Genomic DNA, 54,631 nt, shown 5'->3' with positions numbered 1-54,631 from the left:
CGAGCTGTTCACTGTGCTGCGTCGTGAGACCGAGCCGGATCAGGTGTCGCGTCTGCTGGGGTTGCCGGTGGCCGAAGCGGCCTGAAAAAATCTGCAAATAATCTCTTGAAATCAAATCAGCGGTCCCTATCTAAGGGTTACGCGATGCCGAATTCGGGTCGCGGAGATAAAAAACCTTGCTGATTGTTTTCAGGAGATTTGAACCATGAGTACTGCATTTTCCCTCGCTCCACTGTTCCGTTCCTCGGTAGGTTTCGACCGTTTCAACGACCTGTTCGAAACCGCCTTGCGCAATGAGCCAGGCAGCACCTACCCGCCCTACAACGTCGAAAAGCACGGTGACGACCAATACCGCATCGTCGTGGCGGCGGCCGGTTTCCAGGAAGAAGACCTGGAACTGCAAGTCGAGAAAGGTGTGCTGACCATCAGTGGCGGCAAGCGTGATGCCAACGAAGGCGTCACTTTCCTGCACCAGGGCATCGCCCAGCGTGCATTCAAGCTGTCCTTCCGTCTGGCCGATCACATCGAGATCAAGGCAGCCGGCCTGAGCAACGGTCTGCTGAGCATCGATCTGTTGCGCGTGATCCCGGAAGAGGCGAAAGCCAAGCGCATTCCAATCAACGGAGCGCAGAAGCCGGCCATCCAGCACTGAGGTCGATTGTTCGACCTTGAGTGACCGGTAAAAAAATCCGATGCCGTCATGGCATCGGATTTTTTTATGCGCGGGATTCAGGTATTCAAGTCCCGCATCAACAAACCGAAGCGCAAATCCACCGCATCCGGAATCGGCAAATACACGGTATGCCCGTCGCCCGGCGCCACGTCGATGGCCTCGCCCTTGAGGTTGTGCAGGTGTTGCAGATCGAAGTGGAAATTGCCCTTGGGGGTCATCAGCTCCAGATGATCGCCCACGGCAAAACGGTTTTTCACCTTGACCTCGGCCAGGCGATCCCGCCGCTCGCCGGTCAATTCGCCAACGAACTGCTGACGCTCCGACACCGAGCTGCCGTTCTGGTAGTTCTGGTATTCGTCGTGGACGTGTCGGCGCAGAAAACCTTCGGTGTAACCCCGTTGGGCCAGGGATTCCAGATCGTTCATCAGGCTGCGATCGAACTCGCGCCCGGCCACGGCATCGTCGATGGCCCGGCGGTAGACCTGGGTGGTGCGTGCGCAATAGAAGTGCGATTTGGTACGGCCCTCGATCTTCAGTGAATGCACGCCCATGCGGGTCAGGCGTTCGACGTGTTGCACGGCGCGCAGATCCTTGGCGTTCATGATGTAAGTGCCGTGCTCGTCCTCGAAGGCCGGCATCAGTTCGTCGGGGCGGTTGGCTTCCTGCAGCAGGAACACTTGATCGGTCGGCGCACCGATACCGAGGGTCGGCTCGGGTTCAAAGGTCTGTACGATCTCGCCAAGCTGGTTTTCCGTGGCTTCCTTTGCCGTGTATTTCCAGCGACAGGCATTGGTGCAGGTGCCTTGGTTGGCGTCACGCTTGTTCATGTAGCCCGACAACAGGCAACGCCCGGAATAGGCCATGCACAACGCGCCGTGAACGAACACTTCCAGCTCCATGCCCGGCACCTGATCGCGGATTTCACCGATCTCTTCCAGCGACAATTCCCGCGACAGGATGATCCGGCTCAGCCCTTGCTGCTGCCAGAACTCGACGCTGGCCCAGTTCACGGTGTTGGCCTGCACCGAAAGGTGGATCGGCATCTGCGGAAAATGCCGGCGTACCAGCATGATCAACCCCGGATCGGACATGATCAGCGCGTCCGGCGCCATGTCGATCACTGGCGCCAGATCCTTGAGGAAGGTCTTGAGCTTGGCGTTGTGCGGCGCGATGTTGACCACCACGTAGAAGCGCTTGCCCTGCGCCTGGGCTTCGCGAATGCCGAGGGCCAGGTTGGCGTGGTCGAATTCGTTGTTGCGTACGCGCAGGCTGTAGCGCGGCTGACCGGCGTAAACCGCATCGGCGCCGTAGGCGAAGGCGTAACGCATGTTTTTCAGGGTGCCGGCAGGCGCCAGCAATTCCGGAGCGGCAAGGGGAGAGGTGAGGGTCATGGCGGCGTCGGTCGCAAAAGCGCGGCAGGGTAGACCAGTCGCGGCCAGGCTTCATTGATCTGGATCTATGCTCCATGAACAAAGATGGCACTCGCGCGGGTGCGGGCTGACTAAGTTGGGCGGGTGCGCGGGGCGCCTGACTGACATGGACTGGACATGAATCAAAAGAGTCTGCAATTCAAATCCCTCACGGTGCTGCTGGTACTGGTGACGGTCGCCTTCATCTGGATCCTGCTGCCGTTCTACGGCGCAGTGTTCTGGGCGGTGATTCTCGGCATCCTTTTCGCGCCACTGCAGCGGCGGATGCAACAGAAGTTCGGCTGGCAGCGCAATCTGACGTCGCTGTGTACGTTGAGCATCTGTCTGGTGATCGCGATCCTGCCGGTGATCGTCATCAGCGTGCTGCTGGTGCAGGAAGGGGCGACGGTCTACAAGAACATTGAAAGCGGCGAGCTGGACATCGCCGCCTACCTGGCGCAGTTCAAACACAGTCTGCCGCCGTTCTTTCAGCATCTGCTCGATCGTTTTGGTGTAGGAGAGCTTGACGCGTTGCGCGAGAAAATCGTCAAGGCGGCGATGCAGGGCAGCCAGGTACTGGCGACTCAGGCGTTCAGTTTCGGTCAGGGCACGTTCGAGTTCGTGGTGAGTTTTTTCATCATGCTGTACCTGCTGTTTTTCTTCCTGCGCGATGGCGCCGAGCTGGCGCGCAAGGTGCGCACGGCGGTGCCTCTGGAGGAGCATCACAAGCGTCGTTTGCAGCTCAAGTTCAATCGGGTGGTGCGGGCGACGGTGAAGGGCAATCTGGTGGTGGCGATCACACAGGGTGCGTTGGGCGGGGCGATTTTCTGGTTTCTCGATATTCCCAGCGCGCTGCTGTGGGCGGTGCTGATGGCGTTTCTGTCGCTGTTGCCGGCAGTCGGCGCGGGGATTGTCTGGGGGCCGGTGGCGGTCTATTTCCTGCTCAGCGGGATGATCTGGCAAGGCGTGGTGCTGGGATTGTTCGGGGTGTTTGTGATCGGTCTGGTGGATAATGTGCTGCGACCGGTGCTGGTCGGCAAAGACACCAAAATGCCCGACTACATGATCCTGATTTCGACCCTGGGCGGTCTGGCGGTGTTCGGTCTGAACGGTTTTGTGATCGGGCCGCTGATTGCAGCGCTGTTCATGTCGAGCTGGGCGCTGTTCGTCGAAACCCGGCCGAAAGTGCAGCTGCCTTAGGCCTGGAACGGGGTGTTGACGATCTTCTGCGACAAGGCCTGAGCGGCTGGCAATGAAGTGAGCGGGCCGCTGATCGGCTCGCCATCGCGCACCAGATACCAGCAGGCAAGCAACCCCGATGCTCTGAGCGCTGCGGGAACCGCGCTGCCAATAACGGACATGATTTGAACCTGAGCCATGACAAGTACCTCCATCAATCTATGGAGCTACCTTAAGGACTCGCGGGACTTATCAGAAATCAACGTTCTCGATAGTGGTCATTGACGCCATTGAGCGCCGTTTCAATCGACCACTTGATCGAGCATGTGCACGATTTCATGCTCGTTGAGTAAACCCTTGCGCACCAGGTTCTCGGCCAGCAGCGAAAGAAACTTGGCGCTGCGGTGGCCTTCCAGATGTTTGAGTTCGGTCAACGCGTTGTACACCTTGCTTGAGGTGCATAAACCGACAATGCGGTGCGGATTTTGTGTAGGCATTCGAGTCGTCCTTGTTGTTATCAACCTGTTGTTTACGGACGGATTCAGATTGCGGCTCCGTCATGACAAATAAATGACCGTTTTGTGTGTTGCCCCCAACGGTCAATTCATCATGCCGACTTTATCGGCACAAACTGTCCCCACAGCGACCTTGACGAGATTTTTTCAGACTCTGGCCGACGGACGGCCATGAAAAAGCCCCGCTGAAAGCGGGGCTTCGTTTCGGTTACCAGCGCGGGCCACCGTAGTAGTGCGGCCGACCGTAATAGCCACGGGGCGGGCCGTAATAAACCGGGGCCGGTGCCACGTAAACCGGTTGTTGAACGTACACCGGTGCCGGTTGGTAATAGACCGGTGGTGGCGGCTGTTGTACGTAAACCGGTTGCGGCTGAGCGTAAACAGGCTGTTGCACATAGACCGGCCGGTCCTGGTTGATGAGCGCCGAGCCGATGATGGCCGAGCCGACGATCGCACCAAACACCGCCGGACCCTGCCAGCCACCGCCATGGGCTTCTGCCTGACCTGTGACCGCGAATGCACCAATCAACAAGGCCACGATGGGGAGTTTACGAATCATGATAAATCCTCGGTTCTTCGACCCGGGCGTCCGGCCTGCAACAGGCGCGGGATGGCGCGGGGATACCTCTATGACAACGAAATTCTGAAAATCAGCACAGCGGCTGGGTAAATTTTGTGTAAGGTCTGTACCGGCTTCCTTACCGGCTGCCGGGCATTGCCTGTGATGCCCGTGTTAGACCGCCGTATGATCGTTCAGAACCTGATGGTCTGGCTAATCCCGTCCATCCGAAAGTGCATTCGAGGAGATCCCCATGCAGATGAATCCCAACAAAGACACCCAATTGTGCATGTCCCTGTCTGGGCGTCCCGGGAATTTCGGCCTGCGCTTTCATAATCATTTGTATGAGCAACTGGGCCTGAACTTCTATTACAAGGCCTTCAGCAGTCAGGACCTGCCCGGTGCGGTGGGCGGGATTCGTGCCCTGGGCATTCGGGGTTGCGGGGTATCGATGCCGTTCAAGGAGGCCAGCATTGCGCTGGTCGATGAACTGGATGCGTCGGCGGCGGCGATCCAGTCGATCAACACCATCGTCAATACCCACGGCCATCTCAAGGCCTACAACACCGACTACATTGCCATCGCGCAATTGCTGGAAACCCACGCCGTGCCGCTGGAGTCGACCTTCGCCCTGCGCGGCAGCGGCGGCATGGCCAAAGCCGTGGCCAGTGCGTTGCGCGATGGTGGCTACAAAAACGGTCTGATCGTGGCGCGCAACGAGCGCGCCGGCAGGGCGCTGGCGGACTCCCTGGGTTACCGCTGGCAGGCAGATCTGGGTGAAGAGCGCCCGCAAATGCTGATCAACGTCACCCCGGTCGGCATGGACGGCGGGCCGGAGGCCGGGCAACTGGCGTTCGAACCAGAGGTGATCAGGTCGGCAGACACGGTGTTCGATGTGGTGGCGATTCCCTCGGAAACCCCGCTGATCGTGCGTGGCCGGGCCGAAGGCAAGCGAGTGATCACCGGGCTGGAAGTGATCGCCATTCAGGCGCTGGAGCAGTTTGTCCTGTACACCGGCGTGCGGCCGACCGTGGAGCAGTTTGAGGCGGCAGTGGCGTTTGCGCGCAGTTGATCGGGTGATTCGGCGGGCCGCTTCGCGAGCGAGCCCGCTCCCACAGGCATCTATACTGCATCGCCAGCAAGCGCAGACTTGCCCACCGACAAAACCGCGATGAGGACCGTATGAAGCCGCCCATTCTCAACCTGCATCAGGTCGAACTCGAATCGTTGCCCGAAGCTCTGGCCCCGGAGGGTGAAACCGCTGGCCGTTATCAGCAGCGCATGGCCCGGATCGGTCAGCAACTGGGCGCGCAGAAGCTCGGTTATCGGCTCTACGCGCTGCCACCGGGCATGCGCGGCAGTCCGTTCCACAGCCATCGGGTCAATGAGGAAATGTTCTACGTGGTGGCCGGAGAAGGGGAGGTACGCCTCGGTGCCGAGCGCTTTCCGATCCGCGCCGGGGACGTGATCGCCTGCCCGCCGGGCGGCCCGGAAACCGCGCACCAGATCATCAACACCAGTACGGCGGAGCTGCGCTATCTGGCGGTCAGCACCCAGCAGCAACCGGACATTTGCGAGTATCCCGATTCCAACAAGTATGCGGTGATGGACAACTTCAAAGTCGATGCCGAGGGCAACGCGTCAGGCTTTGTCGCGGTGGCGCGACAGGCGGACGGGGTGGATTACTGGGATGGCGAGTAGCCAAGGCTGATCGAGGATCTGTGGGCGCGGGCACGCCCGCGCCCACAAGACCGGCACATTATTCGAGACGGGCCAGACGCTCTTCCAGCGCCGCAATGCGCGCCTCCAGCTCTTCGATCCGTTCTACCGAAACACCGCTGCCGCCACTGCGTTCCTGAGGATGCTGTCGCGCCGCCAGAATTGCCTCGATATCCGCCGGATCGCCCAGCGCGTGGGTGTAGCGATCCTCGCGCTGGCCGGCCTGACGCGGAATCAGCACCGCCAGCCCTCGGCCAATCAGGCGTTCCAGTTGATGCACCACCTGTTCGGCGTCTTCAAACTCATGCATGCGACCACTGCGAGTCAGCAGTTCGTTGACGGTCTGCGGCCCGCGCAAAAACATCAGACCGGTCAGGATCAGTTGCGCCGGCACCAGTTCCAGCGCCTTGTCGACCTTGTGTTCCCAGCGGTCGGCGCGGCTGCCCATCACCAGTTTGGCAAAACCTCGGCCCTCGAGGGCGCGCAGGCTTTGGCCCACCTGGCCCTGGGTCAGGTTCATCACCGGTTCGCGGCTGGTCTTCTGGTTGCAGGCCAGCACCAGTGCGTTGAGGGTCAACGGATAGGTTTCCGGGCTGGTGGCCTGTTTCTCGATCAGCGAACCCAGAATGCGGATTTCCGTGGCATTTAGCCGTGGTTCGTCGAAGGTTGCTTCAAGTTCCGTGGTCATCGCGCGTTCCCTCTGCAGTCGAAGGCGCCTAGCCTAATCCTTGCCAAACAAAAGGCAAGCCATGCGGTCATCAAGCATGGCTATAATCGCCGGCATGTTCCACCCAGCCACCACGCGAGACTGTCATGACCATCTCCCTGTACGCCGCATCCGTCCCGGTTTTCCAACAAATGCTCACTGCGCTGAGCGATGTGCTGAAAAAGGCTGAAGCCCACGCCACCGAAAAAAACATCGACCCGAACGCCTTCCTGCAAGCCCGTCTGTTCCCGGACATGTTCCAGCTGGTGCGTCAGGTGCAGATCGCCGTGGACTTCGCCAAAGGCGTGTCGGCCCGTCTGGCTGAAGTTGAAGTGCCGAAGTACGACGACAGCGAAACCACCTTCGCTGACCTGCAGGCTCTGCTGAGCAAGGTCCTGGCCTTCATCGGCGAGATCAAGCCAGAGCAGATCAATGGCAAGGAAGGCATCGAAATCGTCACCCGTCCAGGCACTCCGAAAGAGAAGCGCTTCACCGGCCAGGCCTACCTGCTGACCTACGGCCTGCCGCAGTTCTTCTTCCATGTCACCACTGCTTACGCGCTGCTGCGTCACAACGGCGTTGAAGTGGGCAAGCGCGATTACATGGGCGCGTTCTAAAACACCCGGTAACGAAAAAGCCCGCCAAGGTTTGCGCCTTGGCGGGCTTTTTGTTCGCGGTATTTACGCCGGACGCTGGGCTTTCTGTTCTTCGCCCAGGCAGGCCGCGGCGGTAAACAGGACGTCAGTCGACGAGTTCAACGCCGTCTCGGCCGAATCCTGCAACACCCCGATGATGAAGCCCACCGCGACCACCTGCATGGCGATCTCGCTCGGAATGCCAAACAGGCTGCACGCCAGCGGAATCAGCAACAGCGAACCACCCGCCACTCCCGACGCACCGCAGGCGCAGATTGCCGCGACCACGCTGAGCAGGATGGCGGTCGGAATGTCCACGGCAATGCCCAGGGTGTGCACCGCCGCCAGGGTCAGCACGGTGATGGTGATCGAGGCGCCGGCCATGTTGATGGTGGCACCGAGCGGGATCGATACCGAATACGTGTCTTCATGCAGGCCCAGACGCTTGCTCAGTTCCAGGTTGACCGGAATGTTCGCCGCCGAACTGCGGGTGAAAAACGCGGTGATGCCGCTTTCGCGCAGGCATTTGAGCGTCAGCGGGTATGGGTTGCGGCGCAGTTTCCAGAACACGATCAGCGGGTTCATCACCAGCGCCACGAACAACATGCAGCCGAGCAGCACCGCCAGCAGGTGTGCGTAGCCGACCAGTGCGCCGAAACCGGAGGTGGCGAGGGTCGAAGCCACCAGGCCGAAAATCCCCAGCGGCGCAAAGCGGATCACGACGCGCACGATCAGCGTCACGCCGTTGGACAGGTCGCTGACGACTTCGCGGGTGGTGTCGCCGGCATGGCGAATCGCGACGCCCATGCCGATCGCCCAGGCCAGAATGCCGATGAAGTTGGCGTTCATCAGGGCGCTCACCGGGTTGTCGACCACGCTCAGCAACAGGCTTTGCAGGACTTCGCCGATGCCGCCCGGTGCCGTCACCGCGACGTTGTCGGTGGACAGTACCAGGCTCGACGGGAACATCGTGCTGGCAACGACGGCCACGACCGCCGCACCGAAGGTGCCCAGCAAATACAGGAACAGGATCGGCCGGATATGGGTTTCCTGGCCGTGCTTGTGGTTGGCAATCGAGGCCATCACCAGTACGAACACCAGGATCGGTGCCACGGCTTTCAGGGCCGAGACGAATACCTTGCCGATAAACGCAGTGCCTTTCGCCGCGTCCGGGGCGAACAGCGCCAGGGCGATACCGGCAATCAGGCCGATCAGGATCTGCGTGACCAGGCTGAGGTTTTTCAGGCGGTGCAATAGAGAAGGGGATGAAGCGGTCATAACGGCATCTCTGACTTTTTATAGGGTGCAAGGTTACGTGAAACCGGTGGTAAATCGGGGGCAGGCCACAGGTACGAACCGAAGGGGCTGACGCGCAATCAACGCCATGAAACAGCGCGTTGAACAGGGTGTACGTTTTGCAGGGCGCGGACTTTATCACAGCGCAGGCTTTATCCTTCAGACGTGTGACGATCTGCCGCCCGAGCGTCGGGCAAGATAGACAGGTTTGTGCAAGTCAGTCCGGGAACTCTCTGTTAAGATCGCGCATCCTTATTTTCAAGTTCTGCCAGCGGGCCTCCGGGTCATCGCTGGTGTCGTCGTTTTGCTGGAGTTTCCCATGCTGTTGCCCATCCTTCTGCTGTCCGCCGCCGGATTCACGGTGCTGACCACGGAATTCATCATCGTCGGCCTGCTGCCGGCGATCGCCCGCGACCTGGAAGTCACCATTCCCCAGGCCGGTTTGCTGGTGACATTGTTCGCGTTCACCGTGGCGATGTTCGGCCCGTTCCTGACTGCGTATTTTGCCCGCTTCGAACGGCGCAGGCTGTTCATCACGATCCTGATCATGTTCGGTCTGGCGAATACCGTGGCGGCATTGGCGCCGAACATCTGGGTCATGGCGTTTGCCCGACTGATCCCGGCGTTGGGTTTGCCGGTGTTCTGGGCACTGGCCAGCGAAACGGCGGTGGACATCGTCGGCCCGGACTACGCCGGCCGCGCCATCGCCAAGATCGGCTTCGGCATCGTCTGCGCCACCGTGTTCGGCATTCCGGTCGGCACGCTGATTTCCGATGCGTTCGGCTGGCGCAGTGCGTTCGCGATTCTTGCGGTAATCGCGTTCGCCAAAGCCCTGCTGCTGTTCGTCTATCTGCCGAAAACCAGCCTGCACCAGCATCAGGTCAGCTTCCGCTCGCAGTTCAAGATCCTGCGCAGCCCGTTGATGATCGGCCATGTGCTGCTGTCGATTCTGGTGTTCAGCGGCATGTTCACCGCTTACACCTATCTGGCGGACATTCTCGAGCGCCTGGCCGGGTTCAACGGCACGGTGGTCGGCTGGTGCCTGATGGGCTTCGGTGCGGTCGGGCTGATCGGCAACTCGCTGGGCGGGCGCGCGGTGGATCGCCATCCGCTGGTGGCGTCGATGATGTTCTGCGCGTTCATGATCGCCGGCATGGTGGCTCTGGTGCCGAACATCCATTCGCCGCTGGGGCTGGCGGCAGCGATGGGCATCTGGGGCGTGACCCAGGCAGCGTTGTTCCTGGTCAGTCACGTGCGACTGATGAAGGCTGCGCCGCAAGCGCCGGCCTTTGCCGCCTCACTGAACATCGCCGGGGCGAACCTGGGGATCGGTCTGGGCGCGATGATTGGCGGTCGGGTGATCGACAGCGCCGGCCTGGGCTTCCTCGGTTTTGCCGCTGCCGGCTTCATTCTGCTGTCGATCTTCCTCGCCATGGTTTTGATGGCGTTCAATCCGCCGGCCCACTGCGCCGAGGCGTCATAACGCGGTAAACAGCTCGCGTCGGGCACCTTCGGTAATCGCAACGATGCCGGGGTGCTTGACCTTGCGCTCCACCGAAATCGCATAGAACGACTCGCTCACCGCGTCGGTCTGGCCGATCAGCTCGACGCTGTACTGGCGCTTCACTTCTTCGGCGATCACGCTCGGGCCAATGAATATCCCGCTGCCGGATTGGCCGAATGCCTGCATCAAGGCGCTGTCATCGAACTCCCCGACGATTCTGGGCTGGATCTGCTGCTCGGCGAACCAGCGCTGCAAACGGCTGCGCACCACGGTTTCCGCGCCGGGAATCAACAGCGGCGCGCCGTTCAGGCTGCGGGGGAAATCTTGCCCGTACTGCGCGGCCAGTTCTGCGGTGGCGAAGAAACTGATGCCGCACTCCCCGAGCCTCTGGCTGTAGCCCTTGATGTCCAGGTGCGAAGGCATCGGGCTGTCGGAGATCACAAGGTCCAGGCGCTGGATCGCCAGGTCCGCCAATAACCGTTCGAGCTTGTCCTCGCGACAGGTGATGCGCAGGGGTTCGTTCAGCTCCATGGTCGGCGCGATCAGGCGATAGACGATGGATTTGGGCACCACATCGGCCACGCCGACGCGAAAGAGGATCTGCTGTTCGTTGGGCTGGGCGCGGAGCATCAGTTCCAGCTCGCCGCCGATCTGGAACATCTGCTCGGCGTAGGGCAGGGCCTGGCGTCCGGCTTCGGTGAGTTCGAGTTGCCGGCCGACGCGTTGAAACAACTCGATGCCATAAGTCTGTTCCAGCAGGGAAATCTGCCCGCTGATGGTTTGCGGAGTCAGGTTCAGTTGCTCACAGGCGCGCACGATGCTGCCGGTCTTGGCGACGACCCAGAAGTAGTGCAGTTGGCGGTAATTGAGCATGGCGGTCTTCAGTTCGTGAAAACCGAAGTATAGACGCTAAAAATACGAATTTTCCTGAAGTGTTCGCCTCTCTAGAATGCCCAGCCATCGACAAGCGGCCTGCGTGGCCCGGTCTGAGCAATCGAAGGAAACATCATGAAACTCAAAACCACAGCATTGCTGTTTGCGTCTTTACTGGTTCTGGCCGGTTGTGACCAGGCTGAAAAAAGCGCCCAGCAATTGATGGGGCAGGCGGCCGAGGCGGCCAAACAGGCAATCGATGACACCCACAAAGCTGCCGAACAGGCACTGAGTGATGCCACCGGCAATCTGATCAGCCAGAAAGAACCGAAAGAAGACGACGAAAAAACCGAATCGTCCTCCCAGGAAATCTAAAACGTCTTACACAGAGTCAGGACTGACCCATGGAATATCTGTTAGAACTCGCCGCCAGCCCTACCGCCTGGGTTGCTTTGGCCACACTGGTGGTGATGGAAATCGTGCTCGGCATCGATAACCTGATCTTTATCTCGATCCTGACCAACAAGTTGCCCGAGCAGCACCGGCAAAAGGCTCGCCGCATTGGTATCGGCATGGCGCTGATCCTGCGTCTGGGTCTGTTGAGCACCATCGCGTTCATTGTGCAGCTGACCGCGCCGGTCATCGAGATCCTCGGCCAGGCGTTCTCCTGGAAGGACATGATCCTGATCGCCGGTGGCCTGTTCCTGGTCTGGAAAGCCACGACCGAGATCCATCACAGCATGGACCCGGCACCGGATGATCCGAAGACCGTGACCTCGCAGGTGACCCTGGGCTTCGCCGCCGCAATCGGCCAGATCCTGATGCTCGACATGGTGTTCTCGATCGACAGCATCATCACGGCGGTCGGCATGACCGAACACTTGCCGATCATGATTATTGCGGTAGTGGTTTCGGTGTTGGTGATGTTGCTGGCGGCTGATCCGCTGGCCAAATTCATCAACGATAACCCGACGGTGGTGATGCTCGCCCTGGGCTTCCTGATCATGATCGGCATGACGCTGATCGCCGAAGGCTTCGGCGCCCATGTACCGAAAGGTTATGTGTATGCCGCCATGGCCTTCTCGGCTGCGATCGAGGTGCTGAACATGATGTCGCGCCGCGCCAGGCAGAAGAAGCTGGCAGCGCAGGCTTGATCGCTGACCCACCAATAAAAAGGCCGCCTGAAGAGGCGGCCTTTTTTTGTTTGAGGAATTTTTGTTTGAGGAAATCAGTGCGCAGTCGCTGGGCGCGCTGGATGCTTCTCGCGTTTTTCCGTTCTGGCGGGTGGTACAGGGTGATGGTGGCGCCGGGAAATGCGCAAAACGCCCCACAACATGGCGGCCGCCACGGCCAGCCAGCCGGCAATCAACATTACGATGGTCATGGTCAGGCTCATCGGTGCCTCCTTTTGCCCGGCAGCTCTGGACTGGCTCGGGCGCACACTTTTCGCAAATCGCTCTGTTTCACTGACAGTCTAGTCAATGAGGTGTTTCAGGCTATTGACCAAAGGTCGGTGGTGACCAATCAGTTCGCTCTATGCAGTCGATGAGTCTGCGGTTTAAAGCTATACCGCAGGCGTGCGCCGTCCTATGATCGTCGGCCAAGCCGGAGCACGATGACCGGCAACTGATCAAGAGAGTGAAGATGGAGCAGCTATTTTCTCGGATTCGCGCGGCGTTGCTGGTGGCGGGTTGCGTCGCAAGTCTGGCGGGGTGTGCGGGCAGCGTGGCGCCGGAGGTCAAGCGTCTGCCGGAGCGGGTCGAGCTCAGCGGCACCTTCTACCGGGGCGAGGCGCATCAGAGCGGGCCGCAAGTACTGGCGAGCCTGCTGTCGCAGCAGGGCATCGTGATTACCCCGGGATTGCTGGAAAAGCCGCTGCATCTGCCAGGTGCCGAGGACAAGCTGCAACAGAATATGCAGAACCTCGCCCGTGAATACGGCATGGTGGTCTATCCGCTGGACAACCGGCTGCCGGCGTTGCTGACTCAGGTTGCCGCCGGTTATCCGGTGATGGTGCGTTTCAGCGAAGGTTCGGCATTCTGGGCCGAACCCCGTTACGCGATACTCTCCGGCTACGACCGGCAGAAGCAGAAGGTCTTGCTGCGGGCCGGGATGAATCGTCGCGAATTGATGAGCTTCAGTGCTTTTGAGTCGGCTTTCGAGAAGTCGGGCGGTTGGGCGGTTTTGATCCAGAAGCCTTCACAGATTCCGGCAGCCGTCGATCAGCAGCGCTGGCTCAAGGCCGCCGATGAGCTGGCGCAGACCGGGCAGGAGCGGGAAGCTGCGCAGGCGAGGAAAGCCTTGGCCGCGCACTGACGCTCCGTTCGTCATCTGCCGGGCACCTCGGTGGATGGCGAGTCTCTGAAAGGGAAGTGCCCGGTATTTCCGGGCCATGTCCCAGGAGGCGAACATGGCAATCCCACCTTCTCCCAGCGGTCCGCATTCGTCCGAGCATTCGAGCGGCGATGACCTTGGGTTCGATCCGGACTCTCCGGATTTGGACGATCCGCAAGTCGACCCGACCGGCCCGGCCAAGGCCCCGCAAGACATCCAGCCGGACGATGACCGTAAACGCCCGGCCAAACCCTACGACCCGCTGGGCAATCTCAAGCCTTGATGTGAGGTGCACATGAGTACCGATTCGAGTTTTGACGACCACAAACCTGACAGTGTGCCAACCACGCCGGAGCCTGAGGTAGATCCGGTGCTGGATCCGGACAGTCCGCTGCGCGATCCGCTGGCGCGCCCGGCAGTGGTGACGCCGGAGCGCTCGCGTGACCCCGGTGCCGGAGACGGCATTCCCGACGATGACGAAATGCCGCTGCCCAACGACTGAACCGGCAGACGAAAAAAAGCCCCGAATGTTCGGGGCTTTTGCTTGGGGCACGCGTTACTTGGAGGCTTCGACCACGCCGCTCTGGCGGCCCTTGAGGTTTTTCTCGGCCTTGTATTGCTGAGCCACGGCCGGCACGTTGGTGCTGCGGCCGGTTTCGACCCAGCTGCGAATGCGGCTCGCATCGGCAAAATGGGTGTACTTGCCGAACGCATCAAGAATCACCAGCGCCACCGGGCGGTTACCCATTCTGGTTACCAGTACCAGGCAATGACCGGCCGGGTTGGTGAAACCGGTTTTGGTGATCTTGATGTCCCAGTCGGCTTTGTTGACCAGGTGATCGGTGTTGCGGAAACCCAGGGTGTAGTTGGGTTTGCGGAACGAAACGGTCTTTTCCTTGGTGGTGGTCAGCTCGCTGAGGATCGGGTGTTTCTGCGCCGCCATCAGCAGCTTGCTCAGGTCGCGGGCGGTGGAGACGTTGCGCTCCGACAGGCCGGTCGGTTCCACGAAGTGCGTGCTGGTCATGCCCAGCGCCTTGGCCTTGGCGTTCATTGCGGCGATAAACGCGGCGTAACCGCCCGGATAGTGATGAGCGAGGCTGGCGGCAGCGCGGTTTTCCGAGGACATCAGGGCGATCAGCAGCATCTCTCGACGCGGCAGTTCACTTTTCAGTTTGACCCGGGAGAACACGCCTTTCATTTCCGGGGTGTTGCTGATATCGACGTTGATCCATTCGTCCATGTTCTGGCGGGCTTCGACCACGACCAGGCCGGTCATCAACTTGCTCACGGAGGCAATCGGCACGATCACATCCGGGTTGCTCGAATAGATGACTTTGTTGGTCTGCAGATCCATCAGCAGAGCGCTGCCCGAAGCGATCTTCAGTTGCGAAGCATCTCGCGGGGCGGCGGTGGTTTCGGCGGCGTTGACCGTTGGCGTGAGGAGTGTGCCTGTAAATGCAAAAACCAGGCTCAGGATCGAGAGACGAATATTCACGCGGGCGAACTCATAAAAGGTTGGATATGTCGTTATTTGTAACGGGCTGTGTCGTAAAAACGACGCATTCTAGGAGTATGGATGAAGAACTGTCGATGGTTGTTTGCGAGGCATGAAAAAGTCGTGAAAAGCCCTGTAAAAATAGGGGTTTCCGGCGAACGGTAAAGGTTTTTTCGAGGGCATGAAAAACCCCGCACGGGGCGGGGTTCTCACAGGGCTGAAAACACGACTCAGCTGTGCAGGGTTTCCGCTGCGTACAGCGTGTTTTCGAGCAGGCAGGCGCGGGTCATCGGGCCAACGCCGCCCGGCACCGGGGTGATCCAGCCAGCGCGTGGCAGGGCGGTTTCGTACACCACGTCACCGACCAGTTTGCCGTCGTCCTGACGGTTGATGCCGACGTCGATCACGATCGCGCCTTCCTTGATCCACTCACCCTTGACCAGGCCCGGCTTGCCGGCAGCGACCACCACCAGATCGGCACGGCCGACATGGCCAGCCAGATCCTTGGTGAAACGGTGGGTGACGGTCACGGTGCAGCCGGCCAGCAACAGCTCCATCGCCATCGGGCGACCGACGATGTTGGAAGCGCCGACCACCACCGCGTCCATCCCGTACAGGTCCGCACCGGTGCTTTCCAGCAGGGTCATGATGCCTTTCGGAGTGCATGGACGCAGCAGCGGAATGCGCTGGGCCAGGCGACCGACGTTATAAGGGTGGAAACCGTCAACGTCCTTGTCCGGACGAATGCGCTCCAGCAGTTTGGAGGCGTCCAGGTGTTCCGGCAGAGGCAACTGAAGCAGGACGCCGTCGATTGCCGGGTCATCGTTCAGGCGATCGATCAGATCGGTCAGCGCCTGCTGGGTGGTGTCGGAGGGCAGGTCGTAGGCTTGAGAGAGGAAGCCGACCTCTTCACAGTCTTTACGCTTGTGCGAGACATAAACCTGAGAGGCAGGATCGCTGCCGACCAGGATCACCGCGAGGCCGGGAGTGCGCAGGCCTTGCTGGCGACGCTCGGCAACTCGTTGGGCGATCTGCTGGCGCAGGCTGGCGGCGATCGATTTGCCGTCGATTAGTTGTGCAGTCATTGCGCGTGATTAACCATCGAGAGGGGAAAAAAAGAGAACGCATTCTCGCATGTCAGGCGGTGAGGGCAAAGGCGCTTGGTCTGCAAATTCCCCTAACTCCTTTAATTAAATGAATTTTTTTTAAAAAGGATTTGACGGTCTCCAGGTGGCTCTATACTATTCGTCGCACTTGTCGGGCACAGCCTAGCACTGGTTAAGAAAGTCGAGCGGAATCAAGGTTCTGCGAAACTGGAAAGCACTTAGTTTGTAGTCCTTCAAGGGTACAGATTAACAAGGCGCCCGTAGCTCAGCTGGATAGAGCATCCGCCTTCTAAGCGGATGGTCGCAGGTTCGAGTCCTGCCGGGTGCGCCATTCTGGCAGCTTTGGCACAAGTAACGCGATATGGTGGGCGTAGCTCAGTTGGTAGAGCACGGGATTGTGACTCCCGTTGTCGTGGGTTCGATCCCCATCGTCCACCCCATATTTCGAAAGGCGCCAGATTTAACGGTCTGGCGCCTTTGCTTTAAAGGCTTCATCTGCGGATGTGGTGGAATTGGTAGACACACTGGATTTAGGTTCCAGCGCCGCGAGGCGTAAGAGTTCGAGTCTCTTCATCCGCACCAATCAAAGCTTCATTCACGCCTTTGGCTAGATGGGGTTCAGCAAAGAAGTTGTTTGGCTTCTTTGTCACGCAATATGGTGGGCGTAGCTCAGTTGGTAGAGCACGGGATTGTGACTCCCGTTGTCGTGGGTTCGATCCCCATCGTCCACCCCATATTTCGAAAGGCGCCAGATTTAACAGTCTGGCGCCTTTTTTGTTTCACGGGTTCGGGTTTCGGCGGCTGCCGGTTTCGGGCCGCAGGGGCAGGGCGTTTCGTCGTATTTATGTTTCTCGATGATGCTGCGCTGTCCGCCACTCCTGCTTTGGGATTGGCTGTCAGGGAGATGATCGACAACCGCTTCTATATATAGAAGGGTTGCTGCAGAGCCCTGGCTTGATTGGCTGTTTTTGCGAACAGGGCGGGGCACAACCGTTTGTCCTCGCCTTCAAATTGCCTGCTGCGTTTCCACCTGATTTCAGTAGGGTGACTTCTTGAGTTTGACCCACTAGAATGCATGCCCTTGATTCTGGGGTCGGAAACGGCCGGCTAACGTCTGTGCAACGAGGAATATCCATGCAAGTTTCTGTTGAAAATACTACTGCTCTTGAGCGCCGCATGAGCGTCACCGTGCCGGCTGAGCGCATCGAGAGCCAGGTCAACAAGCGTCTGCAGCAGACTGCACAAAAGGCCAAGATTGCTGGCTTCCGTCCAGGCAAAGTGCCAATGAGCGAAATCAAGCGCCGTTTCGGTGCTGATGCTCGTCAGGAAGCTGTGGGTGACGTGATCCAGTCCTCCTTCTACGAAGCTGTGGTTGAGCAGAAGCTGAACCCGGCCGGTTCGCCTTCGATCGAGCCAAAGTCGCTGGAAGCCGGCAAGGACCTGGAATACGTTGCCGTATTCGAAGTGTTCCCTGAGTTCACCGTTGCCGGTTTCGAAGGCATCAACGTTGAGCGCCTGAGCGCTGACGTGGCTGACGCCGATCTGGACAAGATGCTGGACGTGCTGCGCAAGCAGAACACCCGTTTCGAAGCGGCCGACCGCGCTGCCCAGAACGACGATCAGCTGAACATCGATTTCGTGGGCAAGGTTGACGGCGAAGCATTCGCTGGCGGCTCCGCCAAAGGCACTCAGCTGGTGCTGGGTTCCGGCCGTATGATCCCTGGCTTCGAAGAAGGTCTGGTGGGCGCCAAGGCTGGTGAAGAGCGCGTTCTGAACCTGACCTTCCCAGAGGACTATCAGAACCTGGACCTGGCTGGCAAAACCGCCGAGTTCACCGTAACCGTCAACACCGTTTCCGCGCCAACGCTGCCTGAGCTGAACGAAGAGTTCTTCGCTCAGTTCGGTATCAAGGAAAAGGGTCTGGACGGCTTCCGCACCGAAGTTCGCAAGAACATGGAGCGTGAGCTGCGCCAGGCGATCAAGTCCAAGGTCAAGAACCAGGTAATGGACGGTCTGCTGGCCACCAACCCGGTTGAAGTGCCGAAGGCGCTGATCTCCAACGAAGTTGACCGTCTGCGCGTGCAGGCTGTTCAGCAGTTCGGCGGCAACATCAAGCCTGACCAACTGCCGGCCGAGCTGTTCGAAGAGCAAGCCAAGCGTCGCGTGGTTCTGGGTCTGATCGTGGCTGAAGTGGTCAAGCAATTCGACCTCAAGCCAGACGAAGCCCGCGTTCGTGAAATGATTGAAGAAATGGCTTCGGCTTACCAAGAGCCAGAGCAAGTAGTGTCCTGGTACTACAAGAACGACCAGCAACTGAACGAAGTTCGTTCGGTTGTGCTGGAAGAACAAGTTGTGGATACTGTTCTGCAGAAAGCTAGCGTGACCGACAAATCGGTCTCTTACGAAGAAGCGGTCAAGCCGGTAGAAGCTCCAAAAGCCGACTGATTGTTTCTGCGTTAGAAGCACACACCATAAGCCAGCCTTCGAGCTGGCTTATGCGTATTCAAGACATGACTATTTGGGAGTGACTGCAGAGCATGTTCCGTAATTCCTATATTCAGCAGAACTCTGATATCCAGGCCGCAGGCGGTCTGGTCCCGATGGTTGTCGAGCAGTCTGCTCGTGGCGAGCGCGCCTATGACATCTACTCGCGTCTTCTCAAGGAGCGAGTGATCTTTCTGGTAGGTCCGGTAGAGGACTACATGGCCAACCTGATTTGCGCGCAATTGCTGTTCCTTGAAGCGGAAAACCCGGACAAGGACATCCATCTTTATATCAACTCCCCGGGCGGTTCGGTGACGGCGGGCATGTCGATCTACGACACCATGCAGTTCATCAAGCCAAACGTATCCACCACCTGCATCGGTCAGGCTTGCAGCATGGGCGCATTCCTGCTGACGGCCGGCGCCGAAGGCAAGCGTTTCTGCCTGCCTAACTCGCGCGTGATGATTCACCAGCCATTGGGCGGTTTCCAGGGCCAGGCTTCGGATATCGAAATCCATGCCAAGGAAATTCTGTTCATTCGCGAGCGCCTGAACACGCTGATGGCCAAGCACAGCGGTCGTACTCTGGAAGAAATCGAACGCGACACCAATCGCGATAACTTCATGAGTGCAGAAGCGGCGAAGCAGTACGGTTTGATCGACGAAGTGATCACCCAGCGCCCTGCGTGAATTAAGCCGCTCAAATAGGCGTGGTCGGTTGCTCCGATCACTTGCGGGCTTGAAAAAGCCCGCAATAGCCTTCATCTTGTGTTGCAAGCCTATCGGATTTGGATCGAACGAATGACTGACACCCGCAACGGCGAGGACAACGGCAAGCTGCTCTATTGCTCCTTCTGTGGCAAAAGCCAGCATGAAGTGCGCAAATTGATTGCCGGCCCCTCGGTCTTTATCTGCGACGAGTGCGTCGACCTGTGCAATGACATCATCCGCGAGGAGGTGCAGGAAGCACAGGCTGAAAGCAGCGCGCATAAATTGCCTTCGCCTAAAGAAATCAGCGGCATCCTTGACCAGTACGTCATTGGTCAGGAACGTGCCAAAAAGGTTCTGGCCGTAGCGGTGTACAACCACTACAAGCGCCTGAACCAGCGTGACAAGAAGAGTGACGACGTCGAACTCGGCAAGAGCAACATCCTGCTGATCGGCCCGACAGGCTCGGGTAAGACCCTGCTTGCCGAAACCCTGGCGCGGTTGCTGAACGTTCCGTTCACCATTGCCGACGCAACCACCCTCACCGAGGCGGGTTACGTGGGTGAGGACGTCGAGAACATCATTCAGAAGCTGCTGCAGAAGTGCGACTACGATGTGGAAAAGGCCCAGATGGGCATTGTCTACATCGATGAAATCGACAAGATTTCCCGCAAGTCCGACAACCCGTCGATCACCCGGGACGTTTCCGGTGAGGGCGTGCAACAGGCCTTGCTGAAGTTGATCGAAGGCACGGTCGCTTCCGTTCCGCCGCAAGGTGGTCGCAAGCACCCGCAGCAGGAGTTCCTGCAGGTCGACACCCGTAACATTCTGTTCATCTGCGGTGGCGCCTTCTCCGGCCTGGAGAAAGTCATTCAGAACCGTTCCACCAAGGGTGGCATCGGTTTCAACGCGGAAGTGCGCAGCAAGGAAGAGGGCAAGAAGGTCGGTGAATCCCTGCGTGAAGTCGAGCCTGACGATCTGGTCAAGTTCGGTCTGATCCCGGAATTCGTGGGTCGTCTGCCGGTCCTGGCGACGCTGGACGAGCTGGATGAGGCTGCGTTGATGCAGATCCTCACCGAGCCGAAAAACGCCCTGACCAAGCAGTATGCCAAGCTGTTCGAGATGGAAGGCGTGGATCTGGAGTTCCGGACCGACGCTCTGAAATCGGTCGCCAAGCGTGCCCTGGAGCGTAAAACCGGTGCCCGTGGCCTGCGTTCGATTCTCGAAGGCGTTCTGCTCGACACGATGTACGAAATCCCGTCGCAATCCGATGTGAGCAAAGTCGTGATCGACGAAAGCGTTATTGAAGGCAAGTCCCAGCCATTGTTTATCTACGAAAACAATGAGCCGACTGCCAAGGCTGCTCCGGACGCCTGAGCGTCCGGTCTGCCGGAATAAACAAGGGGCCTTCTGGCCCCTTTGCTTTTTGTGCGCGGCTCGTCTGTAAGGGCTGCAGGGCCGCTCAGCTGGTGTTACAGATGTGCCCGGACCCCTGCGGGCTTCGATGCCCGCTCTGTTTTCGAAACGATTCTTTTATCCGCTTGTTTTTTTCCAAAGCAGCCCCCATCTTGGTTTCAAGCTCACTTCCATCTGTTTACGGCCATATGGCCGCCGTAGAGGCGAAATCATGAAGACAACCATCGAATTGCCTCTCCTGCCATTGCGTGATGTCGTGGTTTATCCGCACATGGTTATCCCGCTGTTCGTGGGGCGCGAGAAGTCCATCGAAGCCCTCGAGGCCGCGATGACGGGTGACAAGCAGATCCTGCTGCTGGCCCAGAGAAACCCGGCTGACGATGATCCCGGTGAAGATGCTCTCTATCGCGTAGGCACTATCGCCACGGTCCTGCAATTGCTGAAACTGCCTGACGGCACCGTCAAGGTTCTGGTCGAGGGCGAGCAGCGTGGCACCGTGGAGCGCTTCAGCGAAGTCGACGGCCATTGCCGCGCCGAAGTGTCGTTGATCGAAGAAGTCGATGCCGCCGAGCGCGAATCGGAAGTCTTCGTGCGCAGCCTGCTGTCGCAGTTCGAACAATATGTGCAGTTGGGCAAGAAAGTCCCGGCTGAAGTCCTGTCGTCGCTCAACAGCATCGATGAGCCGGGTCGTCTGGTCGACACCATGGCCGCGCACATGGCGCTGAAAATCGAGCAGAAGCAGGAAATCCTCGAAATCATCGATTTGTCGGCCCGTGTCGAGCACGTCCTGGCGCTGCTGGATGCCGAGATTGACCTTCTGCAGGTTGAAAAGCGCATTCGTGGCCGCGTCAAAAAGCAGATGGAGCGCAGTCAGCGCGAGTACTACCTGAACGAGCAGATGAAGGCCATTCAGAAAGAGCTCGGCGACAGTGACGAAGGTCACAACGAAATCGAAGACCTGAAAAAGCGCATCGACGCCGCCGGTCTGCCGAAAGACGCTCTCGCCAAGGCCACCGCCGAGCTGAACAAGCTCAAGCAGATGTCGCCGATGTCCGCCGAAGCCACCGTCGTGCGCTCGTACATCGACTGGCTGGTGCAGGTGCCGTGGAAGGCCCAGAGCAAGGTACGTCTGGACCTGGCCCGTGCCGAAGACATTCTCGATGCCGATCACTACGGCCTCGAAGAGGTCAAGGAACGCATCCTCGAATACCTCGCCGTGCAAAAACGCGTGAAGAAAATCCGTGGCCCGGTGTTGTGCCTGGTCGGTCCTCCGGGCGTGGGTAAAACCTCGCTGGCGGAGTCGATTGCCCACGCCACCAACCGTAAATTCGTGCGCATGGCCCTCGGCGGCGTGCGTGACGAAGCGGAAATCCGTGGTCACCGTCGGACCTACATCGGTTCGATGCCAGGAAGATTGATTCAAAAGATGACAAAGGTCGGGGTTCGCAACCCGCTGTTCCTGCTCGATGAAATCGACAAAATGGGCAGCGACATGCGTGGCGATCCGGCGTCGGCGTTGCTGGAAGTGCTCGATCCGGAGCAGAACCACAACTTCAACGATCACTATCTGGAAGTCGATTACGACCTGTCGGATGTGATGTTCCTGTGCACCTCGAACTCGATGAACATTCCGCCGGCGCTGCTCGACCGGATGGAAGTGATCCGCCTGCCGGGTTACACCGAGGACGAGAAGATCAATATCGCGGTCAAGTACCTGTCGCCAAAGCAGATTCAGGCCAACGGCTTGAAGAAGGGCGAGCTGGAGTTCGACGAGGAAGCGATCCGCGACATCATCCGTTACTACACCCGTGAAGCCGGTGTGCGTGGCCTCGAGCGGCAGATTGCCAAGGTCTGCCGCAAGGCGGTCAAAGAGCACGCCCTGGAAAAACGCTTCTCGGTAAAAGTGACAGCCGATTTGCTTGAGCACTTCCTCGGTGTGCGCAAGTTCCGCTACGGCCTGGCCGAGCAGCAGGATCAGATCGGTCAGGTGACCGGCCTGGCCTGGACGCAGGTTGGTGGCGAGTTGTTGACCATCGAAGCCGCTGTGGTGCCGGGTAAAGGTCAGTTGATCAAGACCGGTTCGCTGGGTGATGTAATGGTCGAATCGATCACTGCGGCCCAGACCGTGGTGCGCAGCCGTGCCAAGAGCCTGGGCATTCCGCCGGACTTCCACGAGAAGCGCGACACCCACATTCACATGCCGGAAGGGGCGACTCCGAAGGATGGCCCGAGCGCTGGTGTCGGCATGTGTACCGCTCTGGTGTCGGCATTGACCGGCATTCCGGTGCGCGCCGATGTCGCCATGACCGGCGAGATCACCCTGCGTGGCCAAGTGCTGGCCATTGGCGGTCTGAAAGAGAAACTGCTCGCGGCGCATCGTGGCGGAATCAAGATCGTCATTATTCCGGAAGAGAACGTACGTGATCTGAAGGAGATTCCTGACAATATCAAGCAGGATCTGCAGATCAAACCGGTTAAATGGATTGACGAGGTCCTGCAAATTGCGCTGCAATACGCGCCGGAGCCCTTGCCGGATGTGGCTCCGGAGATAGTTGCCAAGGACGAAAAACGTGAGTCTGACTCTAAGGAAAGAATTAGCACGCATTAGTACGCATTTGCCTGGGGGGCTTCCTTGACAGCTTTTTAGAGCCCTTGTTATAAAGCGGCTCTTAAGTGTCTGTAGGCCATTCAGCACTCGTTTTTGCTTTCACCAAAAAACTTAGAATCATACTCAAATAGATATAAGGGGACTTAGAGTGAACAAGTCGGAACTGATTGATGCTATCGCTGCATCCGCTGATATCCCGAAAGCTGCTGCTGGCCGTGCGCTGGACGCTGTAATCGAATCCGTCACTGGCGCTCTCAAGGCTGGCGACTCCGTTGTACTGGTAGGTTTCGGCACTTTCTCCGTGACTGATCGTCCAGCTCGCACCGGCCGTAACCCACAGACCGGCAAGACTCTGGAAATCCCAGCGGCCAAGAAGCCAGGTTTCAAAGCCGGTAAAGCCCTGAAAGAAGCTGTCAACTAAGTTAGATTCAGGTTTTTACCCATCCGGGTCGGGGTCATGCCTGACCTGGCAGCGGAGCGGTAAAGCAGGTGGCCAAGACAGTCGCTTGCTAAACCGGGATCGAGGGTTCGAGCCCTGTCCGCTCCGCCAGTTACGAGAAGGCGCATCCTCGGATGCGCCTTTCTTCTATCCGGATTCTACCCACACTCCACGGTTGCCTAAATTGAAGTTCAACCGTTTCTGGGGGACGCATGCTGCAGAATATCAGGGACAATTCACAAGGCTGGATTGCCAAGACCATTATCGGAGTCATCGTTGTACTGATGGCTCTGACCGGTTTCGACGCCATTTTCAAGGCCGCGACTCATACCAATGAGGCCGCCAAGGTCAACGGTGAAGAAATCAGCCAGAACGATCTGAGCCAGGCTGTTGATATGCAACGCCGCCAGCTGATGCAACAGCTGGGCAAAGACTTCGACGCTTCCTTGCTCGACGAAAAAATGCTGCGCGAATCGGCCCTCAAAGGCCTGATCGACCGCAAGCTGCTGCTGCAAGGCGCGGAAAAATCCAAGTTCGCTTTCTCCGAGGCCGCTCTGGACCAGGTGATCCTGCAGACGCCTGAGTTCCAGGTGGACGGCAAGTTCAGCTCCGAGCGCTTCGACCAGGTGATCCGTCAACTGGGCTACAGCCGCATGCAATTCCGCCAGATGCTGGCTCAGGAAATGCTGATCGGCCAACTGCGTGCCGGCGTGGCCGGCAGCGGTTTTGTCACCGACGCTCAAGTGCAGGCATTCGCCCGTCTGGAAAAACAGACCCGCGATTTCGCTTCCCTGAACATCAAGGCCGATCCTGCCGCCGTGAAGCTGACCGACGATGAGGTCAAGGCTTACTACGACGAACACGCCAAGGAATTCATGACTCAGGATCAGGTGGTCATCGACTACCTCGAACTGAAGAAGGCTGCGTTCTTCGATCAGGTCGCCGTCAAGGACGAAGACCTGCAGGCGGCGTATCAGAAAGAGATCGCCAACCTGTCGGAACAGCGTCGTGCGGCGCACATTCTGATCGAAGTGAACGACAAGACCACCGAAGCCCAGGCCAAGGCCAAGATCGAAGAGATTCAGGCGCGTCTGGCCAAAGGCGAGAAGTTTGAAGCGCTGGCCAAAGAGTTCTCGCAGGATCCGGGTTCGGCCAACAATGGCGGTGACCTGGGTTATGCCGGTCCTGGCGTTTACGATCCAGCCTTCGAGAAGGCCTTGTACGCATTGGCCAAGGATCAGGTTTCCGGTCCGGTACGCACTGACTTCGGTTTCCACCTGATCAAGCTGCTGGGTGTTGAAGCACCGGAAGTGCCAACGCTCGCCAGCCTGAAAGACAAGCTGACCCGCGAACTGAAAACCCAGCAGGTCGAGCAGCGTTTCGTCGAGGCGACCAAGCAACTGGAAGACTCTTCGTTCGAATCCTCTGACCTGGCTCAACCGGCGCAGGATCTGAAACTGACCGTTCATACCTCCAAGCCATTCGGCCGTGAAGGTGGGGAAGGCATTGCGGCCAACCGTGCCGTGGTGACGGCCGCATTCAGCACCGAAGTGATCGACGAGGGGGCCAACAGCACCGCGATCGAGCTGGATCCGGAAACCGTGGTCGTGCTGCGCGCCAAGGAACACCTCAAGCCTGCGCAATTGCCGCTGGAAGCCGTATCGGCCGCGATCCGCACCCAATTGACCAAAGAGCGCGCCAGCGCTGCGGCCAAGACCCATGCCGAGCAAGTGATTGCCGGTCTGCGTGATGGCAAGACCCCGCTGGACAAGGCGATTGACGGTCAGAACTGGAAAGTCACCGAAGCGGCCACCCGCGCCCAGGAAGGTGTTGATCCGGCGGTGCTGCAAGCGCTGTTCCGCATGCCGAAACCGGCTGCCAAGGACAAGCCGACCTTCAGCAGCGTGACCCTGCCAGACGGCAGTCTGATGGTTGTGCGCCTGAACGGCGTCAACGAAGCCGCTGCACCGAGCGACGAAGAGAAGGCGCAGTACCGTCGCTTCCTCGCTTCGCGTGTCGGCCAGCAAGACTTCGCGGCCTACCGCAAGCAGCTTGAAAGCGAAGCTGACATCAAGCGTTACTGATGTCGGACTGAGCCGCAAGACCCGAGCCCCGGATGAAAATCCGGGGCTTTTTTGTGCCTGATCGCCGCTGCATGACAGGGTTTTCATGGAGCAGGGGGCAATGCGACTTTTTCTTGCCATCCATGCCCGGTAAAGTTGTAACTGTTTTAAGACACCAATCGGTACGCCGCCGGGCAGCGATCTGTTGCACAATACGCCCCGGACCGTTTTCCCCTCAGGATGTTTAATGTTGAATTCAATTCCCGTGCGTTTCATCGGGTTGGCGTTGTTGCTGACCGCCGCTGCCGGCTGTTCCAAGGACAAGCCTATCTATGAGCATGAGAACTTCGACGATTCCGGCACGTTCTCGCGCAATTACCCGGTGACCGACACCGCTAGCTGCGAAGCCGCCCGCCGGGCGTTGCTCAGTCAGGGCTATATCATCACCAGCAGCGATCCGAAGCTGGTCAGCGGGCACAAGAGCTTTCAGCAGACCGGTGAAACCCATCTGGAAATCAGTTTCAACGTGGTGTGTGCCGACGATGGGCACCATGCCACGGTGTTCGCCAACGCCTTGCAGGATCGTTATGCGCTGAAGAAGACCAACAACTCGGCGAGCCTGGGTGTGGGTGTGCTGGGTTCGGTCTCGATGCCGATCGGCTCCTCGGACGATTCGATGGTCAAGGTCGCCAGCGAAACCGTGTCATCGCAGAAGTTCTACGAGCGCTTCTTTGCGCTGGTCGAGATGTTCCTGCCGGCCGATGCGAAGAAGGCCGCGCACATCGAGGAAAAACCGAAGGCCGACCTGGGCGTGCCTGAAGCCAAACCTGCGCCGCTGGCACCGACACCCGCCGCTGAACCCACTCCCGCGCCGGCGGCGGAGCCGACAGCGGCTCCGGCAGAGAGTGCGCCACTGAGTTCGGAACCGGTGGCGCCACCGGCAGACGCTGCGCCGATCACCCCGGCGGCGGCACCTGCGCCGGTCGCGGAACCGGCGCCTGCGACTGAAATCATCACGCCACCGGCCAACCCGACCGACCTGCCACCGCCGTCCGAGCCGATTCCGGCGATGCCTGCGTCCGGCCAGTAAATGCCGTTGCGGGAGCGACCGTGCTGTCCGCTCCCGCAATGGATTTATCTACTGTCCTGAAATCCCTGAAAAATCCCGCGATAAATTCCTGACCGCCTGCTACGTTTATTTCATGAAGGCCGGGTTTCATTTTTCCTTCATACGGGCACTTTATGCTCGAAGCACGGGTCATTAGTGTTGACCATTTTCAGCGAGCAGCAGGGGGATTCACCGATGGACGACTATCAAGAAGAACTGCTCGAATACCAGGCCTACGAACTGGACTCTCCAGAGCCTGCGGAAGACGCTACCGAGCTGTAAGGCTTCAGGCGGTCTTGCGGTGACTGCGGCGGAACTCTCCCGGCGTCTGGCCGCTCCAGCGCTTGAAGGCCCGCTGGAATGCCTCGGCTGAGGCGAAACCCAGCAGGTAGGCGATCTCGCCGAACGCCAGTTCGGTGTCGCGGATGTAGGTCATCGCCAGGTCCCGGCGAGTGTCATTGAGGATTGCGCGAAACTGCGTGCCTTCCTCGGCGAGTTTGCGGCGCAATGTCCAGGTCGGCAGCTTCAGGCGCGCCGCCACTTCTTCCAGGTCGGGTTCCCGACCACCATTGAGCAACGGCCCGAGCAATTGCGTGATGCGTTCGCGCAGGCTGCGGGTGCGGGTCATTTGCTCCAGTTCCCGCTCACACAGTTGCAACAGGTGCCGCCAGGTGCTCGGACAATGCTCCGGGTTGCGCAGGGCCAGGCTGCTCAGGCTCAGGCGCAACTGGTTTTGCTCGGCACCGAACTGGATCGCGCAATCACCAAGCACGGTGTAGGCATCACGGTAGTCCGGCGCCTCGAATTCGATTTCGATCCGCTCCGCGCGCAACGGCTCGCGGCTGACGCTGGAGAGCTGGTGCAGCCATCCGGCGATGATCGAGTCCACCACAAAGCGGTTGTAGGCGTTGTAGGGGCTGATCGAATAGAAGCGCAGCCACGCACCGGTGGCGTCTTCATGCAGGCTCGACTGGCCGCGATAGTTGGAGCCGTACAAGGGTTCGAAACGGATCAGGCAGCGGGCCGCCTCGCGCACCGTCGGTGCCTGGGCGGCGGTGACTCCGGCCAGCCCCGCCTGGCTCAGCCGACTGAGCTGGCCCATGCGCAGGCCCAGCGCCGGGTCGCCGGTCAACTGGATCGCGCCGTGGCCCAGGCGCATGTAGCGCGGGATCGACAGACGGGCACCGGCCTCGGCCAGCCGCGCGGCATCGAGGCCGTACTGTTCGAGCAGCGGTTGCGGGTCGGCAGCGTGGCTGCGCACGGCATCGGCGAGGCTGTGGACAAAGCCCACTGACAGATCCCCGAGACGCATCGGCAGCGGTTTCATGGCTTATAACCAGAGGTTGAGCAGACGCGCGCCGCGTGCATCGCCATCGGCGAATTGCTGGCCGTTGCTGCTGAGAAAACTTTGTCCGGCGCTTGGTTTGTCCCAGAACTGGCCGCGCAGGAACACGCTGACCCCGGCAATCGCCCGGCTGCCCGGCGGTTGCGCCGTCAGGATCAGGCGATGCCAGGCCTGGCCTTCGCTGACTTCACCGGGTTTGAGGCTGACCGAACTCGGTGAGCTTGAGCCCTTGTAGCCGCGCCACGGTTGATCCCACACGCCATGACCGGTGACGAATGCCGGCACGGCCACCAGTTGCGCGTTCTGCTCGTCGAGCTTGCGGTAGTTGTCGGGATACCAGCTGTCGCTGCCGATCAGCACGCCGAGACGCCCGGCCGGGGTGTCGACCACATTGACCGCCTGTTCCTCGTTGGCTTCCAGCACTTCATGCTGATCGAAGATCGGGTGCATCTGCCGCTGCGGCTGGCCGAGCGGCACGCCATCGCGACCAAACACCACGCTGCTGTTGAACAATGCACCGCTGCCGACCTTGAGCTGACCGTCGATCACGCTCGGCTCGGGCAGGACGATGGAGCCGGCCACCAGCGTGACGTGGAATTCTTTGGCGAGGCCGCCGAACAGCGTCTGATAGTCCTTCGCCATGCTTTTGGCTTTCATGCGCAGATGCGCGTCGTCCAGACGGTTGTCGCCCCGTGCGCTGAGCCAGGCGCGGGCGAACAGCAGAGGATTGCTGGCCGCCAGCCAGTTCATCGCCTCGGCGAGGGTCGGGGCCTGGTAAAGCTCGTCTTTCTCGCCACCGATCATCAGCCAGGTGCCGATGTGTTCCGGCAGCACCACCACGGTTTTTTCATTCAACAGACCCTGTTCCTGCGCCTGCTGCAAATAGGCCGCGAGTTTGCGGTGCAGGCGCGCGGGACTCTGATAATCAGTGGGGAACAATTCCGGCTGGATACCCAGGAGATTGCCATGGTCGGCCGGGGTGCCCTGATCGACCGCCAGCCGGATGCGCAGGTCCGACAGGTAATGGCCCATCGGGCGGTCGGCCGCCCACATGGCGTAGGAAGCAAGGACAGCCACCAGGGCCATGGAAAACGTCAGGTACAAAAGTTTGCGCATGAAAACCAACAACAGCCGGGTACAGGGTGTGGCGACTAGGGTAGGGCGCACGCCCGCGGTTGCCAAGGGGCGCTGCGCATTTGGATCAATAAGTTGTCAGTTACGGTCATTGAGTGACAGCGATGCGACTCTTAGGCTGTCGAACATGACTGACGGGGGACACAGAGCTCCCGCATTTTCCGTGATCGCTCGTTGTGGAGTTACCGATGACCGCCGCTCATTACCCGCATCTGCTGGCCCCGCTGGACCTGGGATTCACCACGCTACGCAACCGTACCCTGATGGGCTCGATGCACACCGGCCTTGAAGAGAAGCCGGGCGGCTTCGAACGCATGGCCGCGTACTTCGCCGAGCGTGCCCGTGGCGGCGTCGGCCTGATGGTCACCGGCGGTATCGGCCCGAACGACGAGGGCGGCGTGTATTCCGGCGCGGCCAAGCTGACCACCGAAGAAGAGGCCCTCAAGCACCGCATCGTGACCCGCGCGGTACACGAGGCGGGCGGCAAGATCTGCATGCAGATCCTCCACGCCGGCCGTTATGCCTACAGCCCCAAGCAGGTCGCACCGAGCGCGATCCAGGCGCCGATCAACCCGTTCAAGCCCAAGGAGCTGGACGAGGAAGGCATCGAGAAGCAGATCAGCGATTTCGTCACCTGTTCGGTACTGGCGCAGACCGCCGAGTACGACGGCGTGGAAATCATGGGTTCGGAAGGCTACTTCATCAACCAGTTCCTCGCCGCCCACACCAACCAGCGCACCGACCGCTGGGGTGGCAGCTACGAAAACCGCATGCGCCTGCCGGTGGAAATCGTCCGTCGTGTTCGTGAGGCCGTGGGCCCGAACTTCATCATCATTTTCCGTCTGTCGATGCTCGATCTGGTCGAGGGCGGCAGCACCTGGGAAGAAATCGTCACGCTGGCCAAAGCCATCGAACAGGCCGGCGCCACGATCATCAACACCGGTATCGGCTGGCACGAAGCGCGAATCCCGACCATCGCCACCAAAGTGCCGCGCGCAGCATTCAGCAAGGTCACGGCCAAGCTGCGCGGTTCGGTGAGCATCCCGCTGATCACCACCAACCGCATCAACACCCCGGAAGTCGCCGAGCAGATTCTTGCCGAAGGCGATGCCGACATGGTGTCGATGGCGCGGCCGTTCCTGGCCGACGCAGATTTTGTCAACAAGGCGGCCGAAGGGCGGGCCGACGAAATCAATACCTGCATTGGCTGCAACCAGGCCTGCCTCGACCACACGTTCGGCGGCAAGCTCACCAGTTGCCTGGTCAACCCGCGCGCCTGCCATGAAACCGAACTCAATTACCTGCCGGTGCAGCAGATCAAGAAAATTGCTGTGGTCGGTGCCGGCCCTGCGGGTCTGTCCGCCGCCACCGTGGCCGCCGAGCGCGGACATCAGGTGACGCTGTTCGATTCGGCCAGCGAGATCGGCGGCCAGTTCAATGTCGCCAAACGCGTGCCGGGCAAGGAAGAGTTCTACGAGACTTTGCGTTACTTCAAACGCAAGTTGCAGACCACGAACGTCGAGGTGTGCCTGAACACCCGCGTCGACGTGGCGAAACTGCTGGAAGGCGGTTACGACGAAGTCATCCTCGCCACCGGTATTGCGCCGCGTCTGCCAGCGATTCCGGGTGTCGAGAACGCCAAGGTGCTGAGCTACCTCGACGTGCTGCTGGAGCGCAAACCGGTCGGCAAGCGCGTGGCGGTGATCGGTGCCGGCGGTATCGGCTTCGATGTGTCGGAGTTTCTCGTCCACGAAGGCGTGGCCACCAGCCAGGATCGCGCCGCGTTCTGGAAAGAGTGGGGCATCGACGCGCAACTGGAGGCCCGTGGTGGTGTCGCCGGAATCAAGGCCGCACCGCATGCGCCGGCCCGGGAAGTGTTCCTGCTGCAACGCAAGAAATCCAAGGTCGGCGACGGCCTCGGCAAGACCACCGGCTGGATTCACCGCACCGGGTTGAAGAACAAGCAGGTGCAGATGCTCAACAGCGTCGAATACCTGAAGATCGATGACCAGGGCCTGCACATTCGTATCGGCGAAACCGGCGAGCCGCAAGTGCTGGCGGTGGACAACATCGTGATCTGCGCCGGCCAGGATCCGCTGCGCGAGCTGCATGATGGCCTGGTGGAAGCGGGGCAGAACGTACATCTGATCGGCGGTGCCGACGTGGCGGCGGAGCTGGACGCCAAGCGTGCGATCAACCAGGGCTCGCGCCTGGCCGCGGAGCTCTGATCGATCTCTCGCAGCAAAACGCGGCTGTGATCTTTCAAGGTTCGAAAGATCGCAGCCTGCGACGATTTTTTGTTGGCTGGTAGTATTGGGTTTTCCCTGATGCTGCCACGCCCATGCTTTGCTCCTCCGACTGGCTACCCCAGGCCCCTCTCGAACCCCTGCAACTGGACTGGCTCGCCGCTGCCGGTGTCGAAGTGGCGATCCTGCGTCTGGACCGGATCGATCCGCTGATCAGCGGCAACAAGTGGTTCAAACTCGTCGAACACCTCAAGGCCGCCGACCGCGCGGGCGCTGAGGGCATCATCAGCCTGGGCGGGGCGCACTCCAATCATCTGCATGCACTGGCGGCGGCGGGCAAGCGCCTGGGCTTCGCCACGGTCGGCCTGTTGCGCGGCCATCCGCAGCAAACGCCCACGGTCGGTGATCTGTCGGACTTTGGCATGCAACTGCACTGGCTGGGTTATGGCGGCTACCGGGCGCGGCACGAGCCGGGCTTCTGGCAGCCTTGGCAGGCGCAGTATCCGACGCTGCATCCGATGCCGGAGGGCGGCGGTGGATTGCTCGGCGCCCTGGGGTGCGCAGCGCTCAAGGATCAGGTCGACGAGCAACTGAGCCATTTGGGCTGGGACGGTTTTCATGGCTGGTGGCTGGCCTGTGGCACCGGGACGACCCTGGCGGGACTGGTGCTGGCCGAGGCTGGCGAACGGGTTGTTTATGGTGCGCTGGCGGTGCCGGTCGATCACGGCGTGGCGCCGCAGGTCGAGGCTATTGTTGAAGAGGCGCGGTTGCACAATCCGCGCTATGAACTGATCGAGGCGAGTCGAGGTGGCTTTGCCAGGGTCGATCCGGCGTTGCTGGCGTTTATCGAGCAAACCGAGCAGGCCAGCGGCATTCCTTTGGAGCCGCTGTACACCGGCAAGGCGTTATTGGCACTCAAGCAACAGGTTCAGGCGGGCCAATTCGCCAGGGGGACGCGACTGGTCTTCGTCCACACTGGCGGCTTGCAGGGGCGCAGGGGATTTGTCAGCGAAACTCATGTGAATTGAAGGCGGCGAGGGATTGAATCTCCTCGCCGCAACACGTCATCCGCGTTTCGGCATCATCCGCAACAGCGTGTTATCGCCCACCACGTAATGGTGATAGATCCCCGCCAGCGCGTGCAGCCCGATCAGCCAATAACCGATGTTGGCAATCAACACGTGCCAGTGCTCGACCTGTTTGGCGAAGGCCTTGTCTTCGTTCACCAGCAGCGGCAGATCGAAACCATAGAACATCACCTGATGCCCGTCGGCGCTGGTAATCAGCCAGCCGAGCAGCGGCATGCCGATCATGAACAGGTACAGCGCCCAGTGCATCAACCGGGCGAGAACGGTTTGCCATTGCGGCGATGCCGGGAAAATTTTCGGCGCCGGTCCCAGGCTGCGGGCGAACAGACGCAGCCATACCAGGACGAAAACGGTGAGGCCGAGCAGGTAGTGCATTTCGCGGATCAGGGTGCGACCCCCGCTGCCCTTGGGGAACAGGCCGCGAAATTCCATGCTGGCGTACACCAGCACCAACAGAACCAGCATCAGCCAGTGCAGCAGAATCGACACGGTGCTGTAACGCGATGCGGAATTTGTCCACGGCATACGGTGTTTCCTCACAGGTCAGGGCTCAAGCGCGCCGTTCTTGTGCGACGGCATGCTTTAACTGTAATCCGCTTTGGAGGATTTGTCTGACGTTGATCGGCCTTTCCATGCGCTGGATCAGAGGGGGCATAAAAAACGCCAGTGCCGGGCAGGTACTGGCGTTTTTTGTCGGCGAAGGGCGGTGCGATCAGTTGCCTTGCGGCATTTCACCGTTCGCCAGGCGTTGGTTGATATCGGCGATCACGTCCGGCAAGTCGGTGATGGTGTCGATCATGTAGTGTGGACGCGAACCTTCGAACAGCGCATGGATGCGCTTGCGTTCGCTCGCCAGTTGCGCGCTGCCCAGGGCGCGGAAGCTTTCGTAGTCCAGGCCCAGGGCATTGCCGGAGCAGATCAGCGCCACCGTCCACATCCCGGCGCGGCGGCCTTCGAGAATGCCCGGCACGGTGTCGTCGATCTTCACGCAGGCGGCGACGTCCTCGATGCCCAGCGCAATCACGTTCGCCAGGGCCTGGGCCGGCCATGGACGACCGTTCGGCACTTCGTCGGTCGCGACCACATGGTCAGCAACATAGCCGTTGCTGGCGGCCAGCTCCACGACCTTGTCCATCACCTGTTTCGGATAACCGGAGCAGGAGCCGATCCTGATGCCTTGTTCGCGCAGACGGGCGATGGTGTCCAGAGCGCCTGGAATCAGTGCCGAATGCTCGGCGATTTTTTCGATCTGCAACGGCATGAAACGGTTGTAGATGGCGGTGACATCGTCGTCGCTCGGGGTGCGGCCGAACACTTTGCGGTAGCGCTCGGCAACCTCTGGCTGGTCGCACAGGGTACGGATGTGATCCCACTTGCCCATGCCCATCGGCCCACGGGCTTCCTCGATGGACACCTGGACGTCGAATTCGGCGAAGGCTTCGACGAAGATCTGGGTCGGCGCGAACGAGCCGAAATCGACCACGGTGCCGGCCCAGTCGAGGATGGCGGCTTGCAGGCGGGTCGGGTTGTTGTAGTTCATGGTGAAAGGCGTCCTGAATTGGCAAAGAGGTTCATGGGGGGCGCAGCGACGGGGATTAGATTTCCAGCACTTCCATCTCGCGCAGTACCTCACCGACCACCGCGACGGCTTCGCGCATCTGCGTGGGAGTGACATGGCCGATGCAGCCGACGCGGAAGGTTTCGACCTGGGTCAGCTTGCCGGGATAAAGGATGTAGCCCTTGGCCTTGACCCGTTCGTAAAACGCCTTGAACTGGTAGCGCGGGTCTTTCGGGGCGTGGAAGGTGGCGATGATCGGCGCCTGGATCGCAGCGGGCAGGAAGCTGCGTAGCCCCAGTTTTGCCATCTCTTCCATCAGTGCCTGGCAGTTGGCGGCATAGCGCGCGTGTCGGGCAGGCAGACCACCTTCTTCGTGGTATTGCAGCAGGGCTTCGTGCAGCGCGGCGACCACATGGGTCGGCGGGGTGAAGCGCCACTGCCCGGTCTTCATCCTGTAGGTGTGCTGATCGAACAGGTCCATCGCCAGCGAATGGGAGTTGCCGGCGGCTGCGGCCAGGGAGGCCTTGCGGGCGAAGACAAAACCCATCCCCGGCACGCCTTCCAGGCACTTGCCGGAAGCGGCGATCAGGGCGTCGAACGGGACTTCTTGCGCATCTATCGGCAGTGCGCCGAAGGAACTCATGGCATCGATAATCAGGCGCTTGCCGTGTCGCTCGACGACCTCGGCGATCTCCGGCAGCGGATTGAGAATGCCGGTGCTGGTTTCGCAGTGGATCAGCGCAATGTGGCTGATGTCGCCGTCGGCCCGCAGCAGGCGGTCGACATCGGCGGCGGTGGTCGGTTGATCCTCAGCGGTTTCGAAGGTGCTGAACGGACGTCCGAGCACTTCGCAGATCTTCGCCAGACGCTTGCCGTAGGCGCCGTTGATCAGTACCAGCACCTTGCTGTCGCGCGGCACCAGCGTGCCGATGGCCGCCTCGACCGCGAAGGTGCCGCTGCCCTGCAAGGGGACGCAGTGGTGAGTGGCGGCGCCATTGATGATCGCCAGCAGTTGCTCGCACAGGCTGGCGGTCAGTTGGTTGAAGCGGTCATCCCACGAGCCCCAGTCCACCAGCATGGCCTGGCGGGTTCGGGCCGACGTGGTCAACGGACCGGGCGTAAGCAGGAGAGGGGCGGCGGTACTCATTCGTGTGTTCTCGCGATGGCGCTGTGGGATGAAGCTACGGGGCATACGTTGCAATTCGGCGGATCATCAATCAAATTGTTTGTTGTTATGCCAACCATCAGTGAGAATTATTCATGAACCTGTTTCAGCTCCGCGCCTTCGACGCCGTGGCCCGGGAGGGCAGCTTCACTCGCGCTGCCGCACGGCTGTTCATCAGCCAGCCGGCGGTCACCGGGCACATCAAGGCACTGGAGGAGCACTACCAGATCACCTTGCTGCGGCGCACGGCGCGACGGGTGGAACTGACCGAGGAAGGCACCCGACTGGCGGCGATCACCCGGGCGATGTTCGGTCTGGCGGAGGAGGCGCAGGTGCTGCTCGAAGCCAATCGGCAGTTGCTCACCGGGCGCCTGGAAATCGCGGCGGACGGCCCGCACATGGTCATGCCGATGCTCGCCAGCCTGCGGGCGCGTTATCCGGGGATCACCGTGAACCTGCGTCTGGGCAACGCTCAGGAAACCTTGGCCGCGCTGCTCTCTGAACACGCCGACCTGGCGGTGCTGACCGAAGTCGAACCGCGCAGGGGCCTGCATCTGCAAGCGCTGAGCGAATCGCGGATCTGTGCGCTGGTGCCGGCGGGGCATCCGTGGGCGTTGCGCGGTGGTGAGGTCAAGCTCAAGGCGCTGGACCAAGTGATCATGGTTTTACGTGAGCCGAGCTCGATTACCCGACGCACGTTCGATCAGGCCTGCGCGCAAGCTTCGGTCAGTCCGCGGGTGTTGCTGGAACTGGACAGCCGTGAGGCGGTCACCGAAGCGGTGGCGGCGCAGTTGGGTGTTGGCGTGGTGTCGTCGGCTGAGGTCAGCCACGACCCGCGAGTGGTGGCGATTCCGATTGTCGGAGAAGGGCTGGTCAACCGGCACATGATCGGTTGCCTGGAGCGGCGGCGGGAGTTGCGGTTGATTCAGGCGTTCCTGGGCCTGGTGCCGGTTTTGCCCGCCCAAGGCCCCGGTAAACACGTGCCGGATCAAGGCCCCGTGTGATGACGCAACCAGTCGAGCAGCAGGCTGCTGTCCTGTTCCGGCCGGGTGTTGCGTGGTGACCGGGTCTGTCGGGTATCCAGGCACAGGATCGGCCGGTCCGGGTCGCTGTCGAGAAAACTGACCCACACTTCGCTGCCGGCGCGGGGCAATGCTTCCTGGGGAATGCACCCGCCGGCATGGGTCATGGCGATCGGCAGATACAGCGGTTCGTCCTCTTCGCCAGCGGCGTGCGATGGCCATAAACGCACGGCGATGCACCCCTGATCGTCCCGTTTCGCGGGATGGCCCGGCACACCGAGCACTTGCGCCAGGTGATACCCCGGGATGTTCGGACGTGGCTGTTTCAGTGGCGGGCGAAATTCGGTGGACCAGGGCAGAGCGGTGAAATCGTTGTGATAGCGGTGGCTGACCGGCGTCGGATCAAGAATCGAAGATTGCTGTCCCTGATGACGCAGTTCGGTGACGAGCCACTGTTCGTTGAAACTCGCCACCGGATGATCCGTCACTTGCAGCAGCCGCCCGCTGAGCAGGCCGGTGCAGTCACTGCGGCCCTGGACACAACGGTATTGGCAGCGCTGGCGCTCCAGGTGCCGGCGACTGCGGCGTTCGGCGTGACGCTGTTCCGGCGACAGCGCGGCGGGCATGGCGCCGGGGTCTATCACGGGGTGATTGGCGGCCAGTTGCTCACTGGCCTGCCGGCCGCGATTGCGCACACCGGCCAGGGCGTGCGGGTGAACCGCGTCGTGGCGCTGAAACAGGCTGTTGACCGCAGGCGTCGGAGCTTCGGTTTCGCTGTTGAAGGCGATCAACAGCGGCTGCTGCGGCAGGTTCATGTTGTCATCGGCAAACACCACGACATGGCCGTCGATGCGGTGTTCGAAATGGTAGTGAATGCCTTCCTCCTCACACAATCGCTGGAGGAACGCCAGGTCGCTTTCGTCGTACTGGATGCAGAAGGCCCGCACCGGGTAGTGGCCGAGATTCGTTTTCAACAGATAACTGTCGGTGGGCAGATGATGTTCAGCGAGCAGCCGCTGCAGAATCTGCGGCACGCTGAGTTGCACGAACACCCGCCGTCGCGGTGAGCCATCAAGGGTTTGCAGACGGGGCACCAGCAGCAGCCGATAGCTGAGCCGATGCGAGGCGCGATGTTCGCAACTGGCACTGTGGATGATGCCGTGGATGCCTTGTCCATCGTCCAGGCGCAGATACGCGTTCTGGTGCAGCAACCTGCCCGGCGCCAGGGCCGGGGCCAGGCCCATCACTTCAATCTCGAAACGGAAAGGCTGGTTGAGCGCTTCCTGACCGCTGAAGCGCAGAACCGGCAGGCATAACCCGCCAGCGGTGAGGGTCAGGGTAAACGGACTTTCCTTGTCGTTGAGCATCGCACGGGCTCTGTCAGGCAATACGGACGACAGAGGGTACGAAAACCCAGCGCTGAATGGTCATGGCAAAGGTGCTTTTCAGAAACACCCTACAAACTTTGGTGAATATGTCGATTCGGCGAAGGAATTTTTGGTCGATTGCCGGGTTTAGGGCGTATAAACTTGCCGGCACGCGTCGGCCAATAGATGTCTCGGCGCCACAGATCAAGAGAGTGAGTAATGGGCGCACAGTGGAAGGTTAAACACAAAGAAGCGGCAGCCAACGCCAAGGGCAAGATCTTCGGCAAACTGGTGAAGGAAATCACCATCGCTGCCCGCAACGGTGCCGATACCGCCACCAACGCACACCTGCGTCTGGTGGTCGAACAGGCCAAGAAAGCCTCGATGCCCAAGGAAACCCTGGATCGCGCGATCAAGAAAGGCGCGGGCCTGCTGGGCGAAACCGTGCAATACCATCGCGTGACTTACGAAGGTTTTGCCCCGCATCAGGTGCCGCTGATCGTCGAGTGCCTCACCGACAACATCAACCGCACCGTGGCGGAAATCCGCGTGGCATTCCGCAAGGGCCAACTGGGTGCTTCCGGCTCCGTTGCCTGGGATTTCAACCATGTCGGCATGATCGAAGCCTCGCCGGACACCCCGGACGCCGATCCGGAAATGGCCGCGATCGAAGCCGGCGCCCAGGATTTCGAACCGGGTGAAGAAGAGGGCGCAACCCTGTTCCTGACCGACCCGGCCGACCTTGACGCCGTGCAGAAAGCCCTGCCGGAGCAAGGTTTCACCGTGCTGTCGGCCAAACTGGGCTACCAGCCGAAAAACCCGGTCAGCGGTTTGAGCGACGAGCAGATGGCTGAAGTCGAAGCCTTCCTCGAAGGCCTGGACAACCATGACGACGTGCAGGACATGTTTGTCGGCCTGGCGGGTTGATCCGACGCTGAACTGAACTGAACTGAACTGAACTGAACTGAACTGACCTGCGGCGAGCGAGCCTGCTCTCTCGCCGCAGGGTAGGCTGCGGTTACAGGCTTCTCAGCTCCCGCACCACCTCACTGAACCCCGGCCGCGCCAGCACATCCGGCTGACAGCAGCGTCGCTGCAGATCCTCCAGCACCCCACGCCGCTCATCACTCAGTCCCGAGTCGATGCGTTCGAGCAATTCTCCCAGCAAGATCCCGAAGGCGCGTACCTCGATGCGTTGCAGCGCCTGGGTTTCCAGGTTGTCGGTCGTGGCATGGAACGACGCGGCGCCAAAATCCCCCAGCAGACAATCGCCCCGCTCGTTCAACAGAATGTTGTGGCCGTACAGATCGCCGTGCGTGATGCCTTGCTGGTGCAGGTGTTCGGCGACCGAAGCGATGCCCCGGGCGATGCGCAACGCCACCTCGGCACTGAAGCGGCAATCGTCGGCATAAACATCCCGTGAACAGGACGCCAGGCTCGGCAGCGCCGCGAGGTTGCGATAGCTCGGATCGATCAGTTGCATCACCAGCCCCTGCTGGCCTTCCGGGTGATCGCCGATGCGTCCTTCGACGCGGATCAGATTCGGGTGCAACCCGGCGGTGATGCAGGCGTTCATCTCGTGCAGTGGCGAGCCGTCGCTGGTCATTTCACCCTTGTAGAGCTTGACCGCCACCAGCGTGTCCGGTTGCCCGTTGCGTTGCCAGGTTGCCCGGGAAATCACCCCGGAAGCGCCTTCGCCCAGCCGTTGTTCCAGACGCAGCGCCGACCAGTCGATGTGCGCGGTGCCTTCGAGCGCGGCAGCGTCAGCCTCGGTTTCCAGCGGATTGCCGGCGTAGGCCAGCCACGTCAGGCTCGGCAGCGTCAGCAGCCATTGCGGCAGTTCGCTCAAGCGGTTGGCGGCGATGCGGATCAGCTCCAGCCGATGGCAATGGCTCAGGGAGGGTGGGAGTGATTGCAGGCGATTGCCCGCCAGCATGAGTTTTTGCAGGTACGGACGTTCGCCCAGTTCCGTCGGCAGGTTTTCGATGCGGTTGTCGGTCAGGATCAGCCAGCGCAGCAGCGGCGGCAAAGCGGCGCCGGGCACCTCAGTGATCCGGTTGGCCTTGAAGCCGATCATCGTCAGCGCCTGGCACTGGCCCAGGCACGCCGGCAACTCGGTGAAGTCGTTGTCGGAGCAGAACAGCACCCGCAGCCGGGTCAGGCGATGCAGGTCATCCGGCAGGCTGCTCAAGGCGTTGCCGCTCAGGTTGAGCACTTCCAGGGTATCGGCCAGGTCGAAAATCTGCGCTGGAAACTCGGTCAGTCCTTCGGCCAGATCCAGTCGGGTAATGCCCGACAGTTCGCCGGCGCGCAATTGAGCAAGGGTGTGCATGAGCGGGTTCGCTTTCAGATGGGAAGGGCCAGGGATGCCCGAAATGGCCGACATGATACAGGTTCAGCCAGCCTTCTGATTCACTGCAACCGGGCTTGAGCGAGAGCGGTCAGACGCGGTCATGCACTTCCTGCAACTGCCCCAGCCGGCTGCGGGTGCGGGCCAGGTCGATGGCGCTGCCGCCGAGGCTTTCGCTCAACGGCAGGTCGCCGAGCAGCGTCAGGTGCTTGTCCTGGTCGTACAGCACGTCGATCAGGTTGATGAAGCGTTGCTGTGCGGCGATCGAGCATTCGCCCAGCTGCGGCAAGTCATCGATGATCCAGCGGTCGAAACGCCGGCACAGCTCCAGGTAATCCATCACCGCCGTGGGTTGCTCGCACAGGTCGTTGAAGGTGAACGCGACACGGCGTCCTTCACACAGACGCGCCTGGATGTGCCGGCTGCCCACCGGCAGCGCCAGGGCTGGCGTATCGCGCGGCGGCAGTTCGAGCCGCTGGCGTTGTGCGGGCGAGGCCGGCCATACGTAGTGGCCCTGGGTGAACAGCTGATGAGCATGGTTGCGCGCCTGGCTGCGGTAATCGTGGGAGCCACCGACCTCCATGACCTGCATCCGCGCATGGATCAGGTCGATCACCGGTTTGAACCGGGCGTGGTACAGCGGATTGGGCAGCAGGCCTTCAGGCGGGTAATTGGAGGTCACCAGCAGCAGAATGCCGCGCTTGAACAGGGCCTTGAACAGGCGGGTGATGAGCATTGCATCGCCGATGTCATGCACATGAAACTCGTCGAAACACAGCACCCGACAATCTTGCAGCAACTCATCCAGTGTCGCGCCGAGGGCGTCGTCCTGCTGGCGATGGCTGAACATGCCCTGATGCAACCGGGCGAAGAACTGATGAAAGTGCAGGCGCTGTTTCTGTTCGATCGGCAGGGCCTGGAAGAAGCCATCGAGCAGCCAGCTCTTGCCGCGTCCGACGGCCCCGTACAGGTACAGGCTCGGTGGCGTTTGCGGATGAGTTGCGAACAGCAGGCTGGTTTGCTGGGCCATGCAATCGATGACCCGCAACTGACTGTGGCTGAGGGTATAGCCCTGACCGTGGGCCTTGTGCCGGAAGAAATCCCGTATCGACTGGGCGGCGGCGCCGTTCCCCGATGTGCCGGGCGAACCTTTGCCGAACAGTCGGCGCAACAACGACCAGCGTTGGGTCGGATGCGAGTGTTTGGGTGGTCGGGCGGGCACTTGTGGGGTCACTCCGTGTTCGTCAGTGCCGGCTCCCCGAGCGCGGCGACGTAGTGTAACCAGATGGATAGTTTTCCTTCCACCGTGGTTCGGCGACTGCATGGGAGGATTCAACAACATTGTGGGGTACGTACAGGTTTTGTCAGCGACGTGATTCCGCGTGTTGCCAATCTTTCGAAACATATCCCGGCAGATACATGGATCCAATCGACTGGCGGAATCGTTGACCGTTGCTAGTCTGAAACGCAGTAACGACAGCAAAACGATTCCTCACAAGGAGTGGGGCAGTGAAGGCAAGAGCGGTTCTGGGGCTGCTGACAGTGCTTGTCGTGCCCGTCCATGCTGCGGATTTGCAGGTGGAGGTGCGCGTCGACGTGCAACGCGGCTGCCAGTTGATCGGCCAGCAGCGGGAAGCGGGCATTGAGCAACTGGGCGTGCTCGATTTTGGCAGCACAGCGCGCCTTGACGATCCGGCCGGGCCGCTCGGCGCGGCGCTGACCAACCAGCGCCTGCCGCGCCTGGAGTGCAATCCGGACACGCCGTACCAGATGCGCGTCGACGGCGGCCTGCATGGCGGAGTGGGCGAGGTGCGCTACATGGCCGGTCAGGCGGGCAGCCAGCCGATTCCTTATCGGTTGTACCAGGACGCGGCGCGGCGGGTTCCGTTGGTGGTGGATGTGCCGGTCAGCGGCCGGGTGCCGGACAGCGGCACCGTGGAGCTGCCGTTGTACGCGCGGATCGAGCGGCTGGCCGAGGTGCCTCGGGTCAGCCGCTATTCGGACCTGGTCAAGGTGACGGTCACCTGGTGATCGCAGCGGTTTTTATCGGCCACCCGATGGATGTGGGTGGTGCAAGGGAGGGCACTCGCGGTTGTACGCAATCCGCCGGGTGAGCTGAGGGAGTAAGGACGCAATGACGGGCAGACATTGGCTGGTAATCGCCGCAAGCACGCTGCTGTTGCTCACCGAAGACGCCCAAGCGGCGGTCAGCGGGCAGATCCTTGCGCGGTTGACGCTGATTGCCGGCTGCGAAGTGACCAACTCCTCCAGCCCCGCCAGCCCGGTGGGCGATCTCGGCAAACTCGATTTCGGCCAGCAAGGCCCGACCTGGAACGCGCCGATCAAGGCCAGCCTCGATAACGATGCCAACAGCCGGCTCAACGTCGCCTGCAACCCGTCGGTGACCGGTTTCACCGTGACCATCGACGGCGGCGCCCATGGGGACGGCACCACCCGCCGCTTGAGCAACGGGCGCCAGACGCTCCCCTATCAACTGTTCCTCGATGCCTCTGGCAGCCAGAGCTACCGCATCGGCCAGCAACACAATTTCGCTGTTACCAGCGGCGCGCAGATACCCATTCCGGTATTTGGCACGGTGGTGGCGAATACCCGCGCAGTACCGGCCGGTGTCTATACCGACACCCTGACGGTGACGCTCGATTGGTAAACCGCAAAGGAAGGACACCATGCACAAGATTGCCTCAAGGATCGGTTTGTCACTGCTCGGCCTGACGCTGGTTTCCAGCGTGAATGCCGCCACCACCGTCACCGGCCAGATCACCTCCAGCCTGATTCTGACCAGCAGTTGCCAGGTCAATGGCTCCGGCGGCTCCACGGGGCTGAACTTCGGTGCCTTGAACTTCGGCACCGCCAACAGCCTGTTCACCACCGCCAGCGGGCAAGTGCTGGGTGGCGGCGGCGGGGCGCTGTCGATCCTCTGTTCCGCCGGCACCACGCCGACGGTCAAGGTGCGTGCCGGTGCCCATGACGGACAGTCGGCGGGCGGCACCCGGGCGTTGTACGACGGCGTCGCCAATTACGTGCCGTACGACTTGTACACCGATGCCGGGCACTCGCAGTTGCTGGCGATCGACGGGGTGATCAGCCTCGCCGCCAGCACCGGCGTGGCGCAGACCGTGAACCTTTACGGTCAGGCGGTGGGCAAGGCCGGGCTGCCGGCGGGGACTTACACCGACACCATCTCTGTCGAACTGACGTTCTAGGGCCGTGGGCCGGCATGGCTTTACGGCGCTGCTGGTGCTGTGCGCGGCCGGTTTGCCGTTGCCGCTGGCGGCGGTGACCAGCCAGAGCCTCCAGGTCAGCGCCACGATCACGCCGGGCTGCCTGGTGGTGGGCGGGGTCTCGAACTATGGCGGGCTGAATTTCGGCTCGCGTTCGGCCCTGTCCACCAGCACGGTGCAGGTGGCGCTCACCGGTGGCGTGCAACTGCAATGCACGCCGGGGGTGACGCTGAACATGACTGTCGATGGCGGCCAGTACAACAACGGCGGGCGGCGAATGCAGCTCACCACCGGCAGCGCGCAGGTGGCTTATGCGCTGTTTCGTGACGCCGCGTACAGCCAGAGCCTGGGGATAGGCCAGAGTGTGGCGGTGGCCTACAGCGATGCCAACAACATCAGCCTGCCGATCTACGGTCAGGTGCAATTGCCGGGCAATCAGCCTGGGGGGACGTACAGCGACGTGTTGCAGGTGCAACTGTCGTGGTGAGGCGAGGCTTGAATTGCCGACAAGGAGCAGGTTCATGGGGTCATTCACGACACGGCAATCACTCGTGCGGTGCGCGATGCTGGGGTTGGTCATGTGCGGGGCGGGTAAGGTTCAGGCCGCCAGTTCGGTGTTGATCTGGCCGATCGACCCGGTGCTGGAAGCCGATCAGCAGGCCAGTGCGCTGTGGCTGGAAAATCGCGGCAACGAAACCGCCAACCTGCAGATCCGCGTGTTCGGCTGGACGCAGAACGGTTTCGAGGAGCAGTACCGCAACCAGCGCGAGGTGATCGGCAGCCCGCCGGTGGCGAAGATCGAGCCAGGGCAGAAACAACTGGTGCGCCTGACCCGAACCAGGGAAGTGCCGCCGGGGCAGGAGCTGGCCTACCGCATCATCATCGATGAAATCCCCTCGGCCCAGGCCCCCGCCGCTGCGGACGGCAAGACCGCTGCCGCCATTCGCTTCCAGATGCGCTATTCGGTCCCGTTGTTCGCCTACGGCGCGGGGTTGTGGAGCAAGGAAGACAGCACGCGCCAGCGTGATCCCAAGGGTGTCGGCCTGCCGCAACTGAGCTGGCGCACGGTCACGGTGGACGGTCGGCCTTATGTGGAAGTGCGCAATCAGGGGGCGGTACATGCGCGGTTGACCGATGTCGCGATCAAACAGTCCGGTCAGGACAAACCGCTGGCCGAAGGGTTGCTGGGCTACGTGCTGCCGGGCGCGGTGATGCGCTGGCCCGCGCCGGGGCCGCTGGCGGGGCAGCCAGCGTTGCAAGGGCGGATCAATGGCGCGGCGCAAGTGCAGAGCATCGCGCCGGCGCGCTGACGTCGCCGCAGATTTTGTTGAGTGGTTGAAAGCGGTATCAGGAGGATTCAGTCCATTGACGGACGTGACACGCTAATGAGTCCGGGATGGGCTCGCCGTATTCAGCGTCCGTTGTGGCTCATGACCGGCGCGTGCTGCCTGGTGTTCGTTGATCCAGCCGGGGCCGGCGAACTGCCGCCGCCCCCCAGTGGCATGGAGGCCGTGAGTGATGCACAGTTGTTTCTCGAGCTGGTGGTCAACCAGATGAATACCGGGCGGGTGGTGGCGGTCGAGCAGCGCGGCGGCCGATTGTTTCTGCCGGCCAGCGTATTGCACGACACCGGCATGAAGCTGCCCGATACGGTGGGCGCCGAAGTCGATCTTGACAGCCTGCCGGGTCTGCACAGCGATTACGACAGCGTCGGTCAGCGGTTGCTGCTCGATGTGCCGGCGGACTGGTTGCCGGAGCAATTCATCGGCAACCGCCAGGTCTATCCGCGTACCCAGGCGCTGAGCAGTTTCGGCGCGTTGTTCAACTACGACCTGTACCTCAACGACACCGATGATGCCGGCAGCTACCTGGCGGCGTGGAACGAAGTGCGGGTGTTCGACAGTTGGGGCACGTTGTCCAACACCGGGCAGTACCGCCGCACGTTGTCGGGAGATGCCGTCAGTACGCTGAACAACGGTTATCTGCGCTACGACACCACCTGGCGCTACTCCGATGACGAGCGGATGCTGACTTACGAGGCGGGCGATGTGATCAGCGGTGCGTTGCCCTGGAGTAACTCGGTGCGTTTGGGCGGTGTGCAGTTTTCCCGGGATTTCGCCGTGCGTCCGGATCTGGTGACCTATCCGCTGCCGCAGTTCGCCGGGGAAGCGGCGGTGCCCTCGTCGGTGGATCTGTTTATCAACGGCTACAAGTCCAGCAGCGCCGAATTGCAACCGGGGCCGTACACCCTGACCAATATTCCATTCATCAACGGTGCCGGTGAGGCGGTGGTGGTGACCACCGACGCGCTGGGTCGGCAGGTGTCGACCACCGTGCCGTTCTACGTCACCAGCAACTTGCTGCAAAAAGGCCTGAGCGATTTCTCGGTAGCCGCCGGTACGCTGCGCCGCGATTACGGCTTGAAGGATTTCAGTTATGGGCCGGGGGTGTCCTCGGGCAGCCTGCGCTACGGGGTGAGTGACAGCTTCACCTTCGAAAGCCACGCCGAAGCTGCCGACTCGCTGGCGCTGGGTGGTTTCGGCGGCAATCTGCGGTTGGGCAATTTCGGCGTGCTCAACAGTGCGCTCAGCCAGAGCCGGTTCGAGGGTGAGGCCGGCCAGCAACTGAGTCTCGGCTATCAGTACACCACCCAACGCTACAGCTTTTCCTGGCAACGGCTGCAGCGCCGCGACCAGTACGCCGACCTGACCGTGGTCGACACCCCTTACGTCAGCCTCAGCCGTCGCAGTGAGCAAGCGACCCTGAGCCTCAATCTGGAGCGCTGGGGCAGCCTCGGTGCCGGCTACTTCGATATCCGCGCGGCCGACAATACCCGCACGCGGCTGCTTAACCTGAGCTGGAGCAAACCGCTGTGGCGCAACAGCAGTTTCTACCTGTCGGCCAATCGGGAAATCGGCGACAGCAACTGGGCGGTGCAGGCGCAACTGGTGATCCCGTTCGACCTGCGCGGCAGCCTGGCGATCAGCAGCGAGCGGAGCAAGACCGGGCAATCGCAACAACGGGTCAATTACAGCCGCGCGGTGCCGAGCGAGGGCGGGGTGGGCTTCAACCTCGGTTATGCCAAGGGTGACGGCGCCGATTACCGCCAGGCCGATGTGACCTGGCGCCTGCAATCGGTGCAGTTGCAGGCCGGTGTCTACGGCACCTCGGAGGCCGAAACCCGCTGGGCCGATGCCAGCGGTTCGCTGGTGTGGATGGATCGCCAGATGTTCGCCGCCAACCGCATCGACGATGCCTTTGTGGTGGTCAGTACCGACGGCTACGCGGACATTCCGGTGCGCTACGAAAATCAGCAGGTCGGCCAGACCGATCGCAACGGCCACCTGCTGGTGCCGTGGAGCAGCGCCTACTATCGAGGCAAATACGAGATCGATCCGTTGAACCTGCCGGCCAATGTGCGCAGCCCGAATGTCGAGCAGCGGATCGCCGTGCGCCGTGGCAGCGGTTATCTGCTGGAGTTTCCCCTGAGCCGGGTGATTGCCGCGAGCATCGTGCTGGTGGATGGGCAGCAGCGTGAGTTGCCGCTGGGCAGCGCGGTGCTGCATGAGGAAAGTGGTACGCACACGGTGGTCGGCTGGGACGGCCTGGTCTATCTGGAAAACCTGCAGGCGCAGAATTCGTTGCGCGTGACCCTGGCGGATGGCACGACCTGCCAGGCCCGGTTTGCTGTCGATCTGCAACAGGACCAGGTGCCGCTGATCGGGCCGTTGGTGTGCCAATGATCGGTGCGCGCGTTTTCGTGTTGCTGGCGCTGTGCTGGTCGGGAGCGGCGCAGGCGTTGTGTTCGGTGGTCACCACCACGCCGGCCGCGTTCGGCACCATCAGTTCGATTGCGGTGCGTACCACGTCGCAGCCCAGCTCCACGCTCAACGGTGGTTTGAGTTGTACGGGGTCGCTGCTGTCGCTGCTGACCAGCAACGATCATTTCTGGGCCACGGTGACATCGACCCAAAGCGGCCTGCTCGGACCGACCGGGGATGTCATCGGCTACACGATTTATGCGAACAACAGCACCAGCTACCCGCTGACCCGTGGCACCGCTTATGACTTCGCTCGCAACGGCATCATCGACGCCCTAGGACTGCTGGGCGGCACGGTGCCGAGAACCGTGCCGCTGTACTTCGGCACCACCCTTGGCAGCAACGTTGCGGCGGGAGTGTACAGCGAGACCCTGAGCATTTTCTGGAACTGGAACTACTGCTCCGGAATCGGTATCGGCGGGATTTGCCTGGGGCGCGACATCGCCAGCGGCACCACCACGCTGACGGTCAACCTGACCGTGTCCAACGACTGCACCATCACTGCGCCGAACATCGCGTTCGGCAGCGCGCCGGTGGTCAGCGCCTTTGCGGCGGTTACCGGGCAGACCATCAACCTGGCTTGCACCAAGGGCAGCGTGTACACCGTGGGCCTGAGCGACGGGCAGAATCCCCTGAGCGTCGGCGGGCGGCGGCAGATGATCTCCGGCAGCAATTATCTGGCGTACGACATCTTCAAAAGCGCCGGCACCACGCGCTGGGGCAGCGTCGGCGCCGCACGCCGGGCCAGCACCGATGCAGAGGTCAATCCGGGCAATGGCCTGGGCACCGGCAGTCAGATCTTCAATTACAACGCGAAGATCTACACCGACCAGACCACACCGCCAGCGGGGACCTACCTGGACAATGTGGTGCTGGATGTGGGGTTTTGACTCCCACAAGGGACACCGCTGGAGACTCAGAACTGCAGCGATTGCCGGAGCTGCTGCGCAGCCGGCGTGTTCACCGGGCTGACTACCGCATAGTTGTAGCCGCCGCCGGACCAGTAATCGGCCTGCAACTCTCCGTCGCTGCGGCTGCCTCGGGGCAGAAAGGTGTTTTTCGGTCCTGGCGGGCGCACGTAGAAGCTGACTTTGTGTCCGCCGCGATCCTCGTACGTGACCATCGCCGCCGGGCCTTCATCGGTGCTGAGCAGGCGGCCGCTGATTGGCTGGAACCCCGCAGCGGTCAGGTCCGGCAAGCGAATGGCGCGGGTGAAGTAACGATCCAGCCAATGTTGCATGCCCTCCTTGCTGTCGACCGTGTAGTCCGCCGGTAACAGGCCTTGCTGAGCGATCAGGCGATAGGCCTGCAAGGCGTCGGTCATGGGGGCCATCGAGCGCATGAAGGTCATCTGCCGCGCTTGCCAGCCGCTGACGCCGCCGATGCTGACCGCAATCAGCAGCATCGCGGCGCTGGCCAGATGTCGGCGTGACTGACGTTTGAGGCGCTGGCGGATCACGGCGGGGTCAAGATCCGGATTGGCCGGTTGCTGCAAGGCACCGCCAAGTGCCGCGCGCAGTTGCTGGGCATCCTGCTGCCAGGCGCGCACCCGGGCGGCTTCGTCCGGGTGGCTGGCCAGCCAGTTGTCCAGCAGACGCCGGTCGGTATCGTTGAGTTGGTGGTCGACGTAAGCGTGCAGGTCACGCTCGCTGGGAGGCATGCTGATCATTTGAGTATCCGCAAAGAAGGGCTGCTGATTTCGCCGTCGCTGAGCTGGCGCAAGGCCTGGCGGGCGCGGGACAGGCGCGACATCACGGTGCCGGTGGGGACGTCGAGAATCTCGGCGACCTCCTTATAGGTCAGGCCTTCCACCGAGACCATGAGCAGCAGGGCGCGCTGTTCGGTGGGCAGGCGGTCGAAGGCTTGCAGGGTCGAGCGGGCGATCACCGTGCGTTCGACCGAGGGTTCGGTGTCTTCGCGGCCGGTGAAGAATTCGAGCATCCGCGCGTAGCGGCGAGAGCGCCGATGGGCATCGACGAACTGGCGATACAGGATCGAGAACAGCCAGGCGCGCAGGTCACCCTCGGCGCGTTTATCGCCCCAGCTCGACAGGGCTCGCTCCAGGCTGGCCTGCACCAGATCGTCCGCGCTGCTGCCGTTGCGGGTCAACGACAGCGCGAAGCGGCGCAATCTGGGAATGATTTCTCTCAGTTGTTCGTCGATTTCGCTCATGAAATTCCGCTAGTCACTACGCTGTGGACTAGGAAGACGCCCGGCAACCGAGGTTATTCCACGTTCGGAAAAATAAATACCGGGCCGTGGAATAAATCCGATTGGCGCACGTCTTGCTGATTCTTCCTACTTGTGGCCGATGGCCCTGGAGTCGTTCATGGTTGATCGAACCTCACCGTCCGGCGGGCCGCAGCGCCCGCCATTGAGCGCCGCGAGCGTGGTGTTGCGTCTGGGCGGTATCGCCGTGGTGGTCGCCGCGCTCGCCGGCGCTTTTGCCTACGTTCACGGCACGCTTGACCCACAGCGTCTGACCCCCAAGGCGCTGGTCGATGTGCTGGAAAAGAACAACGGCGTGCATCCCGGATTTCGTCGCAATCACGCCAAGGGTGTCTGCGTGATCGGGCATTTCGAGAGCAGCGGTGAGGCGCGGGTGTATTCCACCGCGCAAGTGTTCAATGACCCACGGACTCCGGTGGTCGGACGCTTTGCGCTGCCGGCCGGCAATCCTTATACGCCGGACAGCGCCGTGCCGATCCGCAGCCTGGCGCTGCGTTTCACTCAGGCTAACGGTCAGCAGTGGCGCACCGGGATGAACAGCATGCCGGTGTTCCCGGTGGGTACGCCTGAGGCGTTCTATCAGTTGCAACAGGCACAGTCCCCGGATCCTGCCACCGGCAAACCTGACCCGAGCAAAGTGCCGGCGTTTTTTGCCTCGCACCCGGAAGCCGTGCCATTCCTGACGTGGGTGAAAACCGCCAAACCATCGGCCAGTTATGCGACTGAAACCTATAACGGCATCAACGCGTTTTATCTGGTGGATGCCAGTGGGAAGAAGCAGGCGGTGCGCTGGAGTGTGACCCCGTTGGCCCAGGACGCGGCGGGTGCCACCGCGCCTGAGGGCAGCGATTTTCTGGAGAAGGATCTGGTGCAACGGCTGGCCGCCGCGCCGCTGCGCTTCCAGTTGAACATCACCCTGGCCAACGCCGATGATCCGGTCAATGACGCGAGCAAGACCTGGCCCGCCGGGCGCAAGGTGCTGAATGCCGGCACCCTGGTGCTGGAGAAAACCCAGCCGCAACTCAGCGGCGAGTGCCGTGACGTCAACTACGATCCGCTGGTGCTGCCGGCCGGTATCCAGGGTTCCGACGATCCATTGCTTGCCGCGCGTTCCGCCGCGTACGCCAGTTCCTACCTGCGCCGCACCAGCGAAGTCAGCCAGTTGCCCGCCACCCGACAGGAGGCTCGCCCATGAGCATTCGACCGACGCATTTCAATCCGCTGGCGCGCCTGCTGCACTGGCTGATGGCAATCATGATCATCGCCATGCTGTTCATTGGCGCCGGTATGGTCGCCTCGGTGTCGCAGCGGCATGAATGGCTGATCAACCTGCACAAGCCGCTGGGCATTGCGATTCTGTTGTTGGCGATTGTCCGTGTGGCGGTGCGCCTTGCTACCCGCCAACCACCGTTGCCGGAGGATCTGCCGGGCTGGCAAGCCATGGCGGCCAAGGCCTCCCATCTCTTGTTGTATGCGTTGATGCTGGTATTGCCGCTGCTGGGTTGGGCGATGATCAGCGCGGCCGGGGATCCGGTGATGCTCGGCAGTTCGTTGCAGTTGCCTTCGATCGTGCCAGCGGATGCCCAGGTGTTCGCGCTGTTGCGCAAGGCCCACGGGTATCTGGCGTATCTGCTGTTCCTGACGGTGCTGTTGCACCTGGCGGCGGCGCTGTTCCATGGCTGGATACGTCGCGACGAGGTGCTCGACAGCATGCTGCGCGGACGGGATCGCGGCTGATGGCCTAGGTGGCGCGGGAGCATGCTTCCTCGCCACCGGTGGCGCGGGTGGCCAGCGTTCGCCACCAGTAGAGCAGCGCGATGACATTGATGCCGGCGCCGAGCAGGCACACGCCGAGCCATCCGGCCCAGGCATACACGGCGGTCGAGCCGATCGAACCCAAGGCACTGCCGATCGAGTAGAACAGCATGTAGCCGGCCGTCAGTCGGCTCTGTGCTTGCGGGCGTACGCTGTAGATCATGCTCTGGCTGCTGACGTGTACCGCCTGCAGCCCGAGATCCAGGGTGATTACCCCCAGCAGCAATGCCCACAACGAGGACTGGGTGAGGGCGATCGGCAGCCAGGAGGCGAGCATCAACAGCAGCGACAGGCCGCTGACCCATTGTCCCCATCCACGATCCGCCAGATGCCCGGCTCGCGCGGCGGCGAGTGCGCCCGCCGCACCGGCAAGGCCGAACAGACCGATTTCGCTGTGACTCAGCGACAGTGGCGGGGCGGCCAGCGGCAGCACCATCGGCGTCCACAGCACCATGGCGCTGGCGAAGGTCAGCAGGGCCAGAATCGCCCGCTGCCGCAGCACCGGTTCCTCCTTGAACAGACTGAATACCGAAGCGATCAACGCGGCATAGGTCGTGGCCGGTTGCGGGGCTTCATTCTTGGGCAGTACGCGCCACAACAGCAGCGCCATCACCAGGGTCAAACCCGCCGACAGCAGATAGATCGAACGCCAGCCGGCCAGATCCGCCATGCCGCCAGCAACCGTGCGCGCAAGCAAAATACCGACGACGATGCCGCTGGTGATCACGCCCACCACGCGTCCGCGTTCTGCGGTGGCCGCAAGGGTCGCGGCGTAGGCCACCAGCACTTGGGTGACGACCGCGAGCAGGCCGGTCAGGGTCATGCCGAGCAGCAGCCACGCGCCGCTCGATGCCAGCGCGATCATCAACAAAGCCGCCGCCGACAGCAGGGTTTGCGTGACAATCAGCCGGCGACGGTTGAGCAGATCACCGAGGGGCACCAGCAACACCAGGCCGACGCCGTATCCGAGCTGGGTCAGGGTGATGACGATACCGATGGTCGCGGGTGACAGGGCGAAGGCTTCGGCCATGGCATCGAGCAGCGGTTGGGCGTAATACACGTTGCCCACCGCCAGGCCGCCGGCAATGGCGAACAGCAGCACCACGCCGCTGCCGAGTGTTTGAGGTTTCATGTCCTGACTCCGTTTCAGGTTTCAAATTAAAACTGGAATGACGGTAGATAATCCAGTTTCTATTTGCAACCTCTTTACCTGAAAGCAAAAGATCGCAGACGAGGCTGCGATCTTTCTGGTGACGACGGAGCAGGGGATCAGCGCAGGGTGTCGACCATGTCGGCGATGGTGGTCAGCACGTCTTTGCCCAGTTGTTTGGAGCGTTTGCCCGACCAGCCGGTCAGCGGGTTCGGTGCGTCGTCGTGATCCTTGAACGGCATTTCCAGGGTCAGCGACAGGCAGTCGAATTTCTCGCCGACGCTGTTGCAGGCCAGTGTCATGTTGGCCTGGCCCGGCTCGTCGCGGGTGTAGCCATACTTGGTCTGGAAGTCCTTGGTGGTGTGCTTGAGGTGGCTGCGGAAGTGTTCTTCGAGCTTCTCGATGCGCGGGGTGTAGCCAGGATTGCCTTCGCAACCGGCGGTGAATACGTGAGGGATTTCTTCGTCGCCGTGGGCATCGATGAACAGGTCGACACCGTACTTTTCCATCTGCTGCTGGACGAACAGCACTTCCGGGCTGATCTCCTGGCTGGCGTTCTGCCAGGCGCGGTTCAAGTCCTGGCCCATGGCGTTGGTGCGCAGATGACCGTGGAACGCGCCGTCCGGGTTCATGTTCGGCACCAGATACAGATCGGCGCTGGCCAGCAGTTTGTTCAGGACCGGATCGTCGTGGTGCTCCAGGCGTTCGATCACGCCTTCCATGAACCACTCGGCCATGTGCTCGCCGGGATGTTGCTGGGCGATGATCCAGATCTTGCGCCGACCCTCGGCACCGCTGCCTTTGCGCAGCAGCTGGATGTCACGGCCTTCGACGCTCTTGCCGGTGGCCAGCAACTCGGTGCCGGCCTTGGTCAGCGCCTGCTGGATCAGCCAGTCATGGCGGCCACGGCTGTAGGGTTCGAAATAGGCGAACCAGGCGTGGGTCTGCTCGGCTTCGAGGCAGAAGCGCAGGCTGTCGCCTTCGAATTGGGTTGGAATGCGGAACCAGTTGACGTGGTCGTAGGAAGCGACCGCCTGATAGCCGGTCCAGGCTTTGTTGTAAGAGGATTGGCTGGCGTTGACCAGGCGAAACCAGTGTTCCTGATGGACGTGCAGACCGCTGGCCTTGAAGTGGAACCACTGGAAATGGCCGCTGCGGGTATCCGGACGGATCGCCAGAACCGGGTTGAGCGGATTGCTGATATCGATGACTTGGATGTTGCCGCTGTCGAAGTTGGCGCTGATGTCGAACGAGGATTTGGCCACGGTCATAATCGGTTCCTGAATATGATTTTTATGGCGGCTACTTTACACGCAAGACAGGGGTGAAACCGAGGGAAATTGCGGGTTGTGGCGGGGGCGTCGTCCATGACGCGAATGCAGCTTAGTGACTGTGCGATTGATTCTCAAGTGCTAAATGGCATTACTTTGCCCCAATGCCGCCGGGGTCCGCTTGCCAAGCGATATTCTTTTGATATTATCCGCGCCATCGAATTTGCAGCGCCCAAAGACTTCATTAGCCTGAAGCTATAAAGCCAGAAAACTGGCAAAAAAAAGACCCGGCAAAAAGCCGGGTCAAAAACCGTGATTAGCCTGATGAGGAGATAGTCCAGAAGACCGACCTAAGGTCTCTGGTCCATCGACTGATCTCGCGACCAGCTGAATGCAATAATAATCATTATCATTTGCAAGTCAAATGTTTTTATCTGCGCGATTGGAAAATTCTTTCCCGTCCGTCGAACGCGTTCTCAGCGTTCACCGCGATCCAGTGCGTGATCAACCATCGCTCGCGCCATATCCACCATATGCACCGCTGAAAATGCCAGGTCCCGATTGACACCCTGAAGGCTGTCCGCTGCCTTGAACGCCGTGGCTGCCGCGCAGCGCAACAGGTCGGAGGCGTGCACCAGGGATTCCTCATTGCTCAGGTGGCGATTGACGCCGAAGAAACGTTCTTCGGGTTTCGGTTCCGACACAGTCGGTTTCAAGTAGTAGTCCAGCGCTCGCTGGGCGGCCGCGTTGCCTTGTGGCGAGTTGAACGTGGTGTCGGTGTCCAGGTCGGGCAGGTCTTTGCTGGTGATGTTCATGGTGAAAAGGCACTCCTTTGGGCGATTCAAATCCGTTCGCCTAGGATATTACCTTGGGTATTTGTGACCAGAATTTAAATACTACAATATGTGTTTTGCTGGCCGGGAACGGGCACGTATGGTGCCGCACATGGATAAATGGATTGAATTGGTCAAGGCCAAAATGAGTGAACTCAAAGTCACTC

57 protein-coding genes and 4 tRNA genes (2 of these 61 cut by a window edge) are annotated in these 54,631 nt (G+C 61.0%); 38 read left to right on the top strand and 23 right to left on the bottom strand.

The window, feature by feature from the left end; genetic code table 11:
- A protein-coding gene (locus KVQ74_RS08185) for a tRNA dihydrouridine synthase (protein WP_217830579.1) crosses the window boundary here: on the top strand, window positions 1–85 show its 3' end. The gene continues 875 nt to the left of window position 1, outside the view; 85 of the gene's 960 nt are visible here — the last part of the coding sequence; the start codon falls outside the window, past its left edge; it ends in the stop codon at window positions 83–85.
- Window positions 86–205: 120 nt separating this feature from the next.
- Complete coding sequence (locus KVQ74_RS08180; RefSeq protein WP_217830578.1) at window positions 206–652, top strand: Hsp20 family protein; 447 nt, start codon at window positions 206–208, stop codon at window positions 650–652.
- A gap of 77 nt (window positions 653–729) precedes the next feature.
- On the opposite strand, the gene trhP is transcribed toward KVQ74_RS08180, so the two are convergent.
- Complete coding sequence (gene trhP / locus KVQ74_RS08175) at window positions 730–2,064, bottom strand: prephenate-dependent tRNA uridine(34) hydroxylase TrhP (protein WP_217830577.1); 1,335 nt, start codon at window positions 2,062–2,064, stop codon at window positions 730–732.
- Window positions 2,065–2,220: 156 nt separating this feature from the next.
- On the opposite strand from trhP, the gene KVQ74_RS08170 reads away from it, so the two are divergent.
- On the top strand, window positions 2,221–3,282 hold the full coding sequence (locus KVQ74_RS08170) for an AI-2E family transporter (protein ID WP_217830576.1): 1,062 nt from the start codon (window positions 2,221–2,223) through the stop codon (window positions 3,280–3,282).
- On the opposite strand, the gene KVQ74_RS08165 is transcribed toward KVQ74_RS08170, so the two are convergent.
- The 3 genes from KVQ74_RS08165 to KVQ74_RS08155 form a co-directional block, all read right to left on the bottom strand.
- Window positions 3,279–3,461: a hypothetical protein gene (locus tag KVQ74_RS08165; RefSeq protein ID WP_217830575.1), complete on the bottom strand. Its 183-nt coding sequence runs from the start codon at window positions 3,459–3,461 to the stop codon at window positions 3,279–3,281. The two genes, KVQ74_RS08170 and KVQ74_RS08165, sit on opposite strands and share 4 nt — an antisense overlap.
- Before the next feature lie 102 nt (window positions 3,462–3,563).
- Window positions 3,564–3,758 (bottom strand): hypothetical protein, encoded by a 195-nt coding sequence (locus KVQ74_RS08160; protein ID WP_217830574.1) that lies wholly within the window; start codon window positions 3,756–3,758, stop codon window positions 3,564–3,566.
- A 226-nt stretch (window positions 3,759–3,984) separates the two neighbouring features.
- Window positions 3,985–4,335 carry a hypothetical protein gene (locus KVQ74_RS08155; protein ID WP_217830573.1) on the bottom strand — a complete coding sequence of 117 codons (351 nt, stop codon included), beginning with the start codon at window positions 4,333–4,335 and terminating at the stop codon, window positions 3,985–3,987.
- A 253-nt stretch (window positions 4,336–4,588) separates the two neighbouring features.
- On the opposite strand from KVQ74_RS08155, the gene KVQ74_RS08150 reads away from it, so the two are divergent.
- Window positions 4,589–5,407, top strand: a complete 819-nt coding sequence (locus KVQ74_RS08150) for a shikimate 5-dehydrogenase (RefSeq protein WP_217830572.1) — start codon at window positions 4,589–4,591, stop codon at window positions 5,405–5,407.
- 110 nt (window positions 5,408–5,517) lie between these two features.
- Window positions 5,518–6,036 (top strand): cupin domain-containing protein, encoded by a 519-nt coding sequence (locus tag KVQ74_RS08145; protein ID WP_217830571.1) that lies wholly within the window; start codon window positions 5,518–5,520, stop codon window positions 6,034–6,036.
- A 58-nt stretch (window positions 6,037–6,094) separates the two neighbouring features.
- Here KVQ74_RS08145 and KVQ74_RS08140 read toward each other — a convergent pair whose 3' ends face one another.
- On the bottom strand, window positions 6,095–6,742 hold the full coding sequence (locus KVQ74_RS08140; protein WP_217830570.1) for a YceH family protein: 648 nt from the start codon (window positions 6,740–6,742) through the stop codon (window positions 6,095–6,097).
- A 125-nt stretch (window positions 6,743–6,867) separates the two neighbouring features.
- On the opposite strand from KVQ74_RS08140, the gene KVQ74_RS08135 reads away from it, so the two are divergent.
- Entirely contained in the window at window positions 6,868–7,377 is a 510-nt protein-coding gene (locus KVQ74_RS08135) for a DUF1993 domain-containing protein (protein ID WP_217830569.1), read from the top strand.
- Between the two features lie 63 nt (window positions 7,378–7,440).
- Here KVQ74_RS08135 and sstT read toward each other — a convergent pair whose 3' ends face one another.
- Window positions 7,441–8,673, bottom strand: a complete 1,233-nt coding sequence (gene sstT, locus KVQ74_RS08130) for a serine/threonine transporter SstT (RefSeq protein ID WP_217830568.1) — start codon at window positions 8,671–8,673, stop codon at window positions 7,441–7,443.
- Window positions 8,674–9,010: 337 nt separating this feature from the next.
- Here sstT and KVQ74_RS08125 point away from each other — a divergent pair, with 337 nt between their 5' ends.
- On the top strand, window positions 9,011–10,174 hold the full coding sequence (locus KVQ74_RS08125; RefSeq protein ID WP_217830567.1) for an MFS transporter: 1,164 nt from the start codon (window positions 9,011–9,013) through the stop codon (window positions 10,172–10,174).
- On the opposite strand, the gene nhaR is transcribed toward KVQ74_RS08125, so the two are convergent.
- On the bottom strand, window positions 10,169–11,068 hold the full coding sequence (nhaR, locus tag KVQ74_RS08120) for a transcriptional activator NhaR (RefSeq protein ID WP_217830566.1): 900 nt from the start codon (window positions 11,066–11,068) through the stop codon (window positions 10,169–10,171). The two genes, KVQ74_RS08125 and nhaR, sit on opposite strands and share 6 nt — an antisense overlap.
- A gap of 135 nt (window positions 11,069–11,203) precedes the next feature.
- On the opposite strand from nhaR, the gene KVQ74_RS08115 reads away from it, so the two are divergent.
- Together KVQ74_RS08115 and KVQ74_RS08110 are read left to right on the top strand one after the other, a co-directional pair.
- Complete coding sequence (locus KVQ74_RS08115; RefSeq protein WP_217830565.1) at window positions 11,204–11,443, top strand: hypothetical protein; 240 nt, start codon at window positions 11,204–11,206, stop codon at window positions 11,441–11,443.
- Window positions 11,444–11,472: 29 nt separating this feature from the next.
- Complete coding sequence (locus tag KVQ74_RS08110) at window positions 11,473–12,222, top strand: TerC family protein (protein WP_217830564.1); 750 nt, start codon at window positions 11,473–11,475, stop codon at window positions 12,220–12,222.
- Between the two features lie 74 nt (window positions 12,223–12,296).
- Here the strand turns inward: KVQ74_RS08110 and KVQ74_RS08105 are convergent, their stop codons facing one another.
- Window positions 12,297–12,464: a hypothetical protein gene (locus KVQ74_RS08105; protein WP_217830563.1), complete on the bottom strand. Its 168-nt coding sequence runs from the start codon at window positions 12,462–12,464 to the stop codon at window positions 12,297–12,299.
- 248 nt (window positions 12,465–12,712) lie between these two features.
- Between KVQ74_RS08105 and KVQ74_RS08100 the strand changes: the two genes are divergently transcribed.
- The 3 genes from KVQ74_RS08100 (at window position 12,713) to KVQ74_RS08090 (ending at window position 13,904) form a co-directional block, all read left to right on the top strand.
- On the top strand, window positions 12,713–13,384 hold the full coding sequence (locus KVQ74_RS08100; protein WP_217830562.1) for a peptidase C39 family protein: 672 nt from the start codon (window positions 12,713–12,715) through the stop codon (window positions 13,382–13,384).
- Window positions 13,385–13,478: 94 nt separating this feature from the next.
- Window positions 13,479–13,685 (top strand): DUF6021 family protein, encoded by a 207-nt coding sequence (locus KVQ74_RS08095; protein WP_217830561.1) that lies wholly within the window; start codon window positions 13,479–13,481, stop codon window positions 13,683–13,685.
- Window positions 13,686–13,697: 12 nt separating this feature from the next.
- A complete protein-coding gene (locus tag KVQ74_RS08090) occupies window positions 13,698–13,904 on the top strand; it encodes a hypothetical protein (protein WP_217830560.1) in 207 nt (68 codons plus the stop codon).
- Between the two features lie 54 nt (window positions 13,905–13,958).
- Here KVQ74_RS08090 and pbpG read toward each other — a convergent pair whose 3' ends face one another.
- Window positions 13,959–14,897 (bottom strand): D-alanyl-D-alanine endopeptidase, encoded by a 939-nt coding sequence (gene pbpG, locus KVQ74_RS08085; protein WP_217830559.1) that lies wholly within the window; start codon window positions 14,895–14,897, stop codon window positions 13,959–13,961.
- A gap of 230 nt (window positions 14,898–15,127) precedes the next feature.
- Window positions 15,128–15,982: a bifunctional methylenetetrahydrofolate dehydrogenase/methenyltetrahydrofolate cyclohydrolase FolD gene (gene folD, locus KVQ74_RS08080; protein ID WP_217830558.1), complete on the bottom strand. Its 855-nt coding sequence runs from the start codon at window positions 15,980–15,982 to the stop codon at window positions 15,128–15,130.
- A gap of 275 nt (window positions 15,983–16,257) precedes the next feature.
- Between folD and KVQ74_RS08075 the strand changes: the two genes are divergently transcribed.
- From KVQ74_RS08075 to KVQ74_RS29385, 12 genes are all read left to right on the top strand, one after another.
- A tRNA-Arg gene (locus KVQ74_RS08075) sits at window positions 16,258–16,334 on the top strand.
- A 33-nt stretch (window positions 16,335–16,367) separates the two neighbouring features.
- Window positions 16,368–16,443: transfer RNA gene (locus KVQ74_RS08070), tRNA-His, on the top strand.
- 57 nt (window positions 16,444–16,500) lie between these two features.
- Window positions 16,501–16,585 (top strand) — tRNA-Leu (locus KVQ74_RS08065).
- Window positions 16,586–16,661: 76 nt separating this feature from the next.
- Window positions 16,662–16,737: transfer RNA gene (locus KVQ74_RS08060), tRNA-His, on the top strand.
- A gap of 400 nt (window positions 16,738–17,137) precedes the next feature.
- On the top strand, window positions 17,138–18,448 hold the full coding sequence (gene tig / locus KVQ74_RS08055) for a trigger factor (RefSeq protein ID WP_217830557.1): 1,311 nt from the start codon (window positions 17,138–17,140) through the stop codon (window positions 18,446–18,448).
- Window positions 18,449–18,540: 92 nt separating this feature from the next.
- Window positions 18,541–19,176, top strand: coding sequence for an ATP-dependent Clp endopeptidase proteolytic subunit ClpP (clpP, locus tag KVQ74_RS08050; RefSeq protein ID WP_217830556.1), 636 nt, complete (start codon window positions 18,541–18,543; stop codon window positions 19,174–19,176).
- Window positions 19,177–19,287: 111 nt separating this feature from the next.
- Window positions 19,288–20,571, top strand: coding sequence for an ATP-dependent Clp protease ATP-binding subunit ClpX (gene clpX / locus KVQ74_RS08045; protein WP_217830555.1), 1,284 nt, complete (start codon window positions 19,288–19,290; stop codon window positions 20,569–20,571).
- A gap of 250 nt (window positions 20,572–20,821) precedes the next feature.
- A complete protein-coding gene (gene lon / locus KVQ74_RS08040) occupies window positions 20,822–23,218 on the top strand; it encodes an endopeptidase La (RefSeq protein WP_217830554.1) in 2,397 nt (798 codons plus the stop codon).
- 148 nt (window positions 23,219–23,366) lie between these two features.
- Window positions 23,367–23,639, top strand: a complete 273-nt coding sequence (locus KVQ74_RS08035) for an HU family DNA-binding protein (RefSeq protein ID WP_003183171.1) — start codon at window positions 23,367–23,369, stop codon at window positions 23,637–23,639.
- 230 nt (window positions 23,640–23,869) lie between these two features.
- Window positions 23,870–25,741 (top strand): SurA N-terminal domain-containing protein, encoded by a 1,872-nt coding sequence (locus tag KVQ74_RS08030; RefSeq protein WP_217830553.1) that lies wholly within the window; start codon window positions 23,870–23,872, stop codon window positions 25,739–25,741.
- A 226-nt stretch (window positions 25,742–25,967) separates the two neighbouring features.
- On the top strand, window positions 25,968–26,810 hold the full coding sequence (locus tag KVQ74_RS08025; protein WP_217830552.1) for a DUF2242 domain-containing protein: 843 nt from the start codon (window positions 25,968–25,970) through the stop codon (window positions 26,808–26,810).
- A gap of 174 nt (window positions 26,811–26,984) precedes the next feature.
- Window positions 26,985–27,110: a hypothetical protein gene (locus KVQ74_RS29385; protein ID WP_262150603.1), complete on the top strand. Its 126-nt coding sequence runs from the start codon at window positions 26,985–26,987 to the stop codon at window positions 27,108–27,110.
- A 4-nt stretch (window positions 27,111–27,114) separates the two neighbouring features.
- Here the strand turns inward: KVQ74_RS29385 and KVQ74_RS08020 are convergent, their stop codons facing one another.
- Entirely contained in the window at window positions 27,115–28,155 is a 1,041-nt protein-coding gene (locus KVQ74_RS08020) for an AraC family transcriptional regulator (protein WP_217830551.1), read from the bottom strand.
- A 3-nt stretch (window positions 28,156–28,158) separates the two neighbouring features.
- Window positions 28,159–29,289 carry a carbon-nitrogen hydrolase family protein gene (locus tag KVQ74_RS08015; protein WP_217830550.1) on the bottom strand — a complete coding sequence of 377 codons (1,131 nt, stop codon included), beginning with the start codon at window positions 29,287–29,289 and terminating at the stop codon, window positions 28,159–28,161.
- A 206-nt stretch (window positions 29,290–29,495) separates the two neighbouring features.
- Between KVQ74_RS08015 and KVQ74_RS08010 the strand changes: the two genes are divergently transcribed.
- Together KVQ74_RS08010 and KVQ74_RS08005 are read left to right on the top strand one after the other, a co-directional pair.
- Window positions 29,496–31,535 carry an NADPH-dependent 2,4-dienoyl-CoA reductase gene (locus tag KVQ74_RS08010; RefSeq protein ID WP_217830549.1) on the top strand — a complete coding sequence of 680 codons (2,040 nt, stop codon included), beginning with the start codon at window positions 29,496–29,498 and terminating at the stop codon, window positions 31,533–31,535.
- A 113-nt stretch (window positions 31,536–31,648) separates the two neighbouring features.
- Window positions 31,649–32,581: a 1-aminocyclopropane-1-carboxylate deaminase/D-cysteine desulfhydrase gene (locus KVQ74_RS08005; protein WP_217830548.1), complete on the top strand. Its 933-nt coding sequence runs from the start codon at window positions 31,649–31,651 to the stop codon at window positions 32,579–32,581.
- Between the two features lie 36 nt (window positions 32,582–32,617).
- Here the strand turns inward: KVQ74_RS08005 and KVQ74_RS08000 are convergent, their stop codons facing one another.
- The 3 genes from KVQ74_RS08000 to KVQ74_RS07990 all read right to left on the bottom strand — a co-directional run bounded on the left by KVQ74_RS08000 (window position 32,618) and on the right by KVQ74_RS07990 (window position 35,346).
- Window positions 32,618–33,166: a cytochrome b gene (locus tag KVQ74_RS08000; RefSeq protein WP_217830547.1), complete on the bottom strand. Its 549-nt coding sequence runs from the start codon at window positions 33,164–33,166 to the stop codon at window positions 32,618–32,620.
- A gap of 187 nt (window positions 33,167–33,353) precedes the next feature.
- Window positions 33,354–34,181 (bottom strand): phosphonoacetaldehyde hydrolase, encoded by an 828-nt coding sequence (gene phnX, locus KVQ74_RS07995; protein ID WP_217830546.1) that lies wholly within the window; start codon window positions 34,179–34,181, stop codon window positions 33,354–33,356.
- A 55-nt stretch (window positions 34,182–34,236) separates the two neighbouring features.
- Complete coding sequence (locus tag KVQ74_RS07990; protein WP_217830545.1) at window positions 34,237–35,346, bottom strand: 2-aminoethylphosphonate--pyruvate transaminase; 1,110 nt, start codon at window positions 35,344–35,346, stop codon at window positions 34,237–34,239.
- Window positions 35,347–35,459: 113 nt separating this feature from the next.
- Between KVQ74_RS07990 and KVQ74_RS07985 the strand changes: the two genes are divergently transcribed.
- Window positions 35,460–36,368: a LysR substrate-binding domain-containing protein gene (locus tag KVQ74_RS07985; protein ID WP_217830544.1), complete on the top strand. Its 909-nt coding sequence runs from the start codon at window positions 35,460–35,462 to the stop codon at window positions 36,366–36,368.
- Here the strand turns inward: KVQ74_RS07985 and KVQ74_RS07980 are convergent.
- Window positions 36,353–37,753, bottom strand: a complete 1,401-nt coding sequence (locus KVQ74_RS07980; RefSeq protein WP_217830543.1) for a type VI secretion system Vgr family protein — start codon at window positions 37,751–37,753, stop codon at window positions 36,353–36,355. The two genes, KVQ74_RS07985 and KVQ74_RS07980, sit on opposite strands and share 16 nt — an antisense overlap.
- A 219-nt stretch (window positions 37,754–37,972) precedes the next feature.
- On the opposite strand from KVQ74_RS07980, the gene KVQ74_RS07975 reads away from it, so the two are divergent.
- The gene (locus KVQ74_RS07975; RefSeq protein ID WP_217830542.1) at window positions 37,973–38,680 is read left to right on the top strand and encodes a YebC/PmpR family DNA-binding transcriptional regulator; all 708 of its coding nucleotides are present in this window, start codon (window positions 37,973–37,975) and stop codon (window positions 38,678–38,680) included.
- A gap of 91 nt (window positions 38,681–38,771) precedes the next feature.
- Here the strand turns inward: KVQ74_RS07975 and KVQ74_RS07970 are convergent, their stop codons facing one another.
- Both KVQ74_RS07970 and zapE read right to left on the bottom strand, forming a co-directional pair.
- The gene (locus tag KVQ74_RS07970) at window positions 38,772–40,085 is read right to left on the bottom strand and encodes a protein kinase (protein WP_217830541.1); all 1,314 of its coding nucleotides are present in this window, start codon (window positions 40,083–40,085) and stop codon (window positions 38,772–38,774) included.
- A gap of 109 nt (window positions 40,086–40,194) precedes the next feature.
- Window positions 40,195–41,325: a cell division protein ZapE gene (gene zapE / locus KVQ74_RS07965; protein ID WP_217830540.1), complete on the bottom strand. Its 1,131-nt coding sequence runs from the start codon at window positions 41,323–41,325 to the stop codon at window positions 40,195–40,197.
- A gap of 287 nt (window positions 41,326–41,612) precedes the next feature.
- On the opposite strand from zapE, the gene KVQ74_RS07960 reads away from it, so the two are divergent.
- From KVQ74_RS07960 to KVQ74_RS07930, 7 genes are all read left to right on the top strand, one after another.
- Window positions 41,613–42,134, top strand: a complete 522-nt coding sequence (locus KVQ74_RS07960; protein WP_217830539.1) for a Csu type fimbrial protein — start codon at window positions 41,613–41,615, stop codon at window positions 42,132–42,134.
- A gap of 103 nt (window positions 42,135–42,237) precedes the next feature.
- Window positions 42,238–42,771 (top strand): Csu type fimbrial protein, encoded by a 534-nt coding sequence (locus KVQ74_RS07955; RefSeq protein WP_217830538.1) that lies wholly within the window; start codon window positions 42,238–42,240, stop codon window positions 42,769–42,771.
- Window positions 42,772–42,790: 19 nt separating this feature from the next.
- Window positions 42,791–43,327, top strand: a complete 537-nt coding sequence (locus tag KVQ74_RS07950; protein WP_217830537.1) for a Csu type fimbrial protein — start codon at window positions 42,791–42,793, stop codon at window positions 43,325–43,327.
- Between the two features lie 4 nt (window positions 43,328–43,331).
- Window positions 43,332–43,832, top strand: a complete 501-nt coding sequence (locus tag KVQ74_RS07945; protein ID WP_217830536.1) for a Csu type fimbrial protein — start codon at window positions 43,332–43,334, stop codon at window positions 43,830–43,832.
- 34 nt (window positions 43,833–43,866) lie between these two features.
- Window positions 43,867–44,655, top strand: coding sequence for a fimbrial biogenesis chaperone (locus tag KVQ74_RS07940; protein ID WP_217830535.1), 789 nt, complete (start codon window positions 43,867–43,869; stop codon window positions 44,653–44,655).
- Window positions 44,656–44,730: 75 nt separating this feature from the next.
- Entirely contained in the window at window positions 44,731–47,088 is a 2,358-nt protein-coding gene (locus tag KVQ74_RS07935) for a fimbria/pilus outer membrane usher protein (RefSeq protein WP_217830534.1), read from the top strand.
- Window positions 47,085–48,056 carry a Csu type fimbrial protein gene (locus KVQ74_RS07930; protein ID WP_217830533.1) on the top strand — a complete coding sequence of 324 codons (972 nt, stop codon included), beginning with the start codon at window positions 47,085–47,087 and terminating at the stop codon, window positions 48,054–48,056. The genes KVQ74_RS07935 and KVQ74_RS07930 overlap by 4 nt, the downstream gene beginning before the upstream one ends.
- A gap of 26 nt (window positions 48,057–48,082) precedes the next feature.
- On the opposite strand, the gene KVQ74_RS07925 is transcribed toward KVQ74_RS07930, so the two are convergent.
- Both KVQ74_RS07925 and KVQ74_RS07920 read right to left on the bottom strand, forming a co-directional pair.
- Window positions 48,083–48,835: an anti-sigma factor family protein gene (locus KVQ74_RS07925; protein WP_217830532.1), complete on the bottom strand. Its 753-nt coding sequence runs from the start codon at window positions 48,833–48,835 to the stop codon at window positions 48,083–48,085.
- Entirely contained in the window at window positions 48,832–49,338 is a 507-nt protein-coding gene (locus KVQ74_RS07920) for an RNA polymerase sigma factor (protein ID WP_217830531.1), read from the bottom strand. The genes KVQ74_RS07925 and KVQ74_RS07920 overlap by 4 nt, the downstream gene beginning before the upstream one ends.
- 157 nt (window positions 49,339–49,495) lie before the next feature.
- On the opposite strand from KVQ74_RS07920, the gene KVQ74_RS07915 reads away from it, so the two are divergent.
- Complete coding sequence (locus KVQ74_RS07915; RefSeq protein ID WP_217830530.1) at window positions 49,496–50,590, top strand: catalase family peroxidase; 1,095 nt, start codon at window positions 49,496–49,498, stop codon at window positions 50,588–50,590.
- Window positions 50,587–51,132, top strand: coding sequence for a cytochrome b (locus KVQ74_RS07910; RefSeq protein WP_217830529.1), 546 nt, complete (start codon window positions 50,587–50,589; stop codon window positions 51,130–51,132). The genes KVQ74_RS07915 and KVQ74_RS07910 overlap by 4 nt, the downstream gene beginning before the upstream one ends.
- 4 nt (window positions 51,133–51,136) lie before the next feature.
- On the opposite strand, the gene KVQ74_RS07905 is transcribed toward KVQ74_RS07910, so the two are convergent.
- From KVQ74_RS07905 to KVQ74_RS07895, 3 genes are all read right to left on the bottom strand, one after another.
- The gene (locus KVQ74_RS07905; RefSeq protein ID WP_217830528.1) at window positions 51,137–52,342 is read right to left on the bottom strand and encodes an MFS transporter; all 1,206 of its coding nucleotides are present in this window, start codon (window positions 52,340–52,342) and stop codon (window positions 51,137–51,139) included.
- A gap of 137 nt (window positions 52,343–52,479) precedes the next feature.
- Window positions 52,480–53,631 carry a M14 family metallopeptidase gene (locus KVQ74_RS07900; protein ID WP_217830527.1) on the bottom strand — a complete coding sequence of 384 codons (1,152 nt, stop codon included), beginning with the start codon at window positions 53,629–53,631 and terminating at the stop codon, window positions 52,480–52,482.
- A gap of 476 nt (window positions 53,632–54,107) precedes the next feature.
- Window positions 54,108–54,446 carry a DUF6124 family protein gene (locus KVQ74_RS07895; protein ID WP_217830526.1) on the bottom strand — a complete coding sequence of 113 codons (339 nt, stop codon included), beginning with the start codon at window positions 54,444–54,446 and terminating at the stop codon, window positions 54,108–54,110.
- A gap of 130 nt (window positions 54,447–54,576) precedes the next feature.
- Between KVQ74_RS07895 and KVQ74_RS07890 the strand changes: the two genes are divergently transcribed.
- Window positions 54,577–54,631 carry the start of a LexA family protein gene (locus KVQ74_RS07890; protein WP_217830525.1) on the top strand. The gene runs 602 nt beyond the window's last position, so only the first 55 of its 657 coding nucleotides appear in the window; the start codon lies at window positions 54,577–54,579; its stop codon lies beyond the right edge, outside the window.

The organism is Pseudomonas botevensis (genome assembly GCF_019145475.1).
Lineage (GTDB): Bacteria > Pseudomonadota > Gammaproteobacteria > Pseudomonadales > Pseudomonadaceae > Aquipseudomonas > Aquipseudomonas botevensis.
This window is presented reverse-complemented; position numbering and strand designations above follow the sequence as displayed.

Coding starts and splice junctions, on each gene's coding strand:
- KVQ74_RS08180 (WP_217830578.1), top strand. CDS start 206: ATGAGTACTGCATTTTCCCTCGCTCCACTGTTCCGTTCCTCGGTAGGT.
- trhP (WP_217830577.1), bottom strand. CDS start 2,064: ATGACCCTCACCTCTCCCCTTGCCGCTCCGGAATTGCTGGCGCCTGCC.
- KVQ74_RS08170 (WP_217830576.1), top strand. CDS start 2,221: ATGAATCAAAAGAGTCTGCAATTCAAATCCCTCACGGTGCTGCTGGTA.
- KVQ74_RS08165 (WP_217830575.1), bottom strand. CDS start 3,461: ATGGCTCAGGTTCAAATCATGTCCGTTATTGGCAGCGCGGTTCCCGCA.
- KVQ74_RS08160 (WP_217830574.1), bottom strand. CDS start 3,758: ATGCCTACACAAAATCCGCACCGCATTGTCGGTTTATGCACCTCAAGC.
- KVQ74_RS08155 (WP_217830573.1), bottom strand. CDS start 4,335: ATGATTCGTAAACTCCCCATCGTGGCCTTGTTGATTGGTGCATTCGCG.
- KVQ74_RS08150 (WP_217830572.1), top strand. CDS start 4,589: ATGCAGATGAATCCCAACAAAGACACCCAATTGTGCATGTCCCTGTCT.
- KVQ74_RS08145 (WP_217830571.1), top strand. CDS start 5,518: ATGAAGCCGCCCATTCTCAACCTGCATCAGGTCGAACTCGAATCGTTG.
- KVQ74_RS08140 (WP_217830570.1), bottom strand. CDS start 6,742: ATGACCACGGAACTTGAAGCAACCTTCGACGAACCACGGCTAAATGCC.
- KVQ74_RS08135 (WP_217830569.1), top strand. CDS start 6,868: ATGACCATCTCCCTGTACGCCGCATCCGTCCCGGTTTTCCAACAAATG.
- sstT (WP_217830568.1), bottom strand. CDS start 8,673: ATGACCGCTTCATCCCCTTCTCTATTGCACCGCCTGAAAAACCTCAGC.
- KVQ74_RS08125 (WP_217830567.1), top strand. CDS start 9,011: ATGCTGTTGCCCATCCTTCTGCTGTCCGCCGCCGGATTCACGGTGCTG.
- nhaR (WP_217830566.1), bottom strand. CDS start 11,068: ATGCTCAATTACCGCCAACTGCACTACTTCTGGGTCGTCGCCAAGACC.
- KVQ74_RS08115 (WP_217830565.1), top strand. CDS start 11,204: ATGAAACTCAAAACCACAGCATTGCTGTTTGCGTCTTTACTGGTTCTG.
- KVQ74_RS08110 (WP_217830564.1), top strand. CDS start 11,473: ATGGAATATCTGTTAGAACTCGCCGCCAGCCCTACCGCCTGGGTTGCT.
- KVQ74_RS08105 (WP_217830563.1), bottom strand. CDS start 12,464: ATGAGCCTGACCATGACCATCGTAATGTTGATTGCCGGCTGGCTGGCC.
- KVQ74_RS08100 (WP_217830562.1), top strand. CDS start 12,713: ATGGAGCAGCTATTTTCTCGGATTCGCGCGGCGTTGCTGGTGGCGGGT.
- KVQ74_RS08095 (WP_217830561.1), top strand. CDS start 13,479: ATGGCAATCCCACCTTCTCCCAGCGGTCCGCATTCGTCCGAGCATTCG.
- KVQ74_RS08090 (WP_217830560.1), top strand. CDS start 13,698: ATGAGTACCGATTCGAGTTTTGACGACCACAAACCTGACAGTGTGCCA.
- folD (WP_217830558.1), bottom strand. CDS start 15,982: ATGACTGCACAACTAATCGACGGCAAATCGATCGCCGCCAGCCTGCGC.
- tig (WP_217830557.1), top strand. CDS start 17,138: ATGCAAGTTTCTGTTGAAAATACTACTGCTCTTGAGCGCCGCATGAGC.
- clpP (WP_217830556.1), top strand. CDS start 18,541: ATGTTCCGTAATTCCTATATTCAGCAGAACTCTGATATCCAGGCCGCA.
- clpX (WP_217830555.1), top strand. CDS start 19,288: ATGACTGACACCCGCAACGGCGAGGACAACGGCAAGCTGCTCTATTGC.
- lon (WP_217830554.1), top strand. CDS start 20,822: ATGAAGACAACCATCGAATTGCCTCTCCTGCCATTGCGTGATGTCGTG.
- KVQ74_RS08030 (WP_217830553.1), top strand. CDS start 23,870: ATGCTGCAGAATATCAGGGACAATTCACAAGGCTGGATTGCCAAGACC.
- KVQ74_RS08025 (WP_217830552.1), top strand. CDS start 25,968: ATGTTGAATTCAATTCCCGTGCGTTTCATCGGGTTGGCGTTGTTGCTG.
- KVQ74_RS08020 (WP_217830551.1), bottom strand. CDS start 28,155: ATGAAACCGCTGCCGATGCGTCTCGGGGATCTGTCAGTGGGCTTTGTC.
- KVQ74_RS08015 (WP_217830550.1), bottom strand. CDS start 29,289: ATGCGCAAACTTTTGTACCTGACGTTTTCCATGGCCCTGGTGGCTGTC.
- KVQ74_RS08010 (WP_217830549.1), top strand. CDS start 29,496: ATGACCGCCGCTCATTACCCGCATCTGCTGGCCCCGCTGGACCTGGGA.
- KVQ74_RS08005 (WP_217830548.1), top strand. CDS start 31,649: ATGCTTTGCTCCTCCGACTGGCTACCCCAGGCCCCTCTCGAACCCCTG.
- KVQ74_RS08000 (WP_217830547.1), bottom strand. CDS start 33,166: ATGCCGTGGACAAATTCCGCATCGCGTTACAGCACCGTGTCGATTCTG.
- phnX (WP_217830546.1), bottom strand. CDS start 34,181: ATGAACTACAACAACCCGACCCGCCTGCAAGCCGCCATCCTCGACTGG.
- KVQ74_RS07990 (WP_217830545.1), bottom strand. CDS start 35,346: ATGAGTACCGCCGCCCCTCTCCTGCTTACGCCCGGTCCGTTGACCACG.
- KVQ74_RS07985 (WP_217830544.1), top strand. CDS start 35,460: ATGAACCTGTTTCAGCTCCGCGCCTTCGACGCCGTGGCCCGGGAGGGC.
- KVQ74_RS07980 (WP_217830543.1), bottom strand. CDS start 37,753: ATGCTCAACGACAAGGAAAGTCCGTTTACCCTGACCCTCACCGCTGGC.
- KVQ74_RS07975 (WP_217830542.1), top strand. CDS start 37,973: ATGGGCGCACAGTGGAAGGTTAAACACAAAGAAGCGGCAGCCAACGCC.
- KVQ74_RS07970 (WP_217830541.1), bottom strand. CDS start 40,085: ATGCACACCCTTGCTCAATTGCGCGCCGGCGAACTGTCGGGCATTACC.
- KVQ74_RS07955 (WP_217830538.1), top strand. CDS start 42,238: ATGACGGGCAGACATTGGCTGGTAATCGCCGCAAGCACGCTGCTGTTG.
- KVQ74_RS07950 (WP_217830537.1), top strand. CDS start 42,791: ATGCACAAGATTGCCTCAAGGATCGGTTTGTCACTGCTCGGCCTGACG.
- KVQ74_RS07940 (WP_217830535.1), top strand. CDS start 43,867: ATGGGGTCATTCACGACACGGCAATCACTCGTGCGGTGCGCGATGCTG.
- KVQ74_RS07935 (WP_217830534.1), top strand. CDS start 44,731: ATGAGTCCGGGATGGGCTCGCCGTATTCAGCGTCCGTTGTGGCTCATG.
- KVQ74_RS07930 (WP_217830533.1), top strand. CDS start 47,085: ATGATCGGTGCGCGCGTTTTCGTGTTGCTGGCGCTGTGCTGGTCGGGA.
- KVQ74_RS07925 (WP_217830532.1), bottom strand. CDS start 48,835: ATGATCAGCATGCCTCCCAGCGAGCGTGACCTGCACGCTTACGTCGAC.
- KVQ74_RS07920 (WP_217830531.1), bottom strand. CDS start 49,338: ATGAGCGAAATCGACGAACAACTGAGAGAAATCATTCCCAGATTGCGC.
- KVQ74_RS07915 (WP_217830530.1), top strand. CDS start 49,496: ATGGTTGATCGAACCTCACCGTCCGGCGGGCCGCAGCGCCCGCCATTG.
- KVQ74_RS07910 (WP_217830529.1), top strand. CDS start 50,587: ATGAGCATTCGACCGACGCATTTCAATCCGCTGGCGCGCCTGCTGCAC.
- KVQ74_RS07905 (WP_217830528.1), bottom strand. CDS start 52,342: ATGAAACCTCAAACACTCGGCAGCGGCGTGGTGCTGCTGTTCGCCATT.
- KVQ74_RS07900 (WP_217830527.1), bottom strand. CDS start 53,631: ATGACCGTGGCCAAATCCTCGTTCGACATCAGCGCCAACTTCGACAGC.
- KVQ74_RS07895 (WP_217830526.1), bottom strand. CDS start 54,446: ATGAACATCACCAGCAAAGACCTGCCCGACCTGGACACCGACACCACG.